Genomic DNA, 57,671 nt, shown 5'->3' with positions numbered 1-57,671 from the left:
TTAGCTAATTTTATTTGAAAAGAAAATGAAGATTTTTCAATTAAATCATCTTTTGGTGAAATATTTATTTGTCAAAGAAAAGAAGATAGAGAATCAGAGATTTTGGAGCTTAAAAAATTAATCGCTAATACGATGAAAGAAATTGAATTTAACGAAAAATATATTAATAATCCAGATTTCATAGCTAAAGCTAAACCAGAAATGATTAGTCAAAAACAAGCAAAATTAGAGCAGCATAAAAAGAACTTAGAGTTTTATAAAAAACAATTAGAGCAAAAAAATAAATAATAATTTAAGCAGCCATTTCATTGAATTGGCTTGCTTTTTAAACTTTATTCTATTGCCAGTTAACAATTTATTTATAATTAATACAATATGAAAAAAAATGACAAAAACAAAATAATGCAAGAACAAAAAGTAATTCGACGGGCTAAAGTAAAACAATCTTTATTACGCTTTGGTTCAATGTATCGAATTAAAAATACAAATATTCAAATACTTCTAACTATTTTAATCGGTTTATTATTTGGAACTACTCAATATTTCTTTATTCAAATAACTGGATTATATGAAATGGGCATAGCAGCAATATGTCAAGCCATAGCTAGATTTACTAATTATTTTTTAGTTGTTGGTAGTGTTGCTAGTGCTAATATTGTTTATAATTTGATATTTTGATTGCTCAATTTATTTGCTAATATACCTCTTTTTGTTTTATCATATAAAAAAATTTCTAAGAAATTTGCAATCTTAACAATCATATTTATGGTGGCAGTTTCAATTTCAGGATTAATAGTAAGTAATATTCCTGGAACTTCACAGTTAATGATCTTTGGTGGTAATAATGCAGATACACTACCAATAGGCAAAGCTATTCACAATTCAGGATTTGTATCAGAACATGGACTTTTAACATGACTAAACATTAAACCAAGTGGATATGCGATATTCTTTTATGCATTAGTTTGAGGCGCTTTGCAAGGCATATTTACTTGATTGTTATTAATAATTGATGGATGTTCTGGTGGATTTGATATGTTAAGTGTATACCTATCACACAAGAAATACAAAGATGTTGGTGGAATACTTATGATGCTACACTTAGTTTCATTTTTAATAGCTAACTTCTTTGGTAGTTATATGCCCTTTGCTTTACAAGAAAAAAATTGAAATTTACAAAATTACTTTTCTCCTTCATTTGTAGCTGGCTTATTTATGGTTCTATTTAACGGTTGATTATTATCAATTCTATTTCCTAAGTTCAAAATGGTTAAAGTAGAAGTTATAAGTTCAAAATTAGAATTGATTTTAGAAAATATAAATAGTCTAACAACACATAAATTTCAAACAAGTATTCATAATTTCATCGGTGGCTATTCCAAAGCGGAACAAAAATCTCTAGTAGTGGTTTGTATGTTCCTTGATGCTGCAATTTTAAATGATATTATCACTAAACACGACCCCAATGCTCTGGTTGTTGTAACAGAGCTTAAAAAAGTAGATGGTTATATATTTGTAACTCATTAAAAAACAGATTAATTTTAAATTAAGTTAAAAAAAGTTAACACATGATGATTGCTGTTAACTTTTTATATCTCAGTTTTTTAGTTCTTTATTAATGTAATTTTTTAATTAGAAAAGCAATTTTTTGTTTTATGCTATTTAATTGATATTTATCTAGTAATTCAATTGCTTCTTCACTAAGGTTTAAATTATAAATAGAAGTTGAATCTAATGATAAATTAGGTATATCAAAATTGGTTACTAATCTTGCTATTTTCTGGTCTCTAAAAGCAAGATCCTTATATTCTTCAAATTTTTGGGCAATATTAGGTTTAAGCTTATCTAGATTGGCATAAATATTATCTAATGTTTTATATTCATACAATAATTTGGCCGCTGATTTAGGACCTATTCCTTTAATACCAAAGAAATTATCACTACTATCACCGACAATTGCCTTATAATCAACAACCTGTCAAGGTTCAAATTCATATATGTCTGAAAAATTGTATGCATTAAGAATAATAATATTATTTTTATATTTTTTAATTATGCTTGTATTTTTATCTATTAGTTGATTTAGGTCTTGGTCAGCTGAAAAAATTAATTTATAGTTATCTGGATACTGACTACAAACTTTAGCAACTATATCATCAGCTTCAAAACCTTCAATTTCATAATGAAAAATATTAATTAATGCCAATAATTCTTTAATTATCTTAACTTGATCATAAAACTCTTGTGGAGTTTTGGCTCTACCATCTTTATATTGTTCATAGATTTGGTGCCTAAAGGTTTTACCTTTGGCATCAAACGCTACTAAAACATTAGTAGTTCTATGTTCCATTATTAGGGTAAATAAAGTCTTAAAAAAAACTAAAATTGTTCCAGTAGAAAAACCTTCATCATTGCTAAGTGCCACAGCACTATTATTTATTGCAAAAAAAGATCGATAGGCTAAATATGTGCCATCCACTATTAGTATTCTTTCTTTCATTATTTAAGCACCTTTCAATCTTTTAAATTAATTATGTTGTCATCTCGTTTAACGAATTTAATCTTAACTATTTTATCTTTTAAATTAGATAAATCCATATCTTTTAAATATGAAAAAGCAACTACTTGATAACTAGAGTCTTGAAAATCAAGCTTTTGATAACTTCTATTCCTTTTATCTGTTCCAAAATTATAGTTTATACATTTAACTACCATAATGTATTCATTATTTAATCTAGCATCAATTAATCTTAAACCATCTATTTCATATTTTGAAGTAGGATAATAATTATATGATTGGCCCAGTATATCAATTTCTTGTTGTTGAAGTAATTCTTCATCATCTTCATAAATGTTTTCTGGTTCAAAATTAATAATTTTATTCATAATTTGGCTGGCATTAATTTGAATATTTTGTTTAATAAAAATAGTTGAATCAGACTTAGGATCAATTTCTGAAAGCATTGTTTTTTGACTTAAATTAAAATCTCTAAAAGCGCCAGATTTAATTAAGAGTTCTAATGTGGCTTTTCCAAGTGATTTAATTTGTGATAAACAGAATATACAATGTAAGAAATTCTTATATGTTCCATTGGCTTGTCTATTTTGTTCAATTAATTTTATTATTTCTGGCCCTATACCTTTAATTAAACTTAAAGGTAAAACAATTTTATTATCATGAATTGCTGCATTTGCACAAGATAGATTAATATTAGGACTAATTATGCCAATGTGCATTTTTTTAGCTTCATTTACATATTTAGAAATAGTTGTTTGAGCACCATTTGCAGAACTAATACATGAAGTAAAAAATTCAAGTGGATAGTTAGCTTTCAAATAAGCCATTTTAAATGTAAGCATAGCATAAGCTATAGCATGTGATTTATTAAAGCCATAATCAGCAAATTTAGAAATGTTTTTAAAAATTTCTTTAGCTGTTTTTAAATCATATTTATTTTGAATAGCCTTAGATATAAATTGCTCTTCAATAGCTTCCATTTCACTGGACTTTTTCTTTGAAATAATTCTTCGCAACAGATCTGCTTCTTCGAAACTCATGTTAGCTACTTTTTGAACAATTTCCATGATTTGTTCTTGATATACAATTATTCCATAAGTAGGTGCCACTATTTTGTCATATTCTTTTGAAACTAATGGCACAGGTTCTATTTTTTGCTTACGATCTGAAAATGTTTTTAAATGAGAAATAGGTCCAGGACGGTTAATGGAAATAATTGTTGCAATATCTTCAAAAGAATCAACCTTAATTTTTTTAAGTGCCTTAATCATGATTGGGCTTTCTACTTGAAAAATTCCAGCAGTATTGCCATTAGATAATAATTCAAAAGTTTTTTGGTCATTACAATCAATTTGCTCTCAATTAATTTTTAAACTATATTTATTTTCAATATTGCTTTCAATTTCCTTAATGGTGGTTAGAGTTTTAAGGCCTAAAATATCCATTTTAATTAATCCATAATTTTCCAAAAATTCCATACTAACTTGGGTTTGTTGAATATTATCATCAGTCTTATAAGTGGGAACCGATTTAATTATTTTTTCTGAACTAATAACAATTCCAGCAGCATGTGTTCCACTTTGGCGATAAAAACCAGATATTTTTGATGTTTCTTCTACAATTTTATCTTTGAAAGTAGAATCATCCGGTTTTAGCTGAGCTAATTCTTTTACTAAACTAATATTTTTAATCAATTCTTCTTGAAGTGAAATATCATTTTGAGAAATCAGTTTAGAAATTTTATTAATTTTATTTGGTTCTATTTCATATGCTCTTAGTACATCACGAATTGCTGATTTTTTACCTAATGTTGAAAATGTCACGATGTTAGCAACCTTATCATAACCATACTTATCAACAAGATATTTAATTATCAGATCTCTTTTATCATCTTGGACATCGACATCAATATCTGGCATGTTGATTCGTTTTGGATTTAAAAATCTTTCAAAAATAAGATTATATTTAATGGGATCTATTTCAGTAATACCCAATAAATAACTAACTAATGATCCGGCAGCAGAACCTCTTCCAGGACCTATTGATATATTATTATTTTTAGCTCAACTAATTCAGTCTTGCATAATTAAAAAATAATCTTCAAATTTTAAGTTTGTTATTATTGAATATTCATGTACTAATCTTTTTTGATAAATCTCATTTCATTTTACCGGACCTAAACTTTTGATTTTTTGAGATATAAGTTTTTTTAGATAGTCTTTTGAGCTAAGACCCTCAGGATTTGAGAATTTAGCCAAACTATAATTTTTATATTCAATTGGAAAATATAATGATTTTACAAGCTCATTAGTCTTATTTATTAAACTTATTATTGATATATCATTTGAATCTAAATTAAAATTCAAAGATTCTTCAATAATAATTTTTTGATCTTGAGAGTTCATTTTTTTTAATAATTGTAAAATTGAATAATCTCCATAGTTTAAAGCATTAAATTTATTAAAAATAACGAAATTGAAAGCACTTAATTGGTTTTTGTATTCTCCAAGTTCACTTGAAGATAAACCAATAAAATAATTAGGTTTATTAATATATTTTCCAGTTTGCTTAAAATAACTATTATGCGGGTGTTCAATAAAAATAATATCTGGGTATTCTTGGATACATTTTTGTATATCTAATTGTTCATTTGATAATAACTTATATGAAATAACTTTTAATTCTTCAAAAGCTTTTTGATTTTTAGCAAATAAATTGTAATCAAAAACTAAATTATCTATTTTAGTGCTTATTTCTAGCCCAAAAACAGGTTTTATACCCACTTCTTGGCATTTTTTATTAGCTTCAGCTAAACTAAAAAAGTTATTTTTTTCACTAAAAATAAGGTATTCTGCTTTATCTTCAACAGCTTTTTTTATTGCATTATCTACGGTAATTGTGCTTTCTAAAAAAGAAAAAGTTGTATTTAAATGTAGGTTAAATAATTTCATATTTTAATTATAAATAAATAATAATTTAATATATTAATAACGCAAAAAACTCCGCTTTTTTGGTGTGGAATTTTGTTTTCTAAATTAAGCGTTTTTTAGTCAAATATCAGTTTATATCTTAATCTTTGTTGAATATTTTAAAAAATCGTTTTTTTGTTAACAAAACGGCCTGAAAAAACTAAAAATATTGACAATTTTATGTAGAAAACTCGATTTTTTTTATAAAAAATTCTAAATCTAAATTGTAAACGCACTTTTGATTTGTTAACAAAATTGACAAAACTTTTTAATTTTCTAAAAAATATAAAAAATGAGACTTTCTATTGGTTTAGTCTCATACAATTATGTTTAGCAAATTTAAAAAACCAGAGGAGGCTAAGATGAATCAAATTAAATTTTTTGTTGATAGTTTTGAAGATATCACATCTAAAGATTTAGTTAATATTAGAACATTTTATTCTCCTATTATTGGTTTAGATGGTATTAGCCTTTATCACCATTTTTATGATCTATATAATTTAAATAGAACCAAAAAATATGATTTAACAGAAACTTCAGAATTTTTGGTTTTAGATTTAAATAATTTAATAAATGCTCGTCATAAATTAGAAGCAATAGGCTTACTAAAAACTTTTCAAGATTTGGAAGGTAATTTATTAATTAAACTAAATAAACCATTAAATGCTAATGAGATAGCTAAAAATGAATTAGTTTCAGAATTGTTAATTTCTAAATTGGGAGAAAACAAATATTTGAATCTTATTAAAAATAATGCAGCATACTTTCATGATGCTTCACAAATGAATGATGTATCTAAAAAGTTTTTTGATATGTTTGATAAAAATCAAGTTTTTTTTAAAAATCAAAACTGTTTAGATTTTATGATAAATGACGAATCTCACATGATTAATAATCTAAATTCTGCTGAATATATTCATTTTTTAACTAAAAAAGAATTAAGTCCAAGTCAATTGCTAATGTTAAAAAGAATTAGAGCTTTGAAATTCGATGATGTAGCAATCAATTATTTTATTCGTTATTCAGTTAATATAAACAATTCAATAGTATGTAGTTATATTGAAAAAATTGCACTTGATTTTGCTAAAAAAAGAATTTTTGATTCTTCTTTAATCGATAGCGAACTATCGGAAGCTATGCAATTTAAAAATAAAAATAATATAATAACTAAAACAAGCCAAAAAAGAACTTGGGATTTTTCAGATTACAGTGAAGATGGTTTAAGTTGAGACGATTAGAAGGGAGGTAAAGCTATGGCTGATGATATTAAGCAAATGGAATTTGGTGAATATGAGACTTTAAAAGATAGTGTAGATAAACTAACCGAAGAAGTTTTATCAAAAGATTTTATTAAACAAGAAATTGAGAGACTAAGCTTAAGCGAGGAACAAATTAAAAAAGGAATGATTGTTTTACAAAGGTATCATGACTATCTTGAAAAACATCAAAAAAAACCACAATACGAGCTTATTGTTGATAAGTATGGACTTTTAGCTGAAAAATATGATTCAGATTCTGATTTTGTTAAATTCCAAAAAATAAATAATTTTAAATTAACTAATATTACCCCTCTTGATCATTTAGTAATCAAATACTTTGAAATGGATACTAATCCCAAAGTATTTTCTGCATCCAAAATAATTTTTAAAGATTTTATTGAACATTTAGTGGAAACGGAAGAAAACAACAAAATTAAAAGTATTTTAAATGATTCCATGAAAGAAGGGAGTTTGGTAAATAATTTATGATTCTTTAGTATAGATAATAAAAATGCAGACATGTTTATCAAATATATTGCAATTTACAATGCTATAAAATTTGATAAAACAGTAGCAATAATTAATGCCAATGACCTCCAAAGACATCTAAAAATGTCAAAAGAAGAAAGAAACAATGTATTGTTCAACTTAGCTAAAGTTGATATTTTGAGTATTTATAATGTTTCATTTGGAAAAAAGGAAGAATGATTTTTAGAATTTTTATTAGAAGTATTTGATGCAAGAATAAAAAACCAAAAACCTGTTTTAATTTCTTCTACTAAAGAAATAACCAGTATTAAAAATGAAATATTAATAAAGTATTATTACAATAATAGTAAAATTAATGATATTGAAAGAACTTTTAAAGGTTTTATCAGAAATGAATTCTTAAAAATTGTCATAAATAATTAAAAAAACACCTAATTTAGCAATAAATTGTCAAAACAATAATTTAATGTATTATAATATAGACTATATTCCAAAAATATATTAACATGCTACCCACAAGCATGTTTATTTTTTAAAGACCCAATTTTAAGTTTCTATAAAAGAAAATATTTTAATAATTAAGATAGTATGAGTCCCTTCAATCAGAAAGCCATTTAAATGTTTTTTCTAGTAATTTATCCTAAAAAATCAGCTATAAAATACAAACAATAATTAGCCATAAACAATATTTAGTTTTAATAGTAATTTTGTTGGAAATAAAACAAAATATCGTATAATTTACATGCGATTACAAATATCTGTTGCCACCATAGCCAAACGTTTAAGGCATAGGTCTGCAACACCTTGATTACCGGTTAGAATCCGGTTGGTGGCTCCATTTTATATGCGCCCGTAGCTCAATTGGACAGAGTGTTTGGTTACGGCCCAAAAGGTTGCGGGTTCGACTCCTGCCGGGCGCGCCATATCGTAATAATCGTTGATTAACCTCTTATTAATTTAAGAGGTTTTTTTGTTGTTTAAAAAAAGGCTGCAAACCCTGCAAGCCTTATTTTTTTTGAAAAGTATTTAGTTAAGATTATTTTTAGACTTTTAATAGACTTTTTCCAGTCATTTCAGTTGGTTTATCTATTTCAAGATATTCTAGTATCGTCGGAGCTACATCGCAAAGCGAGCCATCTAGCAGTTTTATATTTTTATCACTAGAAATAAACATAACTGGATTTGTTGTATGTTTTGTTGCAGGCATACCATTTTTATCTTCTGTTAATTCAGCATTACCATGATCGGCAGTAATAAATCAAGTTATATCATTTCGATTTTTAATTAATTCTAGTATTCTGGCAAATTGAGTGTCTAAAAATTCAATTGCTTTAATTGTAGCTTTTAAATTACCAGTGTGACCAACCATGTCAGGATTTGCATAATTCATAATCACAAAATCGATTTTGTCTATATTATCAATTAATTGATCAGTGATTTCCTTAGCTGACATATGAGGATAATCTGCAAAAGAATTCGCTTTAATACTATCAACTAGAATTCGGCTTTCATTTTGATATTCTATATCGTTGCCACCATCCATAAAAAACGTTACATGGGCATATTTTTGAGTTTCCGCTAGTCTAAGTTGTTTTAAATTATTTATTTCTAAAACTTTACCAATTGGATTTGTTACTTTCATTTCTTCAAAAGCAACTAGTGAATCTATTCCTTCATATTTCATTAAAGAACAGAAATTACTAATTTTAATCTTGTTTTTAGGCTTATATTCAAATAGTTGTGAATCTAATATTAAATGGCTTAACTGCCTTGCTCTATCTGGTCTAAAGTTAAAAAATATAACATTATCATTCTCTTTTAAAAATAACCCATCTTTGGCCTGTGCCGGAACAAAAAATTCATCATAAATATCTAACGCATACTGTTTATTAATGTATTGGTCAATATTTTCAAAAATATTTTGAGACTTACCTAATATGGCCTCAAGTGCTAATTCATTTCTTTCAAATATTTGGTCTCTATCCATTGCAAAAAATCTACCAGATAAACTTGAAATTTTATAGCCAAAATTTTTAGTCATTTGTTTTAATGTTTCTAGTGAACTAAATATAGATTGTGGCCTAACATCTCTTCCATCTCCAAAAATGTGCACTGACACATTTTTTAAACCTTTTTGATTAGCTAATTTAAGTATTTCAAAAAGATGGTTATCATATGAATGAACTCCCCCATCACTTAATAAACCTAATAGATGCAAAGTTCTATTATTTTTAAGACTGTCATCTATCATAAAGTTTAAAGCTTTATTATTTGCAAAATTATTATTAATAATTTCTTGATTGATAAGAGATAGTCCTGTATAAACAATCCTGCCTGCGCCAATATTTAAATGACCAACTTCTGAATTACCTATTTGATTTTTAGGTAGCCCAACAAATTCGCCAGAAGCTTGAAGCACAGAATTTGAATACTCTTTGAATAGCAAATCAAAAGTAGGATGCTTAGCTTGTGCGTAAGCATTTCCTTGTGATTCATTTCTAAGGCCTAGGCCATCTATTATTGTTAGAATTATTTTTTTATGATTTTTTTTCATTTGACTCCTCAATAATTAAATTTAATTTCTACTAATAAATTATAGAGTTATATCAATAATATCCTTATAAATGAGTACAAAATCAATAAAATTACCTTTAGAATCAATAAATGTTATAAAATTTAAATACGTAACATGTTTTTTGAGTGTTACGAAAAATTTTAAATTTTTATAAAAATGTAAAATTACATTAATTTTTAATTAATAAATTAATAAAAAAGGAATTAGTAAATTATGACTCCAAAAACAAAAAAAGCCTTACTTATTTCCGGAATTACATTGGGTGGAGTGGCAGTCGTAGCTGGACTACCACTAATGGCCTGAGGAATACAACAAGGAATATACAATAAAACAAGAGGCTATGTTAAAGATTTTGAAAACAAAGAAGATGAAGTTAAAGATAAATTTAAATCACAATCTGAAGACATAAATAATAAAAGCGACGAATTGAATCAATTAAAAGATCAATACAAAGATGTTGCTAAAGAAAAAGGTGAAACTTCTGCAGAAGCTAAAGCAATTGCTGACAATATAAAAGTAAAAGAAAAAGCTTTAGCAGAAGCAAAAGATAAATATCAATTTGAAGTTGATAAAGAACTTTTCCCATTTCTTAGAAAAATAGCTGAAAAGGGAAACCCTAATGCAAATCCAAAAGTAAAAGACTTAACTGCTAAATATGTACTAGCATCTTATAGAAAATTCCAATTAGATGCTGCTAAAAAACAAACAGAAGCAGATTTTGAATTCCCTTCAAAAGAAGATGTTAAAAAAATTGTTGCTTTTTACGATGAATATATCCAACAATTTAGCGCAATTAACAAAGCTAATTTAGATGTAACATCAACTGCTTGAGTAAGTGGATTAAAATATGAATGAGAAATTGCTAAAACTGTTTACAATTCACATTCTCGTTTAATTGGTGCTTATTTAGGTTGAGGATTAGCATATTCATATCCTGCTAACGCATTTTATGAAACAATTAATTTAATAAAAGGTGATCAAGCTGAAAAAGTTCACAATAACTTAAAAGAAGGAATTGAATTAGGAGTTGTTTTATCAAAAGTTGTAATTAAAATGAATATTGCTTCAATTTTAGCAAGACAATATGCAACTGAACTAAAAACATTCGTAAATGGATCTGACAGTGAAAAAACTGTACTTTCAATAATTGAAGGATCAGCAATGGATGCTAAAACTAAAGCATTTCACAAGTTCTATGTTTCTGAATACTATGCAGCTTCAAAACATGGTGCAGGTGAAGACATCGCTGAACTAAAAGTTTACAAAACAAATGATTCAATTAAAGAAGTTGAAAACACAATAGAAATTTTAGACAGTGGAACAACTAAAAAAGTTTACGGTTTAGGTTTAACTGAAAAAGATTTAAATGCTAAAAATGTTGGTATAGGTCACATGCCAGCTAAAAAAGATGACTTAACATACGGCAAGAAACTTTATGATTCTATTTTAAAAACATCAACAACTTCAAACGATTCAGCTCAAACAGTTTATAATTCTGGATATAAAACAGCTTCAGTTGCTAAAGAAAATATGCAAAAAATAGCAGATAAAGTTGCTGAATTAATTACAGGCAAAAAAAATGGTTGATGAAATCCTCAAGTAACTTACGACGAGGATGGATTAGGTTCTAAAGAAGCAACCAAAACGAGATTATTAATCCGTAAAGAAACCGGTAAAGCTGATTTAGACAACTTTAACAAATGACTAAACCAAGAAAAATTCTTCTTTGGTCGTGAAGATTCTACTTACTATAGCACAGAGAAAAAAGGTGAATTGGATAGTGATGCAAACCTTAAAAATGCTAGAAAAATATTAAAAGACAAAGGTTATGAAACTCAATTAAAAGGTAAAAATGATAAACACGGTTCAATTACTAAAGATCAATATTACTACGGTGCACTAGAAGCATTTAAAGGGTACTACCAATTTAGAGATACAACAATTGAAGAAGGATACTCATATTTTGCAAATCAAGTTCCAAAATATGGAATTACCACATATGATAAATCTAGATCTAGTGTTGCAGGTGTAGGTGCTTATAATTCATCAGAACACGTAGGCGATGGTACAACAGGAGCATTTGTATTTAATGCCGATCCATATTACTCATTACCTAAATGATCAGTTACATCATTTGCAAACCATGAAAGTGTAATGGGACACCATAATCAAATATATTATGCAAAAGAATTTTTAAAAACTATAAACGGTGAAACAATCGGTGATATATTTGATTACACTTCATATGTTGAAGGTTGAGCTTTATTTGCTGAATGATTTGGTATTGAAGCAGGTCTATATGGCACACCGGATTTTGAAAACGAAGATTACTATGCACTACCATTAGATTTCAAAAAATCAAAAGGTATTACAAACTTTGTTAAAGCAGAAAAAGCAGAAGACGTAACCAATGAAGAAATTGAACAAATTAAAAAATTACATGGTGGAGTTTACTGAGAACTAATTGCAACTGAACAAGATATGGATGATAAAGAACGTACACTAAAAGCAGTTGAATTAGCAAACATGTTACAATACTATGGAGCACTAAATGAAGCTCAATTACGTAATATGAGACGTGCAATTGACCCTGCTTACCATGGTGATTTAGATAAACCACTTGCTGGCTTACCAGCAGGAGCATCAATTTCTGATGTTAGAAAATACATGAAAGCAAATTCAGCACTTGGAATTGGTGACATTACTTCAGAATCAAAACGTTACTTAAACCTACCAGGTCAAGCAACATCATATAACTCTGGTAAAGAACTAATGCTAGAACTATATGATAGAGTTCGTAAACATAAAGAATTATCAAGAAAAGACTTTATTGGCGATAAGAAAAATATACAAGAATTATTCAACGTATTTTTAGAAACAGGTGCTTTACCTCTAGAAACTTTAAAAGAAGTTGTAGAAAAATACTACGAATTATAATAATAAATAGACACAACCCAAAACAGGGTTGTGTTTTTAATGTTTTTTCTTAAAGTAGTTATTTATAAAACTACAATTAATTCAATTTTGTAAAAATTTATACAACTAAATTCAGAAGTTACTATTCTTTATGGTAATTTTCAATTTTTATTCATTTATTATATCTATATTATTTTTTTAAAAACATATTAGTTTTAGAATTTATTAAATATAATTTAATACTAATGAAAAATAAAATATATAAGTACTTAGCCATTGGTGATTCTATATCACAAGGCTTTAATTCCAAAGTAGGATGTGGAACAGCAGGTTATAAAAATAGCAAAGAATTTGCCATGGGTAATTCTTATGCTGATTATTTCATGGAATTCTATTTAGATTATGTAATACATAGATACAATGATAATTGACAAGAACATTGAAATAATATTGAAATGGAAAATATTTCAGCTTCAACCCTGCGTATATCAGATCTAAATAGTTTAATGAATGGGACTCTAAATCCTAGTGTTTTAAATGTTGCAGAAATTAATGATGAACTACAACAAAGAGCAAATCTTGAACCAACACAAAATTTTTGGACTTCTGATGTTAATCAAACTGAGCAAGAAAGATTTAATTATTTATCTAAAAAGCTTATTGGCAGAATCAAAGGAGCTGATTTTTTAAGTATATCAATAGGTGGTAATGAATTTCAAAGCTCATATCCATTTATTAAATTTAGAGACCTAGTTTTAGAAAAAAACTTATATAGACAAAAAGAAATTAAAGAGGAAATATTAGATTCTCTGCAAAAAACAACAGCGAAAATTCAAAGTGAATTAGATGCTTTTATAAAAAGCATTAAGCAAATTAATGATAAATTAAAAATTACTTTAGTTACATACACTCCTCCATTTTTACATTATTATTTGCGATATGAAAAATTTCTAAGATCGAAAAACCCAGAAATATATAACGATTTTTTTAAATCTAATTTATCTATTTTTGAATCAATTTTTAAAAATGTAGCCTTAGATAATAAATGTATTTATGTTAAAAGTTTTAATTACAAAAAGTGATTTAAAAATTCACACATTTTAGCTGAAAACGTAATTGATGTTCATCCAACCGAACTAGGTTATCAAGAGATGGCAAAAAAACTCTTTATAGCTTTTTTAGAAAACAAGTGTTTATATAATGAAATAGATAAAAAGTACTTAAATAAAATATCCAAATTTAGAATTAGATACTCTAAAAAGATTTCTGATAGAAATAAAAACTATGTGGATAAAAAATTATTTCACTTTGGCCCTAAACAAAATAAAATAGTTAATATTCTTGCAGTTTGATGTAATCAAAAAAACGATCTTCAAAACCCTTATTTTACACTTCTAAAAAGAAGTGTCCATGAGGGAATAGCAAAAGAAACAATCATAAAAAGAGAACAATATACTTCACTATTTTCTATTCTTTCTGACCAAATGATGTTTATATTAGGTTATTTTGATAAGAAATCTAAAAGATATGACTTTTTTAAAAACAAATTTATAACTAATGACAACATTCTTAAATTTTTGGTTTCAGCATTAGAATCGGAATCAATTCTAAAATTCTTATCACTGGCTGAAAGCGAGAATTTAAAGAATCCTAAAATTGCAATAACTAAATATATAGAAAATGTATTAAATAATAATCGCCAAGCCATATATGATATTTTCTTTGAAATAATTAATGATAAAGAGTATTTTTACAATCTTCTTCAAGAATTTTTTGATTCAACTATTAGCGATTGAAAAAATGGTTATTTTTGGCTAACAATTTCTAAACCATTAAGACATTTATTAAATATATGTTTTAAAGATACTAGATTAATTAATTCTTTTAAAGCCTTATTTGAACGATTTTTAATTTCTATAAAAGAAAATAACAATGCATCCAATTTTTTTAAAGCATTTCTAGAAAAAGAATTTGAAACTTTGTCAAATATAATTGAAATAAGTTTATATAACATATATTCATTTTATAAGGATGACAAGCAAGCGGCAGTAAACATTATTATTGAATTGCTAAATATTAAGGCATCAAACTTAAAATATAAAAATTGAAAATCACTAGAAAAAACAGTTGCAAGAATTATGAAAAATATCACTAAAAAGAAATTTACTAAATTCTTAGCAAAAATTCTAATTAAAACAATTATCAATTTAAAAACTAAAATCAATTTAAGATCTTCATTTAAGAAAACAGTTTTTTTAAGAATTGCTAAAAGTTTTGTTAGACAAATACTAAAACATCCATTCAATAAAAATGCTTATATTTTAATCATTATTTTAAGCCAACTACTAAAAATAAAAATAAAATCTGCATTAAAAATTTTTCACAAATAAATTAAGGAGTTATATATGTATGAATTAATTGAACCATATAAAAAAGGATATCTTAAAGTTAGCGGTATTCACACCATATATTATGAAGAAGTAGGGAATCCTCAAGGGCAACCAATTTTGTTTGTTCATGGAGGCCCTGGCGGAGGAATTTCAGAATCTAACCGTCAATATTTTGATCCAAAACATTATCGTATTATTCTTTTTGATCAAAGAGGTTGTGGCAAATCAACTCCTTCTGCTGAAATTAAAGAAAATACTACTATGAATTTGGTAAATGATATGGAAGCTTTAAGGAAAGAACTAAAAATAGATAACTGAATTTTATTTGGTGGTTCATGAGGATCGTGTTTAAGTTTAATATATGCAATAAACTATCCTCAATATGTAAAAGGGCTAATATTAAGAGGTGTTTTTTTAGGCAGATATGAAGATGACCAATATTTATATCAATCAGGTGCCTCGCATTACTTCCCAGAAGCCTATGAAGAATTCTCTTCTTTTATACCCCAAAATCTTAGAAATGATTTAATTAAAGCGTATGGCCAATATTTGAATAGTTTAGATTTAAATGTAGCTTACAAAGCTGCTTATCATTGAGCTAAATGAGAATTAGGCTTAATAACAATGAAGCCACTAGAAGATATTGAAATAATTTTAGAAAATAATAAAGCCAATTTAGAATTAGCTCGTCTTGAAAATTATTATTTTTTAAATCATTTGTTTTTAGATAATGACAATTATATTTTGGATAATGTTTCCAAAATTGAAAACATACCTACAATTATTATTCATGGCAGATATGATATGGATTGTAGACCAGAGGGTGCATATTTATTGCATAAAAACCTAAAAAAATCCAAAATAAATTTTGTTATAGCTGGTCATTCTTCAAAAGAAATAGAAATAGCCAATGCTTTAGTTGAGGCCACTGAAGAGTTCAAAAAACTTTAAATATTCTAGAATTTAGTCATATTTCAATATAAATATTGTTTTTCATATTATAATTTGTATTAATCAAAAAAGGAGTTAAAATGAATGATTACAAACTTGCTAAGACTACTATGAATTTAAATATTGCTATCACTGTAATGTCAGTAGTATTTATTCCTTTATTAGTTTTATGATCTATTGGTAGTCTTACAGCAGCAAGATACGGTGTCTTTACATATGGAATTGGTTTTATAGCGTTTTTCGGCATTTATGCTTTTGCTATAGTAGTAGTAGGTATTATAGCCTTAGTTTATAACATTATTGGAACAGTAAAAGCTTTTCAAGCAAATGAAACAACAATAGGAATTTTATTTTTATTAGGTATATTACTATTTGGAATTCTTGCCTTAATTGCGTCAATTATGTGATACAAGAAAACTAAATCAGATGATGGAATGACAAACTTTAATTCATACAAACCAGAACCTACACCACAAATTTAATTTAAATATAATTTAAATGGAATTTTAAATCGCTAACTTCTCATATATTTGAGAAGTTTTAATTTATCTTTTTTATTGCTATTAATTATGAATTTTAAGTATCATTATTAAATACTAAGACACGGAGAAAAAATGGATATATCAATAAAAAATGTAGCCAAAAGGCTTAATATAAATCAGCAACAAGTTAAAAACACTTTAGACCTGCTAAAAGAAGGGGCAACAATCCCCTTTATTTCACGTTATCGAAAAGAAGTTACAGGTGGTCTTGATGAAGAACAAGTATCTAAAATTAATGAATACTATGCATATGATGTTGAATTACAAAAACGAAAAGAATATGTAATTGAAATTCTTAAAGAAAAGAAACTTCTTGATGATGGAATAAAGCTCAAAATTGAAAATGCTATCACTAAGCAAGAAGTTGAAAATATTTACGAACCTTTTAAGGTTGGCAAAAAAACCAAGGCTTCTGAAGCTATTGCTTTAGGTTTAGGCCCTTTAGCGGAATTAATACTTACTAACAAAGATGAAAGTTTTAATGTATTTAATGAAGCAAAAAAATATATTAATGATGACACTTTAAAAACTGTAGGTGAAGTTTTAGTGCAAACAAAATACATTATCGCTCAAATAGTTTCGCAAGATATTACAGCAAGAGATTATATTAAAGACCAATTATATAATTACGGAACCATCGTAACAAAGAAAAAAAATACTGTTGATGAAAAAGAAATTTTTAAACAATACTATGATTATTCAGAAAAAGTAAAAACTATACCTAATCATCGTGTTTTAGCAATTTCTCGAGGTGAAGATAAAAAAATATTATCTTATACCATTGAATATAACATTAAGCCTTTGATATATTATTTAAATAACAAGTTTTTTGTTAATAAAAGAACAGCTAAAATCACAAACGAAGCCATTGAGGATTCATTAGATCGTTTAATTATCCCTTCAATAATTAGAGAAATTAAAACAGATTTATTTGAACGTGCTGAAAAAGAAGCAATCGAATTATTTTCAAACAATTTAGAATCATTATTATTGGCTCCAGCTACTAAAGATAAAAATATTATGTCGATAGACCCAGGCTATCTAAATGGTTGCAAGATTGTAATTTTAGATAAAAATGGAAATTACCAAGAAGGGTTTGTAATTTATCCTCACATCGCCAATAAAGATAAATTTATTCAAGCAGTTAAAACAACTCATGATATGTTAAATAAATACCCTATTGATTTAATAGTCATTGGTAATGGAACAGCAAGTCGTGAGACTGAAGAATGAGTTGACAAGTTACTAAAAGTCAGAAGAGAAAAAGGCCTAAGTTTAGATACTAAATATGCAATTGTTAGTGAAGTAGGTGCTTCAGTTTACTCTGCTTCAAAAATAGCACAGGAAGAATTTCCAAACTTAGAATTAGAATACCGTTCAGCTATCAATATAGGTAGAAAATTCCAAGACCCACTTAATGAATTGGTTAAAATTGATCCAAAATCTTTAGGTGTAGGACAATATCAACATGACGTTAACCAAAAAGAATTAGCTAAAAAACTAACATACAAAGTAGATAAAGTCGTAAACCTAGTAGGTGTTGATTTAAACACAGCAACTAAATTTATTTTGGAATATGTTTCTGGTTTGTCTAAAACAATTGCTCAAAATATAGTAGAACATAGAACAGAAAATGGGTTATTTAAATCAAGAAAAGAACTAAAAAAAGTTAAAGGTCTCGGGCCAAAAGCCTACGAACAATCTGTTGGTTTTTTAAGAATATATGATTCAAGCGAATTTTATGATCAAACAAATATCCACCCCGAATCTTATGATTTAGCAGATCAAATAGTTAACCTATTAAACATCAATCTAAAAAATATTGACAAAGACATTTTAATTTCAGCAGACCGCAAGGAAATTGCTAAACAATTAAATGCAAGCAACTATGATGTAGATCTAATAATTGATTCATTAATAGCACCTGGAAAAGATATAAGAGAAGACAAAGCTGGCTTCATAGTTAATGATAAGATCTTAAAATTTGAAGATATAAATGTAGGTCAAGAAATAATTGGTCAAGTTCAAAATATTACTAATTTTGGTGTATTTGCTTATATAGGTTTAAAAGAAAACGTTTTAATCCATATTAGCAATATGAAACAAAAAGATAATCAATTTATTAAGCATCCAAGTGAATTAGTATCTGTAGGAGATAATTTAAATATCAAAATTATTGACATTGATGCCAAGAATAATAAAATTCAAGGTAAAATTATTTGAAAATAAGATAACTATCTGTCAAATATTTATTTTAAATAAATAAACCTAAAATGTATTACAATTAATACATACTATTTTTAATTAAGATTAAAAAGGGTTGGCAATAGCCGATCCTTTTTGTGTCAATATATATAAAAAAAAGGAGTAAGAAATGAGCACCAAAGACACTATGAGTACACTAAAAGCAAACCAAATATTTGAAGCAATTTACAACGTTTCACAAATTAAAAAAATTGATGAAGACATTGTTATTGATTTATTTAAATCAGCAGTTGAACAAGTCATTGTTAGTCAATTCGATCCAGATGCAGATTTAGAATTTGATATTGATAAGAACCAAAAGAAATTTAGAGTTATAAATCATTCTAAAGTTGTAGTTTTAGATCCTGTTACTGATGATGAAATTGATAACTTTTGTCCATATATTGAAATAGCTCTAAAAGAAGCTAAGACTCTAAACTCTAAAGTTAAAGAGGGTGATTTAATTTCAGCTGAAATTGATTTTGAAAGATTTCAAAAGAAAGATTATCAAAAGATTCTAAATATTTTTAATCAACAAATTAGAGAACTAGAAAAGAAAATTACTTATGACAAATATCAATCTTTAATTGGAACTGTTGTTAAAGCTAGAATATCTAATATTTCTAAAGCTGGAACATTAATGGAATTAACTGATGGCACTCCAGCATATATGGCACCTTCAACTACAAACTTAAGATTACTAGCCAACCTAAAACCTGGTGATGTTTTAGACGTATATATTGAAGATGTTAAACCAGATTCTAAAAGTGCTCAAGTATTGGTATCATCAGTTGAATCTAAACTTATTGATAAATTATTCAAACAAGAAATTCCTGAGGTGGAACAAGGTTTTATAGAAATAGTTAAGGTTGTTCGTATTCCTGGAGAAAGAGCTAAAGTAGCAATTAGAAAAACAGAATTAGCACCTTTTGCTTTAGAAGAATTAGGCACTGTTATTGGTAAAAATTCACAAAGAATTGACACTATTTCAAATCAATTAAATGGTGAAAAAATAGATGTTGTATTATTCGATGAAAATCATAAAAAGTTTGTTATGAATGCTATAAGTCCTTCTAGAATAATTGATATTATTGAAAAGGAAGACTCACAAGAACAATTCCCTAGTTATGTAGTTGTAGTACCTAACTTTCATCACACACTGGCAATTGGTAAAAGAGGTCAAAACGTTAGATTAGCTTCAGAATTAACTAGATCTAGACTAGATATAATAAGCCAAGATCAAGCAGATAAGATGGGAATTCAATATACTTTTGAAAACTCTAATATTACTGAAGAAGAAGCTAAATTAAAATACGAAGGCAAAAGAATGAATTTATCTTCAACCACTCGTAGAAGATCTAGACAATCGAATAATGATTATCAAAATAATGTATTCAATATTGCGGAATTTGATGCTGATTTAGCTGAATTAAGACAAAAGGCTCAACAAACAGACGATATTTTGGAAAGACAATTATATGAATCAAATATCGATGATGAACTTGAAAAAGCATTATCAGAAATTCACCAAGATTTTATGAATGATGGCGATGATGATTATGATGTATATTCGGAAGACATTAAAAATAAAGTAAATAATAAATTCAATTCGGAAGAAGATTATGAAAGAATTACTTCAACTAAATTAAAAGACTTTAAGAAAGATGACGATTTAAGTGCTGGACTAGAAGATTTAGATCTAAGTGATTTAGATAATGAAGATTGATAAAAAATATTCACGTAAATCAATTGTAGATAACAAAATTTATCCAGTACAAGAATTAATAAGATTTGCCAAAATAGAAAATTCGATTTATTTTGACCCAGATATTAAACTAGGTGGTCGAGGAACATATTGTCTAAATTCTAATGAGCAAATTGAAATATTATTCAAAAAACGACTTTTAAATAAAGCTTTTAAGCAAAACATAAACAATGAGGTTTATGATAAATTAAGAAAAGAGGTGAGTATATGGCAAAATCAAAAAACTCAAAACGAACATCAAATGTAAGTAGCATTAAACAAAAACTAAACACAGTAGAAACAAAAATTCAAGACGGTGTTTTTATTTTTAGTGGGCCATTAACAATTTCAGAATTCAGTTTAAAAACCAAAAAATCATCTTCTGAAATATTGACATATTTCTTTAAAAAAGGAATTATGAAAACAATTAATTCAATTTTAAATGAAGAAGAAATTGCTGAATTATGTTTAAACTATGGATTGGACTTTAATAAAGAAGAAACAGTGGATGCTGAAAATCTCTTAGATAAATTAGAAATTATTGATGACCCAAATGATTTAGAAAAAAGACCTCCAATAGTAACAATCATGGGTCACGTTGACCATGGTAAAACTACATTGATGGATCAAATAAGAAAAAGTAATATTTTGGCTTCTGAATTTGGTGGTATTACTCAACATACTGGTGCGTATCAAGTGGAATATAATAATCAAAAGATCACTTTTTTAGACACACCTGGCCATGAAGCATTTACTGAAATGCGCTCAAGAGGTGCTAAAGTTACAGATATTGTTGTTATAGTTGTTGCAGCTGATGACGGTGTAAAACCTCAAACAGTTGAAGCTATAGATCATGCCAAAGCAGCAGGAGTACCAATTATTATTTTTGTTAATAAAATGGACAAACCTGATATTGATGTTGAAAAAATTAAATCTCAAATGAGTGAACATGACATAGTTTGTGAAGAATGGGGCGGACAAAACCAATTTATTTATGGTTCAGCTGCAAAAAACGATAATGTAGATAAATTATTAGAGGCTATATTTTTACAAGCAGATTTATTAGATTTAAAAGCTAATTTAAATCGTGATGCATTTGGAACTATAATCGAATCAAAAATTGATAAAGGCCGTGGTGCTGTGTCTACTATTATTGTTGAAAATGGAACACTAATGCCAAGAGATTTTATTATAGCTGGTGGTCAATATGGAAATATTAGAAGTCTTTTATCAATCGAAGGTAAACCACTTCAAAAAGCACTTCCTGGAACTCCATGTGTAATAACGGGTCTAAATAAAAACCCTCTTTCAGGTGATAGATTTATAGTTATTAGTGATGAAAAATTTGCTAAAAAGCTTGCTGATGAAAAACTATATATCGAAAAACAAAAAGAGTTAAATGAAAAGAATTCTTTTGTTGTCAAAGATGGTAAAAAAACACTAAATATAATAATTAAAACTGATGTTCAAGGTACAGCTGAAGCCATTAAACAAACCATTTCTAAGATTAATAATGAAGAAGTATCAATTAATGTTATTAGAGCTACTGCTGGTGAATTAACAAGAGCTGATTTATTATTAGCTGATACTTCAAATGCAAGAATTTATTTATTTAATATTTCAATGCCAAGTGATATTAAAAAAATGGCTGAATCAAAAGGAATAAAGGTTTTATCACACAATGTTATTTATAAAATTGTGGAAGAATTAGAATCAATTATTAAGAATTTAAAAGAACCTGTTTATGAAGAAAAACAAATAGGTCTTGCAACAATATTACAAATATTTTTCTATTCAAAAGTAGGAAATATAGCTGGTTGTAGAATGCTAGAAGGTCAAGCAAAAGAATTTTGTAAAGTTGAAGTTATAAGAAAAGGTAAAAGTATTTTTAAAGGAAACATTAGTTCTTTAAAAAGAGAAAAAAATGATGTTAAAATAGTTGAAAAAGGCTTCGATTTCGGCACACACGTTAAAGATTTTGATAAAATAGAAGTAGATGATGAATTAAAATTTTATGAGGATGTACTAGTTTAAATATGAACAGAATAAATCACGAAAGAAAAACACAATTATTACTAGAATTAGTTGGTAATAGCTTCTATGAATTAAAGGATTTTGATGTGACAAACATTGCTATAAATGATGTGATTTTATCAACAGATGGATCACATGCTAAAGTATTTATTACTTTATTTAAAGATAAAGAAAGATACTTTGAAAAAATAACAGCAATGACACCGTATATTCGCTCAGTGGTTGCTAAAAGCTGAAAATATAAAAAAATACCAGAGTTGGTTTTCATGATTGACACAGTAGAGCCAGCTGCTGCTAAAATTGAAAAAATTTTAAAAGAAATTAAATAATTTTTATGATTATTACTAAGTATGATGCCATTGTAATAGGTGGAGGTCATGCTGGAATTGAAGCTGCTTTTGCTTTAGCAAAAAGAAAATTTAATGTAGCCTTAATAACTTTAAATATTAACAAATTAGCTATGTTGCCTTGCAACCCTTCTATTGGTGGATCAGCCAAGGGTATAATTACCCGTGAAATTGATGCACTAGGAGGTGTACAAGGCATTTTTGCTGATCAAGCAATGATCCAAATTAAAATGCTTAATACTTCAAAAGGTCCTGCAGTTTGGTCTTTACGCGCTCAAATTGATAAAGATAAGTATTCCAAAATAATTTTAGATGCAATTAAAAAACAAAAAAATATAACCTTGATTGAAGATGAGGTTATAGATTTAGTTGTTGAAGACAATAACTGTTTAGGGGCTAAGACCTTAAAAAATGGTGATATATATTCGCATTCAACTATTATGACTACAGGCGTATACATGAACTCGAGAATTTTAAGAGGTTCAGATATACAAAACGATGGTCCTGATGGAGAAAAGAATAGTAGTGTACTGTCTAAGAATTTAGCCAAATATGGTTTTGAAATTCAAAGACTAAAAACCGGAACACCATGTCGAATTTATACAGATAGTATTGATTTTTCTAAAGTAGAACAAGAACAATTAGATAAAAGTGAACTACATTTTTCTAAGCATTCAAATATTACTCTTGATAAACAAACTTCTTGTTTTTTAACAAGAACAACCTCTAAAACTAAAGAAATTGTTTTAAATAATTTAAATAAAAGTTCATTATACTCAGGCATTATTACAGGAGTTGGTCCAAGATATTGTCCAAGTATTGAGGATAAAATAGTTAGATTTCAAGAAAAAGAAACACACCATGTATTTTTTGAACCTGAAACTTCAAAAGGCGACATTATGTATATAAATGGTCTATCAACTTCAATGCCAGTTGATGTTCAAGATCAAATGATTAAATCAATTCCAGGGCTTGAAGATGCTAGAGTTCAAAAATATGGTTATGCAATTGAATATGATGCAATTAATCCCGTTCAACTTTATAAATCTTTAGAATCTAAAGTTTTAAGTAATTTCTATTCAGCAGGTCAACCAAATGGAACCAGTGGCTATGAAGAAGCAGCAGCTCAAGGACTAATAGCTGGAATAAATGCTGCTAATAAAATGGAAGGTATGAGTTCTATTGAAATTAAAAGATCAGATGCTTATATAGGGGTTTTGATAGATGATATTGTAACTAAAGGAACATTTGAACCATACCGTATGTTAACAAGTCGCGCAGAGTATAGATTATTATTGCGTAACGATAATGTTGACCAAAGGCTAATTCAATATTCCTACGACAACAAAATGGTGTCTAAAAATGAATATGAAGAAGTAATTAATAAATATAAATATATACAAAAAACCATTGAAGAACTTAGATTGAAATACATTTCATCCAAAAGTGAATTAGGAATTAAATATAATGTTACTAATGGTATTTCGTATTTAAAATTATTAGCTAATCCAGAAGTGGAACCGAGTGACATTTTAGGACAGAATTATCCTTTTATTGATGAATTAACCATTCAAGTAAGATTATTTGGTTATCTAAAAAAGCAAGAGTCAGCAGCTGAAAAAATGATAAGACTAGAAAAACTAAAACTACCAAAAGATATTGATTATTCAAAAATAGAAAACCTTGCCACCGAAGCTAGACAAAAGTTAGATAAAATTAGACCCACAACAATTGGACAAGCTACAAGAATTAGTGGTATCAATCCTTCTGATATTCAAATGCTAATGTTTTATTTAAATCACAGAAAGAAATAAAATGAAAATAAATATAATTGCAGTAGGGACATTATCAATTGAACTTAAGAAAATTTATGAGCAATATACTAAAAAAATATCTTTTTTAGCAAACTTAAATTTAGTTGAAATTAAAGAAGTAGTTCATAACAATATTGAACTTAAAAAAGCCAAAGAAACAGAATTAATCCTATCTAAAATTCCCAAAAATTCAAAGGTGTTTTATTTATCATTACAAGGTAATCAAATGAACAGTGAAGAATTTTCAGATCTATTTGTTGAAGATAATATTACATTTATTATAGGTGGTTCTAATGGACTACAAGAAGATAAATTTCTAAATAAAATTAGTTTTTCTAAAATGACATTTCCACATCAACTTTTTAGAATAATGCTAGTTGAGCAAATTTATCGAGGACTATCAATCAAGAAAAATATTAAATATCATAAATAATACACAAATGGATAATGAAACATAGTGTGTATAATTTTGATTATGGGCAATTACCCAAGCGGCTGAAGGGGACAGTCTCGAAAACTGTTAGGAGTGTTAAAACTTGCAAGGGTTCAAATCCCTTATTGCCCGCCATATCTAAAATTAGCAAAAATTGAGCACAACCGCTCAATTTTTTTAAAATCATAATTTATTTTGTTAATTTAAAAGTCAAAATCACTGACAAATTATTTTAATAAATTAACTTTTAGTTCAAGGTTTTCCGTCTTTAATTTTGTCAAAAATTTCCTTTGTAATTTCTTGTGGCAATGTAGCTCCGTTGAATTCTAATTTTGTTGCACTAAAAGCAAAATTAGCAATGTGAACTACATTGGGCACATTTATAGTTTCTAATGAAGGAGTGTTAGAAAATGCATAAAATCCAATTTTATTAACTTTTGGCATATTAACACTTTTAAGATTTTTGGTTTCTAAAAATGCCATTTTGCCAATTTCAACTACATTAGGCATATTTATACCATCTATATTAGATCCTTTAAAAGCTTCAGCTGAAATAAAAGTTATTTCATTAGGAAGAATTATATTTCCAAATGCACGTTTTCCATCAATTAGTATATTTTGAAAAATTGCCAATCTATCAGGTCTTGAAACAATTAAATTCATTAAAAATTCAGTCTTGTCGAATGTACTAAGTCCAATTCGTTCTACTTTTGGCATATTAACAGTGATAAGATCAATATCACCAGAAAAAGCTCTGTCGCCAATTTCAACTACATTAGGCATGTCCACACTTTTAAGAGTTTTAATATTGGCAAAAGCATCATTTCCTATTTTTATTGCGTTTGCCAACTTTAAATGAGCAATTTTTGTATTGTTTTCTTCAGAATTGTCCTTAATAAAAGTGCTAAATCTACTTTTAAGAACTCAGTTAATTGAATCAACTTTTGGAATAGCCTTTAGTAATACAAATTCAATGTTGTTAATAACATAATTTTCATCCATTCCTTTTATTTCACTATAACTAAATTTTTTATCATTACTATTTAATTCAAAAAACCTTCTAGCAATAATATAACCATCATTCATTAAAGATTCTAGGTTAGAGTCATTAATTTTGTAATATTTATCTGCAACTTTAAAACCGCTTAATTCTTTGATAATTTTATGAACAATTTTACCTTTTTTAGCTTCAATTTCAAATCTTGCTGTTGTTTCGTTTACTTTAGTAATTTTTTTAACTGTTAATTGTCAATCAGGTTCTGAAATTGACATTTTAATATCTTTATTTTTTAAATTATCAATTTCAATATTTGAAATTTCTGGAATTTCAATTACTAAATTTTTTTCAAGTCTTTTTTTAGTTTGAATGCTATCATCATTATTTTTACCATTAACACAACTTGTAATTGCCATAGATAAAGGTGTCAAAGTTAAAATAAAAGGTATAGTTATTTGAAATATTTTTTTCTTCATATTTGCCTTTCTATTTTTATTGAAATACATTATATTTTGTAATTTAATTTCAAATAAAATACTTCAATAATATGTTTAAATTATACATCTCTTTAAATTTCACTGCAAGTTAAAACCATTTTGGAAAAGAATACATTATTTTTTAATGCATATAAAATCATCAATTAAAATTTATTTTATTTAATCTTAATACCTGCATTTTTCATTAGATTTAAGGCATTATTATGATATTCTTCTTTATTATGATTTTTTGCTTCAAAAGTAGCCACCAAATTTGAAATAACACTAACATCTTTGTTCAATTTTTTAAAATTCAAATAAGTTTTAAGAGTTAAAGCAAATTGTAATATACAAATATCTGTACAACAACCTATAATTACAAAATTATTGAATTTTTCAAAAATACTTTTATCTTCAAAAGCAAAAAAACTATTTGTTGTATTTTTTTTAATAATTTTGTTGGCAAAGCATTTTAGTTCATCTACAACTTCTGATTCTTCAGTGTTAGCAAGACAATGTAATGGATACACTTCCATTTCAATGTCATCTTTATGATGATTATCATTGATAAAAATAATTTCACTGTTATCCTTATTAGCTTCTAAATACTCTTTTACATCAGGAATAATTTTATTTATATCTTCACTAACTAAATTACCTTTTTTACAAAAACCTTTAACCATGTCTACTACAAAAATCATTGTTTTCATTTTATACTCCTTAAATTACTTAATTTTACACCACTAAACAAACAACAAATATAAATATTTGAAATGTGTCATAAATCAGTATTTATTTTAACTCTAAACACCGCTTTAAAAATATTCAAAAAAAATAACAAATAAAAAAAATAATATATAATAATAAAGCATTTAAGCAATTAACTTATAGCGTGGAGAAGTAGCTCAGCTTGGTAGAGCACTTGACTTGGGCTCAAGCGGTCGCAGGTTCGAATCCTGTCTTCTTCACCATTAATTTTTGGGGGGGTAGCTCACCTGGCTAGAGCGCCTGCCTTGCACGCAGGAGGTAGAGGGTTCGAGTCCCTTCCTCTCCACCATTATGGCACTGTAGCTCAGCTGGTTAGAGCATCCGGTTCATACCCGGAAGGTCAAGAGTTCGACTCTCTTCGGTGCTACCATATGTTAACACCCACACGGGATTGAAAATATTTAGGACCCATAGCTCAATGGTTAGAGCAACCGGCTCATAACCGGTCGGTTACAGGTTCGAGTCCTGTTGGGTCCACCATTTTGGGCAATTACCCAAGAGGCTGAAGGGAGCAGTCTTGAAAACTGCCAGGGGCTTCACGGCCCGCGGGGGTTCAAATCCCTCATTGCCCGCCATTATATAGCGGAGTAGAGCAGGGGCAGCTCGTTGGGCTCATAACCCAAAGGTCATTGGTTCAATTCCAATCTCCGCAACCACGGTCCAGTGGTAAAGTGGTTTAATACGCTTCCCTGTCACGGAAGAGATCGCGGGTTCAATTCCCGTCTGGACCGCCATGGCTCTGTAGCTCAGTTGGTAGAGCAACGGACTGAAGCTCCGTGTGTCGCTGGTTCGATTCCTGCCGGAGCCACCATTTCAGAAATGACTTAACACCGTAATGGTGTTTTTTTATATTTTCAATATAAAAAGTAATTTTGTTTATAATATTTAATGTTATGACAGATACACTAAATATATTTATACAAATATTTGGGGCTCTAGGCGCAATAATTACCATTTCATTAGGTATTCCTCAATTAATAAGATTAACTAAAACAAAAGTTGTAGAGAAACCAAATTATTATTCATTTTGAATATTTTATGTTGGTTTAGTTATTTGAATAATTTATGGTGTTTTTACACCTAACGAAGACGGTTGATATGTGTTTTTAGCAAACCTATTTTGTTCAATAATTTATTCTTTTACAATGTTCTTTTTATATCATTACAACAAAGAATTAAATAAAAAACAAAAAACTTGAGCTTATGTATCAATTGCTTTGACAGAGTTATTTGTTATTTCTTTAACAGTAGTATTTTTCATTTTAGTTGATCAAAAACTAAAAACTGGAACATTTTATAATAAAGATGGTTTAATTTCATTTTTTGATCAAACTACTTCTTTAGTTATTGGTTTAATTACGCCTTCATTTACAACCTTAGCATTTATGCCACAGTTAATTAAAGGTTTAAAAACCAAACAATTTAAAGGTTTAAGTCCTTGAATGCCGTTTTTATTTATCATTAATAATACACTCTGAATTATATTCTTTAGTTTGAGTATTCAAAGAGCAAGAATTTTAAGTAGTCCAGAATCACTATCAACCTTAAATGGTTTAATAGGTGCTTTAATTTGACAAGTATTATCATCAATTGTTTATACTTTACAATTTAGCTTCATAATCTCATATGAAAGAAAACAAAAAAGACAACAACTAGTTGCCCAACAAGAAATAGCCTAGGCGGCTTTTTTTTATTCAAAAAGCAATTTTGCCGTTTGCAAATAAGCTCGTAATAAGTTGCTTTTTCCTAATTCTATGCCACCAAAGTATCTAACTATTACAATAGCTTTATTGAAAATCTTTTTATTTTCTAATAAAGAATATAAGGGTTTACCAGCTACTCCTCTAGGTTCAGCATCATCGCTGTAACCGCCTAACATATTATTATCATTTTTAATAATGAAAGCATGCACAACATGCTTTGCTTTTTTGTGTTCTTTTCTAACATTTTCAATTATTTTTTTCATTTCTTCTTTTGAAGATATATCAAACAAAAAGGGAATAAATTTTGATTTTTTAATTTCCAAGAACTTCATATTGATAATTATATCAAATGTTATAATTTAAAAATTATGGTAAAGCTGATTGCAACTTATTCAGATCGAATTGATAAATACATTACAAATAATTCTTCAATAACACGAAATGATATTCAAGAACTAATTGCTCAAGGAGCAGTTTTTGTTAATGGAAAAAAGATAAATAAAAACAAATATATCGTTAATGAAAATGATGAAATTGAAATAATTAAGGTAATTGAAAAACAAACTAATGTTGTTGCCCAAAATATTGATATTGAAATAATTTATGAAAATGAAGATTATTTAATTGTAAATAAACCTTCAGGTATGACTGTGCATCCGGCACCAGGACATTATGATAATACTTTAGTTAATGCTTTAATGTATCATTTTAAGAATAATTTAAGTAATGTAAATGGTTTATTAAGACTTGGAATCATACACCGCATTGATAAAGACACAAGTGGACTTTTAATAGTAGCTAAAAATAATGCTACACACAATTATTTTGCTTCATTATTAAAAGAACACAAAATTGACAGAACTTATGTAGCTATTGTAGATGGTAAAATTGTAAATAAAAAAATGCATATTGATCTTCCAATTGGTCGAGACCAAAAAAATCGCCAAAAATTTAGTGTAACTCAACAAAATTCCAAAAACGCTTATACCATGATTGAAGTAATAAAGCATTTTAAGATTGGTAATGATATAAAAACACTAGTTAAATGTAATTTAAAAACAGGAAGAACTCATCAAATTAGAGTTCATTTAAACTATATTAAACATCCTGTTTATGGAGATCCTATTTATAATAAAAAAATAGATGGCTTTAATCAAAGGTTACATGCAATGCAGCTTGATTTTGTTGATAATAAGGGTGAAATTAAACATTTTGAAGCCCCTATTCCTGAAATTATGTTAAAAGAAATTGCAGAGAGTTAATTTAAATTACCATATAATATATAATTTATATTATAAAAACTCACAATCTAAAGGAGAAAGAATGAAAAATATTGATTTGTCATCATACAATACAACTGATGAATTATATGTACATAATTCTAAAAAATTTAATTTATGATGAATTTTATTTACAGTGTTTTTAGGCATTGTTGTAATATTGATGGCTTCAACAGTTATCGAATATACAATTAGAAAAGAGCACTACATTAATAACTATATTGAATTAATTGAAAGTCTAAAAAATAAGCCCGATGATACAGTAGCAGCAGCTAATTCAACATATTTAAGGGAAACCTTATTTTCTGTTTTTACATTTATTATAAGTGTAGGAATTTTGATTTGACATATTATTAATTGAGTTAGAGGCATTAGAAAAAAAGATTATAGTTTATATTCTCCTTTCTTATCAGCACTATATGGTTTTTTAGTTGTTTTCATGGTTATAAATTTAATTTGATCATTTGGAAGCATATTTCAAATTCCTTCATGAAATGTTAAAAAAATGATTAGTCTAGTGTACACAATAGTATTACCGATTGGTTATTTTGTATTCTATTGACCTTGTGCCAAAATAATAAGAATGTTTAGATTTGTAAAAATGCAAGCACAAATGCAAAACATGCCTCAAGAATTTTTATCACCTTTTGGTAATAGAAATATGAATCCAGAAGTGATGACACCAACTGAATCAAATCCTAATATGGTCTTAGGTGTGCCAACTATGGAAAAATCAAAAACAGATGTATATCGTGAACAACTAAATACTCTAGATAATGAAAAACTAGTATTGATGGCTAAAAAGCTAAACATTTTTGGAGCAGAAGACTTAAGCAGAGAAAATTTAATTGAAAAAATAGTTTTAATTTTTGAAACTGATTTGCAAAATCAAAAATCTAGTGATTTAAAACCAAATACTGAAACCAAAAATGAAGATCCAAATTTTGAAGATAAAGATGAAAAAAATCCTACAGATGACTAAAAAGGCAGGTATCTAATGAGTAGCGAAATATTAGCACAAGTTAGCTATAGTACAACTTCAAGCACCACTAGAAAAGGTGGAGGACCACTTTTAGTTTTTTCATTAGTCGTGACATTGCTTATGATTGTAAATATTTATTTTTTAATTAAATATTTCATTAATTATCGAAAAAGCATAGATAAAACTCAAAAAGTATTAGGTGAGTATTTAGTTAAAGACTATGTTCAAGGCGCAAGTTTCAAAAATAATTCATTTTTTAATTTCCTAATAATTATTTTTACAATATTAGCTCAGATTTTTGTTTCAGCCATTGCTTTAAAAAGAGCAGCAGCAGAAATAGACCAATTATATGTTCCAGTATTCATTTTTTCATATGAAGTTGCTTTAATTTTATTAGGTTCATTAATAATAGGTTTCTTTGTTTTAAGGTATGTTAAATTCAATTATCCACAATACAAAAGTGATGATGTTGAAATATATAATGAATTAGTTTCTTTAAGAGAACTAAAAAACAATGAATTACAAAAACAATATCCACAAACAATTAGCTTAGACTTAGAAAAACTAAAAGCTTCTAACCTTTTATTACATAACTTATTTAATAAATGAACTAGTTTTTATAACACTATGGAAGGCATTCCTTTCAAAAAACAATACAATATCTTTTTAGATCAATTATTTAAAATTAATTATTTCATTGAGGTAAACACTAACATAGAAAAAACTCAAGAATTAAATAGAGAAGTAGCTGAAGTATATGATTTTAATAATCCAAAATTATCTTTAATTGAACGTGAAGTTTTATGAATGAAACATGCTGATAAAAAGGCTAAAATTTTAAAAGAAACAGAAGAACTTTCAAAAATGTCAAAAGAAGAATTTGATAAAAAATATAGCGAATATGTATATTCTGCTCGTTCAATTGACCCATTATATCAACCAGCATCTCGTAATGCTTGACTGTTTTATCGTGATAGTGAAATTGAAGATCTATTTTATAACACTAATGTAACAATAAATTATTCATTAGATAATCAAAATGAAACTATTGAAAATAGTATGCCTGAGTTTTTAAATCAATATCGTAGTTTTTTAATTTCTAAATTTTTATTAAATATTACTTTAGAGGCTAAAAATGAAAAAAAGAAATAAATTATTAATGTTAATGCCACTATCATTACTAGTAGCTCCAATGATGGTTTCTTGTATTAAAACAGAAAACCTAAAATATTCGCTTTATAACCATTTTAAAACCAAAATTTTAGACAATATAAATGATGTAAATAAATACTTTCCTAATACTAATGACTTAGATATCATTGTCTTAAAAAATGATCTTAATAAATTAATAATTGATTTAAAAGCCAAACGGATTACTGAACAAGAAACTTTTGAAAAACTAAAACAAGAAACTGAGCAAAAATTAACTGAGATCATGAAACGTTTCACAGATTCAAAAACCCAAAAAATTGAAGCTATTGAGGCATATGCTAACAAAGCTAAAGATTTTCAAAAATGAATTTTAAAAAACATTGCCAGAAATACAAAATACGTGTCTATAGTTGATAAAATTGAAACTTATTTTAATAATGAACAAGAACTAAAATTTAATATGAGTTTAGAAGAAATTAATCAAAAAACTCAATCTTTAGAAAATTTAATTATTGAAACAAAGTTAAAAAAAATCGAGATAGATTCAAAAACACCTTAATTCAAGTGGTTTAATAGCCACTTTTTATTTTTTAAAAAAATATTTTAAAAATTATGAAACACCGGTTTAGTTGTTGTATAATTTATAAGTATTTTTAGTATCACTTGAAAAATACCAACCATTAATTTAATTATTTTTAAAAACAAAATTAGAAAGGAAAAATATGCCTACAGTTGCTCAATTAGTTAAACAAGGCCGTAGAGATAAAACCACAAAATCTAAAGCTCCTGCTTTAGGTAAAATGTTTAACTCTTTACATAAGCAAGAAAAAGCAATACCTGCACCATTTAAACGTGGTGTATGTACTCGTGTGGCTACTATGACACCTAAAAAACCTAACTCGGCTATTCGTAAATATGCCCGTGTTAGATTATCAAATGGTCAAGAAGTTACAGCCTACATTCCTGGTGAAGGACACAATTTACAAGAACACTCAGTTGTTTTAATCCGTGGTGGTAAAGTTAAAGACTTACCCGGAGTTAGATATACAATTGTTCGTGGAACACAAGATGCTGCCGGAGTTAACAACAGAAAACAAGCTCGTTCAGTATATGGAACCAAAAAACCAAAAAGTAATTAATTAGAAAGTTAAGAAAGGAAAATTATGTCAAGAAAACATAAAGCACCAGTTAGAGATGTTTTAGCAGATCCAGTGTTTAACTCAAAGATTATTACTAAATTAATAAATACTATTATGTTGGACGGTAAAAAATCTGTTGCTGAAAACATCTTATATAAAGCATTTGAAATTGTAAAAGAAAAAACAAATAAAGACCCAATGGAGGTATTTAATACAGCATTGGAAAACGTAAGCCCTCAACTTGAAGTTCGTTCAAGAAGAGTTGGTGGATCAAACTATCAAGTTCCATGTGAAGTTAGTGCCAAAAGAAAGCAAACACTAGCACTAAGATGATTAATTCAATATTCAAGATTAAGAAATGACAAAACTATGGAAGAAAAGTTAGCACATGAAATTATTGATGCTTCAAATAAAATGGGCGGTGCGATTAAAAAACGTGAAGACACTCATAAAATGGCAGAATCAAATAAAGCGTTTGCTCACTTTAGATGATAATATTTATCATTAATAAAGAATAGGAAAAATTATGTCTAGAGAATATAAATTAGAAGATTATCGTAACATCGGAATTATGGCTCACATCGACGCCGGAAAAACAACAACTACAGAAAGAGTTTTATATCACACAGGTAAGATTCATAAAATTGGTGAAACACATGAAGGTGCTTCACAAATGGACTGAATGTCACAAGAACAAGAACGTGGTATTACTATAACCTCAGCTGCTACAACAGCTTATTGAAAAAATAAAAGATTAAATATCATTGACACTCCAGGACACGTAGACTTCACGATTGAAGTAGAACGTTCATTACGTGTATTAGATGGTGCAGTAACCGTTTTAGATGCACAATCAGGTGTTGAACCACAAACTGAAACAGTTTGAAGACAAGCTACAAATTATCAAGTTCCTAGAATTGTTTATGTTAATAAAATGGACAAATTAGGAGCTAATTTTAAGGCTTCAATTGAATCATTAAGAAAACTATTAGGGGCTAATGCACATCCAATTCAACTAAATATTGGTGAAGAAGCACAATTTAGTGGAATTGTTGACTTAGTTACCATGAAAGCCTATGAATTTGATGGCACAATTGATGAAAACGTTAAAGAAATTGAAATTCCTGCTCATTTAAAAGATGAAGCACAATTATTAAGAGCTTCATTAGCAGAATCACTAGCAGATTTTGATGAAGAAATTATGGAATTACTACTTAGTGAACAAGAAATCTCAGCAGAATTACTTAAAAAAGCAATTAGAAAAGCAACAATTACATCTACTTATTTCCCAGTTGTATGTGGTACATCATTTAAAAATAAGGGTGTTAAATTTATGCTTGATGCTGTTGTTGATTATTTACCTTCACCATTAGACATTCCTGCTATGAAAGCTTATAAAAATGAAGAAGAATTATCAATTCCAGCTTCAGACGAAGGATTTTTCTCTTCATTAGCATTCAAAGTTATGAATGACCCATTTGTTGGAAACCTAACATTCTTCAGAGTTTATAGTGGAGTTATTTCTAAAGGTTCTTATGTCGCTAACTCAACAAAAGGTGAAAAAGAAAGATTAAGCCGTATTCTATTGATGCATGCTAATTCAAGAACTGACATTGATGAAGTTAGAACTGGAGATATAGCAGCAGCAGTTGGACTTAAATATACCACTACAGGAGATACATTAATCGATGACAAACACAAAGACATTGTCTTAGAAAATATGAATTTCCCAGAACCTGTTATTTCTCAAGCAATTGAACCTAAAACTAAGGATGCTTCTGAAAAACTTTCATTAGCTTTACAACGTTTAGGTGCAGAAGATCCTACATTTAAATACTACACCGATGAAGAAACTGGTCAAACAATTATTGCTGGTATGGGTGAATTACACCTTGACATTATTGTTGATAGACTAAAACGTGAGTTCAAAGTTGAAGTAAGTGTTGGGGCACCTCAAGTTTCATACCGTGAAACAATTACCAAAAGTGCTGAAGTTGAAGGAATTCACAAGAAACAATCAGGTGGTAAAGGTCAATATGGTCACGTATGAATTAAATATGAACCTAACCCAGATGGTGGCTTTGAATTCGTTGATAAAATTGTTGGTGGTAAAATTCCTAAAGAATATATTAAATCAATTGAAAAAGGTCTTAGAGAAAAAATGGATATTGGTATTCTTGCTGGTTATCCAATGATCGATATTAAAGCAACTTTATTTGATGGTTCATACCATGAAGTTGACTCTTCAGAATTAGCATATAAAATTGCAGCTTCTAAATCACTTACCAAAGGTCGTGAACAATTAGGTACAGTTTTATTAGAACCTATTATGGATGTTGCTGTAGTTGTTCCTGAAGATTTCTTTGGAGATGTTATGGGTGATATTTCACGTAGAAGAGGGCAAGTTCGTGACAACGAAACCAGAAATGATGGAGCTCATGTTATTAAATCTTACATTCCATTGAGTGAAATGTTTGGTTATGCAACTCAATTAAGATCAATGACTACAGGTCGTGGAACATATCAAATGTGATTTGACCACTATGAAAAATTACCTCGCAATTTAGCAGATGAAATAATTAAAAAACGTGGTGGTAAAGTTTCAGTTGATGAAGATTAATCATTCAAAATAATAATTAAGGTGCAAATGTAAAATTTGCGCTTTTTTTGTATTTTAGGCACTTTTTAGGGCATAATTTCAATAAAACAATCGTTTTTTTTTTTTTTTTCACAAATATGCCAAATTAGTTTACAATTTATGAACTTAGATAAGCAGAATTAGATTTTTATTTGTTCTAAATAAATTTTTAAGTGGATTTTAAGTAAAAAACTCAATTTAGGGAGATAGTATGTCATTTTTTAAGAAAAGAAAAAACAAGATAGCTTTAATCGTAGCAGGTTTTGCTCTTTTAAGTTCTGTTGCAATTGGTTCAGCTTTATATGCAACAAGCCAAAAGAATTCAAACGGAGTTGATTTTAGAAATCCTTATGGTTCTAATCCAAATATTTTTGATAAAGGTGCAGCAGATGTAAACAATGCTAATATTTCGTCATCTGATCAAAAATTACAAGAAGCTCCTAAGCCTCCAGTTACAAAACCTGAAGACACCATTAAACCACCTTTAATAGTGCCTACCCCTACGCCTAAGCCTAATCCAACTCCAAAACCACAACCAAAACCTTCTCCAAATCCTGGAACTCAAAGAATCAAAATAATGATTCATGGTGTAGAAGTTTTAGCAGAAGTAACACCTGCACCTCAAAGAAAATTAGATCAACGTGATATTGATGCTGGAATAACCAACCGTAATCCATATCAAAGTATTATTGTAGGTGATATTAAAAGTATTGAAGTCACAGAAGAACTTAAAAATAAAGTTCGTGACAAATTAATTGATTCACAAGGCTCTGGTCTTAGAACATATTTTCCAGGTTTTATCGACACTATTAATGAAGAAAAAACTAAAGACTTTGATCCAGAGTTATACATTAAACAAAATCCTCTAATTTGACAAAAAATGTTGGATAAATTTAAAAGATTACTAGACAGTCCTAAAATAGCTGATTTCTTAAAACCAGAAGCTAAAGCAGAATATTTAAAACCAAAACAATTTAGTAGTATAAATTTAAAATATGCTTGATTAATTAAAAACTTAGATTATTCAAAATTTACAAAACTAAGTAAAGGTGCTCAAGAAAACCTTAAACAAGGTCTAACTGCATCACCAGACAATGCATACATTAATGAAAACGGAGAACTAGATTCATATACATATTCACCTGCTGATGGATATAACAAAGTTACTTCACGTATGGAAAGAGATAATGCTGAAAGAAGAGTTTTTGGCATTAAAGGTTACTTTGGTAGAAATCCTGGTGATATCGCTAATGGTGAATACAAGGGTTGAAAAAAACAAGATATTACCAACGACCCTAAATTTAAAGATTTCAACATTACTAATGGCGATGGAATAATAATTTCTAAACTAACAAGAGAAGTTCCTGAAAAAGATAAATTAAATGAAGGAATAGTTGTTGAAATCGATGCTGCTAATTTCCAAGGTTATAACAAAACTAAAGGACTTATCGAAGGTCTAAAAGCAAAAAATATTACCATTACAGGTTACCGTATTAAAAATATGGGTAAAAAGGATGTTAATCAAGAATTTAAAGACATTCTAAAAGCATTACCTGATGATTTACCACACTTAGAATTATTCTTTGACCACCGTGCAACTAATACTTCTTCTTTAATTGAACTTGAAAACAAGAGAATTAAAGAACTATCACTATTTACATTAGGAAATTCATTATTAGATAGCTGATCAATTAATCCTTTAGCTTTAAGAAATGTGGAATGAATTAATACAATTGATTACAATGTAAGCTTTGAAAATAAACCTGGTGATGATATTGCAACTAGAATTACATTTAATACTCTTGCTTTTGAAGAATCAGATATTATAAAAGGCTCAACTGATATTTATTCTCGAATTAATAATGGTTTAAGAATGGCATACTATGTTAGAAATAACGAAGGTATTTTCCAAGGTGGATTTGGTTCAGGTCTAAAACCAGACACTAATGAAGGCGGAAATAGTTATGCTACAGGACTAGACTTATCTAGAGCACATTCAATTAGATCTTTAAAAGGTCTAAAATTCTATGACTATATTAAATCTTCAAATAAATCAAGAAAATTAAAATCTCTAAATTTATTTAGTGATAGTAAAAACTATAAAATTAGTGGAGCTGATTTAGATGGAGCACAATTTGATTCAGTAATGGCTTTAGGTGAACCTGGAATGCCAGCAACTAAAATTACTTTTAGCAACGGCCAAATTACACAAGGTGTTGAAATAACAACATCTTCAAAACTAAGCTCATCAGCTTTATCAAATTTAAATGTTTTAGTTAATTTATCTAAAATCTCAAGAAACATCGTTGTTCCTATAGGAGCAAATGATTTAAAAACTCAATTAGAATCAAATGGTTACAGTGTGTCATTTAATAGTGGTGAAAGTAGTTGATTTGATTAAAAAAGGAAATAATATGAACCTAAAAACCAAAAAAACTAAACTACTTCTTAGCTCATTACTAGGAATTAGTGCAATTTCAATACCTTTGTTAACTTTGATTTCTTGTGTTGATAAAACCAAAAATAAAAAAGAAGAGGATAACAACAAGGATAATAACAAAGATAATGAATCAAAAAAAGATGACAACAATAAAACACCTGAAAAAGACAACAATACACCAGATCCTAACCTTAAATATCCTAATAATGAATTTGAAGCAGATATTAACAAAATAAAAGAAAATAACGATTTAGATACATACTTTGAATTTTCTTTTAATCTATCTGCAGGTAGTCATAATAAAAATCAAATTTTTGCTTCAGAATTACAAAGAGATGTTTTACACATTCAATTAAGATTCAAGGATAATGATTTAGATAAAAAAATCGCAACCAGACCTCTTAGAGTAATACTAGAGAATAATGCAAATCAAACAGGAAACGCTAAAATTGTTCTTGAATTAATAAATAAAGATACTAATAAAACTGAAAAAGTAACTTTTGTAATAACTGGTTTAGCTACAAATCCTCTTAATGTTGATAATGAAGGTAAAAAACCAAATGAAGGTTTTAATCAATCTAAAACTGAATTAGAAAAATATTTCGAAAAAAGCCAAAAAGAACGCTTTGAATTTGATAATAACAAATACATGAGCGGCTTAAAAAATTATTTAAGTCAGCAAGGATTTAATTCAATTAAAGATTTAAGACCTAATTTAAATATAACTCAAGCTCAAAAATCCCAATATAATGAATTAGCTGCAAAATTAGGTCAAGAATCGTATGATAATGCTGCAACTAAAGGTTTTAGTTTACCTTCATATAAACCAAGCGGTGAAATTGATGGCCTTGAAATAAAAGATGGCGCAGAAATGCCTAAAAAATCTTCATGATTTGATGAAACATTTTTATCTTCTAATCCAAATCAAATTGATGGACTTGCTAGAGTTATAGTTAATGAACATTATTTGAGAATGGCAATGCAAACATTTTCAATCCAACTTTCTAATTATAAGGATTTTAAAGAAGAAATAACTAAGGCTCAAAAATCAATCGAATATTGAAAAGATCCTAAAAATGAAGCAGAATTTGCCCAATTAATTGCTAATAAAGTTGCTCAATTAGAAGCTCAAAAAGCAGCAGTCACAAAACAATGAGATGAAAAAATTGCTAAGAATAAAGATCCTAATTTAGATTTAGTTAAACTAAAAGAAGAAGAATTAGCTAAATATGATAAAGAAATTGCTTTTTTCAAAAATCATAGTCGTGCTGAAGAAATAAAAATATTAACTAAAAAAATAGAAGAGTACCAAAAAAGAGCAGATGCTAAAAAAGAATCTACAATCGAAGCTGGAACAATGTGAATTTTAGATTATCAAATTGATGAATCTAAAAAAGATGATCCAAATTGATATCCAACAAAGTGATATTTTGGAACTAACTCTCACGTTGCCAAAGCTATAACAAATAACTTAAGTGGTTTTTCAATAACAAAAGTAAGGCCAGACATCCAAGTAGGTCAAAAATTACGTATTTCACAAATGGATGACAATATAGTTACTTACAGTTTTAATAATACTAATGCAATTAGAAAAGTATTTGATGGTATTGATTATTTAAGTTCAAAACCAAGTGAATATTTAACTAGTGCACAAGCTACTAAATTATCAGACGTTGAAGAATTTGCTGATTTTGCTGTTATTGAAATTGATTTTTCAAAAATAAATGACTATTTTGCACTTTCAAATTCTAAAGCGGAACAATCAATTGAAAAAACAGCTGAATTTTTTACAAAATTATCAAAATTAATGACTAATGATTATGCCAACCCTCAAAATCAAAAGAACCATATAAAATTAAGATCAAAATCATATTTACATGATTATGATGCAATTGATTTTACAAAAAGTAAATCAAAAGCTCCTGAAGATTCTTTATATATAATGGGTTGACCTTCTTCAAGACAAGATTATTTTTTAAAACCATATATTGATGATGACCAAAGACAAAATGAATCTAGAAACCATAATAACTATAGTTTATGAATAAATAGTCAATCAAATTACTATGATGCCAAAATTGGTGATCCTTCATATCCTAAGTCTAAACTAGATCGAGGCGAATGATTATCTTATCAACTAGGATACCGTAGTTTTATTGATAAACCAGGAATTTTGGATACATTTATTAACGTACCAAAATTAGGTCAAGATTTCTATTACGTAGATGGCAAAAGATATGTTAATATGGCTTTAGCTTATAGCCCACGTCGTTATGCTCCTATTGGTGGAGCTTCTGGTTCTTCAGTAAGAAACCAAAAGAATGAATTAGTATCAGTATTTTATGGTTCTAATAGTGCTGCTAAAGCAGGACTATCAGTAGCTTTAAGATCAGAAGGTTTTGATTACCAAGGTTTATATGGCAAGTATAATTTACCACAGTATGATTTAATTTACGGTGGTGGTAAAATTCAAAAAAACTCATACAGACAAGCACTAGCCAAATTGTATAGTCAAAATATTAAAACCAATTTATTTAAACAAGGTTTAAAAGACGAATTCATTCCAGAAGAATTCAAATTCCAATAATTATTTATGAGCAGCCACATAAAGGCTGCTTTTAATTTGAACTGTATTATCTAAATATCCAGTCAATAAAAAATTTATATATTATATAAAATTTAAAAATTATGGTAAGATATTAGCGCAATATATTAAGACAGTAACGGCAAAAGCTTAATAAGGTTACCGAGTATGTTTTACTTTTAGATATTGCAATAATAAAACTATAGGAGGAAAAATGAGCGCATTAAGAGATGCTAAAGTTTTAGTTGTTGATGAAATATCTAAAAATTTATCTGAATCAAAAGCTATGTATGTTGTTTCATATAAAACATTAGATGTTGTTTCATTACAAGTAATTCGTAGAGAATTAGCTAAGATTGGCGTTTTGTTAAAAGTTTACAAAAACCGTTTAGTTAAACAAGCTTTACTAAAAACAGAGCATTCTTCATTAAACGATAGTTTGCTAGGACAAAACATTTTTGTTTTTGCAAAAGAAGATGATTTAAATTCACTTAAAACTTTAGTTAAATTCAAAAAACAATTCCCTGCTTTTCAATTAGTAGCTGGAATTTATGAAAATAAAGTAGTTGATGCTAAAGCTTTGGATGAAATATCAAAACTTCCTTCATATGAAGAATCACTTATGATTCTTGGCAATTCATTACTTGCACCAATTAGAAATTTAGCAATTGGTCTAAATGAATTAGTTAAACAAGGAAAAGTATCAGAATAAAATAATATTTTAAATTAAGGAGAAAATTATGGCTAAATTAACAAAAGAAGAATTCGTTTCAGCACTTAAAGAAATGAATATTAAAGAAGTTATGGAATTAGTAGAAGGATTAAAAGAAGAATTTGGAATTGATCCTACTGCTGTTGTAGCTGCTGCTGCGCCTGCTGCAGGAGAAGCTGCTGAAGAAAAAACAGTATTTAACGTTACATTAAAATCAGATGGTGGAAATAAATTAGCAGTTATTAAAGCAGTTAAAGACCTATTAGGCTTAGGGTTAATGGATGCTAAAAAATTAGTTGAATCAGCACCAGTATTACTAAAAGAAAACGTTAAAAAAGAAGAAGCAGAAGAACTTAAAGCAAAACTAGCTGAAGTAAAAGCTGAAGTTGTTTTAGACTAAAAATAATTGAAACAAAAACGGGCTTACTATAAGCCGTTTTTGTGTTTTTATTTATTATATACACACATAATATGCATGCGTATGCGTAAAGAAATTTAAATTTTAAAAATTAAAAATAGATAATGAGGTTAGATATGATGAAAGAATCAAAATACATATTAAGAAAATTTGGACCTATTACAGAACGAAGAGACTATTCAATTAGTCAAAAGAAATTTGAATGTCCTGACTTCTTAGAAATGCAAAGAAAATCAGTTAGAGAGTTTTTAGAAAAAGGCGTTGAAGAGGAACTAAAAAACATATATCCAATTGAAGCACATGGAAAAGTAAGAATTGAATATGTTGAAAAATCTGCCAGATTTGAAATTCCTAACAAACCAGAATTTGATTGCATAAAAGAAGCCAAACAAAAAGGTTCATCATATCAAGGTAAATTAATTGCAAAACTAAAACAAGTAAATGAAAAAACCGGTGAAGTTAATACTGCCGATGTTGTTTTTGCAGAAATCCCAATTATGACTTATGGTGGTTCATTTGTTATAAATGGTTCAGAAAAAGTTATTGTGTCCCAATTAATTCGTTCTACTGGGGCATATTTTGGTGTTGGCGTTAGAAGTAAACAATCAAATGACTTGTTTAATAAAGTTGAAATAATTCCACAAATTGGTTCATGAGTGGAAATATATCACAAACAAAACAAAAACCCTAATTCAACCGAAACTGTTAAGGTACATATTGATAAAAACAAATCATTTCTTTTAACTACTTTTTTAAAAGCTTTAGGTTTTAGTGAAAAAGGTATTAGAAAAATGTTTGGTGATATCCAATTGTTAAATGAAACTTTAAGAAAAGATAAAACAAGTGGTACAACTAATGAAGAAATAACTAAGGATGCTCAAGAAACCATTTATCGTCTAATTAGAAAAGGCGATAGAATGACAGCTGAATCAGTTAGAAACTTAATTCCGCAAACATTGTTTAATGAAAAAAGATACAGTTTAACAGAAACTGGTCGTTTTACTTTAAACCGTAAATTAAACATTGCTGAAAGATTATCAAATTCTTATCTAGCTGAAAACCTTATTGACAAAGAAGGTGAAGTTAAATATGAAAAAGGTTTATTTATCACTTGAGAAATTGCTAGAAAAATTGCCGAAGAATTTAGACTAGGAATTTTACCGTTATGAAAATTACCTGACGTTGATGCTTCTGTTTATGGTGCACAATTACAAATTAAAGGTAATGAAAAGCTTGAAAATCGTTTATATGTTCCGAGAGTATTAATATATGCAACTGAAAACGATTTAAATGAAGATAAAAACAAAGTTCAAGTTTTAGGTAATGATCCTAATGCTGACGAAAGTTTTTTATTAATTCCAGACTTAGTTGGAACCATTTCATATTACTTTAATTTATTATCAAACATCGGTGTTGATGATGACCCTGATTCACTTGTTAATAAAAGAATTGTTACAATTGGTGAATTATTACAAAACCAATTTAGAATCGGTCTAATCAAATTAGAAAAAAACACAAGAGAAAGAATTTCAACCAAAGAAACTACAAAAATTACTCCTAAGAATGTAACAAATAATAAACCAATATTTAATCAATTTAAATCATTCTTTAATACTTCTAAATTATCACAATTTATGGACCAATGTAATCCATTGGCTGAAATTTCTAATAAACGTCGTATCACTTCATTAGGTCCAAGAGGACTTAACCGTGATACTGCACAATTTGAAGTTCGGGACGTGCACTCAACTCACTATGGACGTATTTGTCCAATTGAGACACCAGAAGGACCAAACATTGGGCTTATTTTGAATTTATCATCATTTGCTGATATTGATAAATATGGTTTTATTAAAACTCCATATTTTAGAGTTAAAAACAAAAAAGTTGATTTTTCAAAACCTGAGTATTTAACTGCTATCGAAGAAAATAGCTATGCTTTTGCACAATCAACTGTTAATATCAAAGATGATTGTATTATTGATGACTTAGTAATGGTTCGTCGTGATAATGAATATCTGGAAGTTCCTGCATCAGAAGTTGATTATGTAGGTGTTTCAAGCCGTCAAATGACTTCTATTGCTGCATCTGCAATTCCATTTTTAGAAAATGACGATGCCAACCGGGCACTGATGGGTGCTAACATGCAACGTCAAGCTGTTCCAGTTTTATTTCCAGAAGCACCATTAGTTGCTACAGGAGTTGAATCTGATATTGCTAAATATTCTTCAACAAACATTATTGCTAAATACAATGGAGTTGTTACCTACGTTGATGCTGCAGTTGTTAGAGTTAAAAGAGAAGGCTCAAAAACAATTGATTCATATTATTTAAGAACTTTTGAAAGATCTAACCAAGGAACATTGATTCACCAAATTCCTTTAGTTAAAGTCGGTCAAGAAATCAAAGTTGGGGATTTATTAGTAGATGGTCCTTCAATGAAAGATGGAGAAATGGCACTAGGAAAAAACGTTCTAGTAGGTTTTAGTACATGACATGGTTATAACTATGAAGATGCTGTTATTCTTTCTGAAAGACTAGTTAGAGATGATGTTTATACTTCAATTCATATCGAAGAACAAACTATTCAATTCAGACACTCAAAAGCCGGAGAAGACATTCTAACATCTGAAATACCTAATGTTTCTAACTTCTCAAAACGTTTCTTAGATGAAAATGGAATTGTTAGAGTAGGTTCGGAAGTTTCAGCAGGAGATATATTAGTTGGTAGAACATCGCCGAAAGGTGAAGAAAACCCAACACCTGAAGAAAAACTTATGGCAGCCATTTTTGGTCAAAAAACAGCTTCTAGAAAAGATACATCGCTAAAAGTTAAACACGGTCATAATGGTACTGTTGTTGCAGTTGAAGTTTTAAGTCGTGAATATGGTGATACTTTAGAAGACGGAATTGAAAAAATTGTTAAAGTATCAATCGCTCAAAAAAGAAAAATTAGAGTTGGTGACAAAATGGCTGGACGTCACGGAAACAAAGGTGTTGTTTCAGTTGTGCTACCAGTAGAAGAAATGCCATATCTAGAAGATGGAACACCAATTGATATACTTCTAAATCCACAAGGAGTACCTTCACGGATGAATATTGGTCAAGTTTTAGAATTACACCTAGGTTTAGCTGCACAAAAATTAAACACAAAATTTGTAACACCAATTTTTGATGGTATTACTCATAATCAAATTAAAGAAATTCTAGAAGAAGCTAAAATTGATTCTTCTGGAAAAACCATTGTTTATGATGGAAGAACAGGTGAAAAATTTGATCAACCTATTTCAGTGGGAATAATGTATTATCTAAAGCTATACCACATGGTTGATGATAAGATGCATGCCCGTTCAGTTGGTCCATACTCACTAATAACTCAACAACCATTAGGAGGAAAATCTCAAAATGGTGGTCAAAGATTTGGAGAAATGGAAACTTGAGCAATTGAATCATATGGAGCATCAAATTTATTACAAGAATTATTAACGTATAAATCTGATGACATAAAGGGTCGTAATCAACTTTATAATTCGTTAGCAAGAAAAACAAAACTACCAAAACCAGGTATGCCCGAATCATTTAATGTTTTAGCATATGAATTAAGAGGACTTGGTATTAAATTCGAAACACATGATAGTTCTAGTGATTATGAAAATCTAGAATTAGAAAGAGTTGACACTAAATATCAACAAGATTGAGATGGGGGTGCTGAATAATGAAAAATAATTTCAAATATGATTCATTAGATGAATCAAAAATTGCAAAAATTTCTTTATCTTTGGCAACACCAGAAGATGTGGAGAGCTGATCACACGGTGAGGTTACTAAACCTGAAACCATTAACTATAAATCATATAAACCAGAACGTGGCGGTTTATTTGACGAAATTATTTTTGGACCAATGATTGATTATCGTTGTCCAGTTTGTGGCCACAAATGAAAGAAAATAAACGAAGGTTCATACTGCACAAGAACAGATTTATGTAAACAAGAAAAAGTTCAAATTTTACCTAAAATAGCACGTAGAAATCATATGGGGCACATTAAATTAAATAGCCCTGTTGTTCATTTTTGATATTTTAAGGTTGACCATTCAATTTTATATAAACTACTAGGTTTAAGAATTCATGGTTCTGGTACTGTTAGACGTGAAGAATTAGAAAATTTAATTTATTACAAAAATCATATTGTTGTAGAAGATGGTGGTCTAAAATCATTACCTAAAAACCTAATTATTGAAATTAATGATGCTGGTACTATTTATCGAAATGCACTAGAAGAATTACTTGAAAGATTTGATTCTAAAAACGAGGATGACAAAGAAGCCTATGAAGATATTCAAAATACAATTAGTGAATTAGTTGAAAAAGCTACTTCAAAAATTGGTCAAGAATATGGAATTGACTTTTATGAGTTAAACGAAGTAATTGAACACTACTCAAGTGCAAAAATTATGACAGGTGCACTAGCAATTGAATATTTATTAAAAAATCTTGATTTACAAGCTGAAAAAGCTTTCGTTTCAAATCAAATTAAAGAACTGAATAAACAAGAAGCAAATAATCCTGATAAATTTGCAACTACTACTAAACTAAATCGTGAAAAACTATATAAGAGATTACAAGTAATTAATGCTTTTATAGAATCAAAACAATCACCAACAAATATGTTGATTTATAACTTACCAGTTATTCCAGCTGATTTAAGACCTTTAATTCAACTAGATGGTGGTAGACACTCAACTTCTGACATTAATGAACTTTATCGTAGAGTTATTATTAGAAATAATCGTCTACAACAATGACAAGAAAAAGATGCTCCTAGATTAGTTATTCAAAATGAACTTCGGATGATTCAAGAGGCAGTTGACGCTTTAATTGATAACCAAAGAAGAACCCCTAATCCAGTTTTATCTAAAGATAACCGTCCATTTAAATCTATTTCAGATGCTTTAACCGGTAAAAAAGGTCGTTTTAGACAAAACTTACTTGGAAAACGTGTTGATTATTCAGGTCGTTCAGTTATTGTTGTTGGTCCTAATTTGAAAATGCACCAATGTGGTATTCCTCGTGAAATGGCAGCTAAATTATTCGAGCCTTGAATAATTGCTCGTTTAATTGAAAAAGAAGTTGCAACTACAATCAAAAATGCTAAAAAAATTATTGAAGATCAAAATCCAATCATATGACCTCATGTGGCTGAAGCCATTAAAGGAAGATTAGTATTATTAAACCGTGCTCCTACATTGCACCGTTTATCAATTCAAGCTTTTGAGCCAGTTTTAGTACGTGGTAAAGCAATTAGATTACATCCATTAGTATGTACTCCTTTTAATGCTGACTTCGATGGTGACCAAATGGCAGTTCACGTTCCTATTTCGGAACAAGCTTTATTAGAAAGCCGTGAATTAATGCTTGCTAATAAAAACATTTTAGGTCCTAAAGATGGTGAACCTATTATTAATCCTTCACAGGATATGATTTTAGGTCTATATTATCTAACTTTAGAAGATAAAAACGCTAAAGGCGAGGGTAGAGTGTTTGATAATTTTGAACACTTAATGCGTGCTTTGGAATCCAAATCAATAGACTTGCATGCTCGTGTAGCAATGCCAGCTGAAGAAGTTAAAGACTTAAAAATCTTTAACCAATTTTCTTCAAACACTTCAAGTCAAAGATATGTGATTTCAACTGTTGGAAAATTTATTTTTAATAATATTTTCCCTAAGGATTTTCCATTTATCTATGATAACAAAGTAACCAAAGCAGTTAGCTTAGAAGAATATCAAAAAGATTTTAATAATAAATATGTAATTGAAGCTGGTACTAATATTCCAGAATATATTAAAACATTAGAATTGCAAGAGGCATTTAACAAAAAAAATATTGCCAAAACAATTCGTTATATGTTTGATAAATATGTAGCAACAATTAGTATCGCTAATGTGGCTAGTGTAATTGACAAAATTAATGAATTAGCTGATTCTGATATCATTGTTGAACTTTTAAGATTAAATACATACAAAAAAACTCCATTAGATTTATCTCATGCTAATTTATTAGCTGAATTCATTCTTGAAGAAAAACAAAAAATAGTTCAATCATCAGCTGAAAGAACAGCAGATAATTACGTTCCATTTAGTGCTAAAGAAAAAGCCAAAATTTTAGATGCTGTTTGATTTAGATATACAAACTTTGTTGCTTCTATTTTAGATGATATAAAACAACTAGGATTTGATTATTCAACTACTTCAGGAATTTCAATTTCATTTTCAGATATTCTTGAAACTCACAAGAAAAAAGAATATATCCAAGAAGGTGATGAATACATTAAGGAACTAAAAGATTTCTATAATCTTGGATATATTACTGATGATGATAGATATTCATTAACCATCAAAAAATGAGCTGAAATAAAAGAAAAAATCCAAGAAGAACTACAAACAATAATTAAAGAAAATCCTAAGAATTCAATTATAACCATGATTAATTCAGGTGCTCGTGGTAACATTGCTAACTATGTACAATTAGCCGGTATGCGTGGGCTAATGGCAAATAATACCAAAACCACTAAAGCCGATGCTAAAAACGATCGTGTAGTTCGTTCAACAGTTGAAGTTCCAGTTAAATCTTCATTTATTGAAGGTTTAACAGCATTCGAATTCTATTCATCAACACACGGTGCTAGAAAAGGTCTAACTGATACTGCTCTTAATACAGCTAAATCAGGTTATTTAACTAGAAGATTAGTAGACGTGGCACAAAATATTGTTGTAAGAGAAGAAAACTGTGGTTCTGAATATGGTTACATTGCTCAAAATATAATTGACACCAAGAATAACCAAATAATTGTTTCTTTAAAGGAAAGAATTGTAGGTAGATTTTCAAATAAACCAATTTATAACCGTAACGGTAGAAGAATCTGTGATCGAAATGAATTAATTACTTCAAAAATAGCTCAAGAAATAATTGATGATGAAATTAATGAAGTAGAAATTAGATCTATTCTAGGATGTAATACACGTAATGGTGTATGTAAGATGTGTTTTGGACACGACCTTGCTACAAACCGCGTTGTTAACACAGGTGAAGCAGTTGGAATAATCGCTGCACAATCAATCGGTGAACCTGGAACACAGCTAACAATGCGTACATTCCATACTGGTGGTGTTGCAGGTGTAGAAGATATTACCGGTGGTTTTACTAGATTAATTGAATTAATCGATGCTCACGAGCAACCTTGAGGAAGACCAGCTGTTATTTCTCCTTATGAAGGGATAGTTAAAAAGATTGAAAAACTTGATAATGATAATACTCAAATTACAATTGAAACACTAAATGTAGAAAACGATAAAGTAGATAAGAAGATTATTGTTAAATCTTCACAAAAACTAAGAATTGAACAAAAAATGCCAATTAAGATTGGTCAAAAAATAACTGAAGGACCGATAATTTTAAAAGAATTATTAGCCTTAACTGATGTTATAACTGTTCAAAACTATCTACTTAAAGAAATTCAAAGAATTTATAGAATTCAAGGTATTGCAATTAGTGATAAATATATTGAAATTATCATTAGACAAATGATGTCTAAAATTGTAATTAGTGACCCAGGGGATTCAAAATTCTTTGCAGGAGCTATTGTTGATATCTTTGATTATCAAGAAGAAAACAGTTTATTACTATCTGAATCTAAGAAACCTGCATTTGGTAGTGTGGTTATCAAGGGTGCAAAACAAGTTCCTTTATTATCAGATTCATTCTTATCTGCTGCTTCTTATCAAGAAACTTCTAAAATTCTTGTTAATGCTGCAATATCTTCAAGAACTGACAACTTAACAGGTCTAAAAGAAAATATTATTGTTGGTAAGAAAATTCCTTCAGGAACTGCCCTAAGTTCATTTGAAGAGTATTCAAAATATGAAATTAAACCATCAATTAAATACTTTACTACTTTTAGTGATGATGAACTAGAGCTAGATCAAAACCCTAGCGCTGAAAATGAAATCGATATTGATGCTTTAACACAAGAATATATTGAAGATTCGCAACATGTTACCGAAATCGAAGATGAAGAAAACCCAGAACTAGAAGAAATGTTTGAAGAAACTGAATCAGAAGATTTAGAAGAAAACGATTTCGAATAATAATTACTTAAATATAAAACACCAATCCTTAAATTTCAAGGTTTGGTGTATTTTTATACTAAAATAATAGTTATATATAAATAAAAGGTCTTTAGTATGAATAAAACAAAATTAGCAATTATTTTAGGCACAGTTTTAGGTTCAACATTTGTTATAGGCCTAAGTGCATTAGTTACGTATTATGCCTCTCGTCCTGTTAATATTAAAAAAAATGTATATCCGCATATTAATATAAAAGAGCATGAAGAACAAGCGGCCAAAAATTATGATCCTAATATCGATGATCAAAATACAGCACTTATTAAATATGTAAATAAAGTTATTAATGTTTTAAATGTAGGTTTAGAGAATTTTCCGAAGCAAAAAAATAAACAAAAATATGAAATTGCAAAATCATATTTTCAAAAAGCAATTAAATTAGCAAATAATGCTAACCAAATTTTAGAAAATGCTATTAAAAAAATCAAAAACAATAATGAAAAGGAAGCAAACTATATTAAGCTTCAAACTAAATTAAAAGAAACATTAGCTAAAGCAAATGAACAACTAGAAATATTAACTAAAGAGAAGTTCGAATAAAAAGCAGCCATATTATTTGATAGCTGCTTTTTATGTATTGTTCAATTATTTTGTATAGATATTTTATTTCTTAAAATCTATGTTAGATAAATTTATTTCTTTTGTGTTTTCTTCTATTGCCCGAAGATTTAGTTTATAAGATTGCTCATTAGCAATTTGAGTTTTAAGTTTTAGACGTCTAGAATATATAGTTGATATAGCAGGAGCTTGGTCTCCAAAAACTTCTTTTACTCATTCTTTAAAAGGAAGGTAATTTGGATTACCTTCATTATTTTTTTTATATTCTTGAAATTGCCTATCTAAAGACACAAAAAACTCATCTGTGTATTTTTGGCTATTTAAACTTCCATTATTACCATGGCTAACGTTTACATAATTCTCACCTTTAGCATAAGCTGCTTTAATTTTGTTTCGAGTTCTAGTAATTGTTTTGGTTGAAACATTTAGTTTATCAGCAAGTCATTGATTAGTTTCAAATCAATTTGATTCAATAAAAGTTATTCTTTCGGCTTTTATCTTAGCAAAAGAAGTATTTGTATAAGCTTTTTCATTATTATTTTTGTCCATACTTATTTCTCCTATTTAATTAATGATAATAAAAAAGGACTAATTGTTTTGAATTTATATATTTTATAAGCAATATTTTTCTTCATTTAGACCTTTTTAGGCTCGCTTTTAGAATATAGAGATATAAAACTAGTTTTAAATTATAATTTTAATTATAAATTTAATCACTTATTATGGAGAAAGCAAGTATGAACAATAAAAAAGAGAGTCAAAGAAAAGAATTATTTAGTGCGATTTGAAAAATAGCAGAAGATTTAAGAAACAATATAGATGGTTGAGAGTTTAAAAATTATGTTTTAGGCTTTTTGTTTTATCGTTATATTTCAGAAAGAATGATAAAAAGAATTGAAGAAATGGATGCTAGTCTTTCTTATGTAGACTGGGAAGATAAAGATGTTATAGAAAGTACTAAAAAAGAAATAATTGAAACTAATGGATATTTTATTAAACCAAGCCACTTGTTTCAAAACGTTGTAAAATCAAAAAACGATGAAAACTTAAACGAAATTATTTCAGAAGCTTTCAAGGATATAGAATCAAGTTCAAAAGGCCAAAGTTCAGAAGAAGATTTTAAGGACTTGTTTGCTGATATTCAAATTAATAATCCAAAACTAGGTTCAAACCCTCAAGAAAGAAACAAAATCTTTAAAAAGATTCTACAAAATATAGCCTCAATTAATTTTGGAGATATTCAAAATAATGAAATTGATGTTTTTGGAGATGCATATGAATTTTTAATAGGTATGTATGCTAAAAATGCAGGCAAGTCGGGGGGGAGTACTTCACACCACAAGAAGTTAGTGAATTATTAGCTAGACTGACTTTAATTGATTTTAATTCGGAATTAAAAACTGATAAAATTGAAATAAATAAGATCTACGACCCAGCTTGTGGATCTGGTTCTTTGTTATTAAAATTTGCTAAAATATTGGGACCAAATAAAATCAAAACAGGTTTTTATGGCCAAAAGAAAAATTCAACAACATATAACTTAGCTAGAATAAATATGTTTTTACATAATGTTAGTTATGAGAAATTCAATATTAAAAGAGGTGACACATTACTAGAGCCTCTTCACCAGGATTTGAAGCCATTTGATGCTATAGTTTCTAATCCTCCCTATTCAGTTAGCTGAGAAGGTAAAAAGAATCCACTTTTATCATCTGATGAAAGATATGCACCAGCAGGAGTATTGGCACCTGATTCTAAGGGCGATTATGCTTTTATTATGCACATTATCGATCATTTATCTTCATCCGGAACAGCTGCGGTAGTTGAATTTCCAGGAATATTGTATAGAACTGGAGCGGAACAAAAAATAAGAAAGTATTTAGTTGAAGAAAATTTCATAGATTCTATAATTCAATTACCTCAAGATTTATTTTTTTGGAAATTCAATTTCAACATGCATTGTTGTATTTAGAAAAAATAAAGCAAACAACCAAAACATTTTATTTGTTGATGCTAGCGAAGAATTTATTAGAATTGATAGTAAAAATAAATTAACAAATGAAAATATTTCTAACATAATAGATGCCGTTAGACATAAGAAAGAAATACCACATTTTTCTAAATTGATTAATAAGGCAGAAGTAGTTCAAAATAATTACAATTTATCAGTTAATCAATATGTTGAACAAAAGGATAATAAAGAGATTATTGATATAAAAGTATTAAATGAAGAAATTAAAGTAGTATCTTTAAAAGTTAACAATTTAAGAGAACAAATTGACAAAATAATTAAAGAGTTGGATGAAAAATAGTATATGAAATATCAAATAACTCATAAAGACATATTTGAAATTTTTAAAATCTTAACAGAAGACACACAATCATTAAAAATTAATGAAAATTGCATAGTTGATACTTGAGAAAATATTAAATTGTTAACAAAAGAACAATTAGATAAGATTTTAAAATATTTTATTAACAAATTTCAGTTTTGTTATAAAGAAAATGTTTTTAATTTAATTTTAAAGCAATCTATAAAAAGTAAAAGAACTTTTTTAAATTGTTTGGTATTCCAATGCAATTAAAAAAAGATCAAATACGCTACTTATTAGATCAGTTAATAAAACAATCATCTACTTTAAACAATGAATTATGAAAAGAAGAAATAAAACAAGCTGCAAATAATCAAAAAATAATGGTTGAAGACATATATCAAGATTTAATAAACTGCAATAATCAAGAATCTTGAATTGGATTATTAATTTTAATGGTTTCTACTATTGAGGTTCAAATCGAAAGATTAATTATTATTGGTATTAAATGAAAAAAATTTCTTAGTGAAATTGAAGAAAATAATATAAGAGAAGATAGCGAGGAATGAACTGAAAAATATTTTAATACTATTTTTGAAAAGGATAAAAAATGACAAGATAGAAAATTTGGAAGAGAAATTTTTAATTTTAATTGAATGAAAAAATTAAAGAAAAAATATTATGAAATTTATGGTAAAAAATTAAAGGAAGAGGATGAATTTTCAAAAAAATATAAATATGTAAGAAATGCACTAGTGCATTCTCCACATGGAATAGAAATTGATTATGATAAAAGAGAAATTAAGTTCTATTATTACAATGAAAAAGTAAATAAAGAAGAATGAAAAAAAATAAAGATAATCGATTTTAAAAATAATATTAATAATTTTTTAGATTGTATTTCCGATGTTGAAATTAGGATGGATAATTAGATGAAAAAAAATAATACAGAAAAAAATGAATACATACTTTTTAAAGATATTTGTTATTTAAAAAAAGGAACTCAACTGAATCGCTCTTTATTTAAAGATGAATATAAATATCCTGTTTATAATGGTGGGGTGGTGGAATCGGGTTTTTATAAAGATTATAATACTAAAAAAAACAAGATAGTAATTTGTCAGGGTGGTTCAGCCGGGCATGTAAACTTTATAACAGAAAATTTTTGAGCCGGAGCACATTTATACATTGTTGAAATGAATAGTAAAGCCAATTTTAATTACAAATTTTTGTATTACTTCTTAAAAAATAATCAAAGAAAATTAATTAGTTCTAAATATGGAGCTGGAATTCCTGCACTAGCTAAATCTGATATTGAAAATTTAAAAATTCCTAATATGCCTTTGGAAAAACAAGATAAAATTGTCAAAATTCTTGACAATTTCACTACACTTAAAGCGGAGCTGAAAGCGGAGCTGAAAGCGGAGTTAAAAGCGAGGGAAAAGCAATATCAATTTTATTTAGACTATTTATTAAATAACAAAAAAACAACTAACTATTTGCACCAAATCTGCAATGTGGATAGAAAAATTAATAATTGACCATTCAATAAAAATAATCTCGTGCGAAAGTTTAAACATACATCGGCAAAAAACGTAAAATCTATACAACAAAATGAGAAGGGTGACATTGCATTATCAACTACCAGTAGTGAATTTTCATATACATGCATCGATAATGTTAAAACAAAAAACTTAATCAACAACTCTGAAGTAATTTTTGTACCATCAGGGGGCGAAGCTAATATAAAATATTGAAACGGAAAATTCATAGATAGTGGAAATATATTGCTTTTAAAGAAAGATAATTCATTAAACTTAAAATTTATTTTTTATTTTTTAGTTAGCAATAAAAAAAGATTGTCAAGTTTTTATCGAGGGGCTGGTATTAAGCATCCTGATATGATTTCTTTAATGAATTTGCAAGTTCCTATTTTGCCCATAAAAGTCCAAAACGAAATAGTGAATATTTTAGATAAATTTAATGCTTATACAAATGATACAACTCAGGGATTACTAAAAGAAATAGAATTAAGAGAAAAACAATATCAATACTATTTAAATAAACTAATGAATTTAAAATAAATTGAAAATATAGAAAGGTATAAAAATTGACTGAAGCAAAAATAATACTAGAAAATGATTTAGACACTATTGTTTATGAATTTAAAAGGCAAAATAAATCAACAAATCTTGTATCTTCTGAAAGTGAGAGTGCTCTTGAAGAACGTTTTATTGATAAGCTTAAAGCTCAAGGATATGAATATTTAAAAATTCATAATTTTGACGATTTAGAAAAAAACCTTAAAGTACAACTAGAAAAATTGAATAATTACAAATTTTCTGAGGATGAATGGGAAAACATAAAGAATGATTATTTGTTTAGAAAACAAGACAAACTTATTAATAAAACGGAAAGAGTTCAAAAAAATCATATATATGATTTGGTAACAGATGCTGGTTCAATTAAAAACATTAAAATAATAGATAAACAAAACTGGTCTAATAATACAGTTCAAGTTATTAATCAATTTAAAACTAATAATTTAGTTAATAGAAATAGATATGATGTAACTATCTTAATTAATGGACTTCCATTAGTTCATATAGAACTAAAAAGAAGGGGTGTTTCGTTAAAAGAGGCATTCAATCAAATATCAAGATATAAAGATGAAAGCTTTTCAAGTGACAATAAAATTTTTGATTATGTTCAAATTTTTGTCATTTCTAATGGTACTCAAACAAAATATTATGCTAATACAACTAGGCTAGATGCGTATAAAACAAAAATTAGCGATGATAGCACACTAAGAAAGCAAAAGAATTTTTTTCAATTCACTTCATTTTGAACAGATCTGCAAAATAACCATATTGAAGATTTAATGGATTTTTCCGAAACATTTTTTAGAAAGAAAACACTTCTAAATATAATCACAAAATATTGTATTTTTAATTCGCAAGAGCAACTATTGGTTATGCGTCCATATCAAATTGCTGCTACCGAAAAAATTATTCAAAGAGTTAATTATGCTATAAATAACCCATCTGAATTTGGACACTCAAAATCTGGTGGTTTTATTTGACATACAACTGGTTCAGGTAAAACTCTAACTTCTTTTAAAACTGCAACTTTATTAAGAAATTTAGATGAAATAGATAAAGTTTTATTTGTAGTTGATAGGCGAGATTTAGATTATCAAACTATGACTGAATATGAAAAATTCGAAAAAGGATCAGCTGCTTCAAATTTAACTACTAATATATTAGCTAATCAACTAAAAAATAATGAAGATAAAATCATTATTACTACCATTAATAAATTAAGCAACTTTTGTTCAATGGAAAAAAATAGTGAAGTTTTCAATAAAAAAGTAGTAATGATTTTTGATGAGTGTCACCGCTCACAATTTGGTAAATTTCACAAAAATATTACTTCGAAATTTAAAAAATATTTAATTTTTGGGTTTACCGGAACACCTATCTTTGTTGAAAACGCACAGACTTATATTAAGTCTTTAAAAAACCAAGGTTTAAAAGTTCAATCTGAAATATCTAAAACAACAAGTGAAGTTTTTGGTCCAGAATTGCACAAGTATACAATAATTGACGCAATCAGAGATGAGAACGTTTTGAAATTTAAAATGAATACTTTAAATACCTTTAGTCATAAAGAAAATATAAAGGATAAAATGGTTAGCTCTATAGATGCTAATAGTGTTTTTGTAGATCCTAAAAGAATTAAGCAAATCAGTGAATACATTTTAGCAAATTACAACCGATTAACCAAACGTGAAGTGCATAAAACAGGTTTTTATGAAGTTTTTAATAATGACAATCTTTGTTATGGAAAAACCAGTGAAATAACTAAACCAGAAGCCAAACATATCAAAGGCTTTAATTCAATTTTAGCTACCAGAAATATTGAATCAGCAAAAAAATATTATGAAGCATTTAAAAAATTACAAGAACATAAAAATAAACATATCCCCTATTAGTGGACTACCACAAATGGAGGATATGTTTTTTATTATGAAAAAATATAAGACAAGAATATTTTTATACAAGTTGTGTATGAGAGTGCTTACTGGAGAAAAAATTCCAGA

42 protein-coding genes, 11 tRNA genes and 1 pseudogene (1 of these 54 running past the window's edge) are annotated in these 57,671 nt (G+C 27.9%); 47 read left to right on the top strand and 7 right to left on the bottom strand.

The genetic code is table 4. The features are described from left to right. Both OF364_RS03045 and OF364_RS00270 read left to right on the top strand, forming a co-directional pair. Nucleotides 1-288 carry the final stretch of a valine--tRNA ligase gene (locus tag OF364_RS03045; RefSeq protein ID WP_318529860.1) on the top strand. Its footprint begins 4,602 nt before the window's first position, so only the last 288 of its 4,890 coding nucleotides appear in the window; its start codon lies off the left edge, out of view; the stop codon is at nt 286-288. 87 nt (nt 289-375) lie between these two features. Then, a complete protein-coding gene (locus OF364_RS00270) occupies nt 376-1,527 on the top strand; it encodes a DUF2179 domain-containing protein (RefSeq protein ID WP_205851234.1) in 1,152 nt (383 codons plus the stop codon). 88 nt (nt 1,528-1,615) lie between these two features. Here OF364_RS00270 and OF364_RS00265 read toward each other — a convergent pair whose 3' ends face one another. Both OF364_RS00265 and dnaE read right to left on the bottom strand, forming a co-directional pair. Then, complete coding sequence (locus OF364_RS00265; RefSeq protein ID WP_263773889.1) at nt 1,616-2,500, bottom strand: 5'-3' exonuclease; 885 nt, start codon at nt 2,498-2,500, stop codon at nt 1,616-1,618. Further along, on the bottom strand, nt 2,500-5,469 hold the full coding sequence (gene dnaE, locus OF364_RS00260; RefSeq protein WP_263773888.1) for a DNA polymerase III subunit alpha: 2,970 nt from the start codon (nt 5,467-5,469) through the stop codon (nt 2,500-2,502). The genes OF364_RS00265 and dnaE overlap by 1 nt, the downstream gene beginning before the upstream one ends. Before the next feature lie 380 nt (nt 5,470-5,849). Between dnaE and OF364_RS00255 the strand changes: the two genes are divergently transcribed. From OF364_RS00255 to OF364_RS00240, 4 genes are all read left to right on the top strand, one after another. Further along, on the top strand, nt 5,850-6,725 hold the full coding sequence (locus OF364_RS00255) for a DnaD domain protein (RefSeq protein ID WP_205851237.1): 876 nt from the start codon (nt 5,850-5,852) through the stop codon (nt 6,723-6,725). Nucleotides 6,726-6,740: 15 nt separating this feature from the next. Further along, the gene (locus OF364_RS00250; RefSeq protein ID WP_205851238.1) at nt 6,741-7,658 is read left to right on the top strand and encodes a primosome protein; all 918 of its coding nucleotides are present in this window, start codon (nt 6,741-6,743) and stop codon (nt 7,656-7,658) included. A gap of 340 nt (nt 7,659-7,998) precedes the next feature. Next, a tRNA-Cys gene (locus OF364_RS00245) sits at nt 7,999-8,073 on the top strand. 8 nt (nt 8,074-8,081) lie between these two features. Next, a tRNA-Arg gene (locus tag OF364_RS00240) sits at nt 8,082-8,158 on the top strand. Nucleotides 8,159-8,277: 119 nt separating this feature from the next. On the opposite strand, the gene gpmI is transcribed toward OF364_RS00240, so the two are convergent. After that, nucleotides 8,278-9,789: a 2,3-bisphosphoglycerate-independent phosphoglycerate mutase gene (gene gpmI, locus OF364_RS00235; RefSeq protein ID WP_263773887.1), complete on the bottom strand. Its 1,512-nt coding sequence runs from the start codon at nt 9,787-9,789 to the stop codon at nt 8,278-8,280. Between the two features lie 234 nt (nt 9,790-10,023). Here gpmI and OF364_RS00230 point away from each other — a divergent pair, with 234 nt between their 5' ends. The 12 genes from OF364_RS00230 (at nt 10,024) to OF364_RS00175 (ending at nt 25,360) form a co-directional block, all read left to right on the top strand. Continuing rightward, nucleotides 10,024-12,747 (top strand): DUF885 family protein, encoded by a 2,724-nt coding sequence (locus OF364_RS00230; protein ID WP_263773886.1) that lies wholly within the window; start codon nt 10,024-10,026, stop codon nt 12,745-12,747. A gap of 224 nt (nt 12,748-12,971) precedes the next feature. Then, nucleotides 12,972-15,116, top strand: a complete 2,145-nt coding sequence (locus tag OF364_RS00225; RefSeq protein WP_263773885.1) for an SGNH/GDSL hydrolase family protein — start codon at nt 12,972-12,974, stop codon at nt 15,114-15,116. A 15-nt stretch (nt 15,117-15,131) separates the two neighbouring features. After that, nucleotides 15,132-16,067 carry a prolyl aminopeptidase gene (gene pip, locus OF364_RS00220; protein WP_263773884.1) on the top strand — a complete coding sequence of 312 codons (936 nt, stop codon included), beginning with the start codon at nt 15,132-15,134 and terminating at the stop codon, nt 16,065-16,067. Between the two features lie 80 nt (nt 16,068-16,147). Next, nucleotides 16,148-16,549, top strand: a complete 402-nt coding sequence (locus OF364_RS00215; protein WP_205851243.1) for a hypothetical protein — start codon at nt 16,148-16,150, stop codon at nt 16,547-16,549. A 132-nt stretch (nt 16,550-16,681) separates the two neighbouring features. Next, nucleotides 16,682-18,838 carry a Tex-like N-terminal domain-containing protein gene (locus OF364_RS00210; RefSeq protein WP_263752369.1) on the top strand — a complete coding sequence of 719 codons (2,157 nt, stop codon included), beginning with the start codon at nt 16,682-16,684 and terminating at the stop codon, nt 18,836-18,838. A gap of 145 nt (nt 18,839-18,983) precedes the next feature. Next, nucleotides 18,984-20,582, top strand: coding sequence for a transcription termination factor NusA (gene nusA / locus OF364_RS00205; RefSeq protein ID WP_263752370.1), 1,599 nt, complete (start codon nt 18,984-18,986; stop codon nt 20,580-20,582). Then, nucleotides 20,569-20,865, top strand: a complete 297-nt coding sequence (locus tag OF364_RS00200; protein WP_205851246.1) for a YlxR family protein — start codon at nt 20,569-20,571, stop codon at nt 20,863-20,865. The genes nusA and OF364_RS00200 overlap by 14 nt, the downstream gene beginning before the upstream one ends. Then, on the top strand, nt 20,826-22,631 hold the full coding sequence (infB, locus tag OF364_RS00195) for a translation initiation factor IF-2 (protein WP_263773883.1): 1,806 nt from the start codon (nt 20,826-20,828) through the stop codon (nt 22,629-22,631). Before OF364_RS00200 ends, infB begins: the two co-directional genes overlap by 40 nt. Before the next feature lie 2 nt (nt 22,632-22,633). Continuing rightward, nucleotides 22,634-22,960 (top strand): ribosome-binding factor A, encoded by a 327-nt coding sequence (locus tag OF364_RS00190; RefSeq protein ID WP_263752374.1) that lies wholly within the window; start codon nt 22,634-22,636, stop codon nt 22,958-22,960. A gap of 5 nt (nt 22,961-22,965) precedes the next feature. Further along, nucleotides 22,966-24,792 (top strand): tRNA uridine-5-carboxymethylaminomethyl(34) synthesis enzyme MnmG, encoded by a 1,827-nt coding sequence (mnmG, locus tag OF364_RS00185; protein WP_263752375.1) that lies wholly within the window; start codon nt 22,966-22,968, stop codon nt 24,790-24,792. Nucleotide 24,793: 1 nt separating this feature from the next. Then, nucleotides 24,794-25,225 (top strand): 23S rRNA (pseudouridine(1915)-N(3))-methyltransferase RlmH, encoded by a 432-nt coding sequence (locus OF364_RS00180; protein ID WP_263752376.1) that lies wholly within the window; start codon nt 24,794-24,796, stop codon nt 25,223-25,225. Nucleotides 25,226-25,269: 44 nt separating this feature from the next. Further along, nucleotides 25,270-25,360 (top strand) — tRNA-Ser (locus OF364_RS00175). Between the two features lie 105 nt (nt 25,361-25,465). On the opposite strand, the gene OF364_RS00170 is transcribed toward OF364_RS00175, so the two are convergent. Further along, complete coding sequence (locus OF364_RS00170) at nt 25,466-26,698, bottom strand: leucine-rich repeat protein (protein WP_263773881.1); 1,233 nt, start codon at nt 26,696-26,698, stop codon at nt 25,466-25,468. A 176-nt stretch (nt 26,699-26,874) separates the two neighbouring features. Then, the gene (locus OF364_RS00165) at nt 26,875-27,408 is read right to left on the bottom strand and encodes a cysteine hydrolase family protein (RefSeq protein ID WP_205851336.1); all 534 of its coding nucleotides are present in this window, start codon (nt 27,406-27,408) and stop codon (nt 26,875-26,877) included. A 184-nt stretch (nt 27,409-27,592) separates the two neighbouring features. On the opposite strand from OF364_RS00165, the gene OF364_RS00160 reads away from it, so the two are divergent. The 9 genes from OF364_RS00160 to OF364_RS00120 all read left to right on the top strand — a co-directional run bounded on the left by OF364_RS00160 (nt 27,593) and on the right by OF364_RS00120 (nt 29,145). Continuing rightward, nucleotides 27,593-27,669, top strand: a tRNA-Pro gene (locus OF364_RS00160). Between the two features lie 9 nt (nt 27,670-27,678). Next, nucleotides 27,679-27,755 (top strand) — tRNA-Ala (locus OF364_RS00155). Nucleotides 27,756-27,759: 4 nt separating this feature from the next. Continuing rightward, nucleotides 27,760-27,836, top strand: a tRNA-Met gene (locus OF364_RS00150). A gap of 34 nt (nt 27,837-27,870) precedes the next feature. Then, nucleotides 27,871-27,946 (top strand) — tRNA-Ile (locus tag OF364_RS00145). 4 nt (nt 27,947-27,950) lie between these two features. Beyond that, nucleotides 27,951-28,041, top strand: a tRNA-Ser gene (locus OF364_RS00140). Nucleotides 28,042-28,047: 6 nt separating this feature from the next. Continuing rightward, nucleotides 28,048-28,122: transfer RNA gene (locus OF364_RS00135), tRNA-Met, on the top strand. Nucleotide 28,123: 1 nt separating this feature from the next. Next, nucleotides 28,124-28,200 (top strand) — tRNA-Asp (locus tag OF364_RS00130). Between the two features lies 1 nt (nt 28,201). Then, nucleotides 28,202-28,277: transfer RNA gene (locus OF364_RS00125), tRNA-Phe, on the top strand. Nucleotides 28,278-28,359: 82 nt separating this feature from the next. Next, entirely contained in the window at nt 28,360-29,145 is a 786-nt protein-coding gene (locus OF364_RS00120) for a PQ-loop domain-containing transporter (RefSeq protein WP_205851337.1), read from the top strand. Between the two features lie 11 nt (nt 29,146-29,156). On the opposite strand, the gene OF364_RS00115 is transcribed toward OF364_RS00120, so the two are convergent. Beyond that, on the bottom strand, nt 29,157-29,492 hold the full coding sequence (locus tag OF364_RS00115; RefSeq protein ID WP_404824616.1) for a YigZ family protein: 336 nt from the start codon (nt 29,490-29,492) through the stop codon (nt 29,157-29,159). A gap of 45 nt (nt 29,493-29,537) precedes the next feature. Between OF364_RS00115 and OF364_RS00110 the strand changes: the two genes are divergently transcribed. From OF364_RS00110 to OF364_RS00045, 14 genes are all read left to right on the top strand, one after another. Continuing rightward, nucleotides 29,538-30,431: an RluA family pseudouridine synthase gene (locus OF364_RS00110; RefSeq protein ID WP_205851339.1), complete on the top strand. Its 894-nt coding sequence runs from the start codon at nt 29,538-29,540 to the stop codon at nt 30,429-30,431. Nucleotides 30,432-30,492: 61 nt separating this feature from the next. Further along, the gene (locus OF364_RS00105) at nt 30,493-31,431 is read left to right on the top strand and encodes a hypothetical protein (protein WP_205851340.1); all 939 of its coding nucleotides are present in this window, start codon (nt 30,493-30,495) and stop codon (nt 31,429-31,431) included. 15 nt (nt 31,432-31,446) lie between these two features. Next, nucleotides 31,447-32,583, top strand: a complete 1,137-nt coding sequence (locus tag OF364_RS00100; RefSeq protein WP_205851341.1) for an ABC transporter permease — start codon at nt 31,447-31,449, stop codon at nt 32,581-32,583. Continuing rightward, nucleotides 32,567-33,142 (top strand): hypothetical protein, encoded by a 576-nt coding sequence (locus OF364_RS00095; protein WP_205851342.1) that lies wholly within the window; start codon nt 32,567-32,569, stop codon nt 33,140-33,142. Before OF364_RS00100 ends, OF364_RS00095 begins: the two co-directional genes overlap by 17 nt. 163 nt (nt 33,143-33,305) lie before the next feature. Continuing rightward, entirely contained in the window at nt 33,306-33,722 is a 417-nt protein-coding gene (gene rpsL / locus OF364_RS00090) for a 30S ribosomal protein S12 (protein ID WP_205851343.1), read from the top strand. A 24-nt stretch (nt 33,723-33,746) separates the two neighbouring features. Then, entirely contained in the window at nt 33,747-34,217 is a 471-nt protein-coding gene (gene rpsG / locus OF364_RS00085; RefSeq protein WP_205851344.1) for a 30S ribosomal protein S7, read from the top strand. A 31-nt stretch (nt 34,218-34,248) separates the two neighbouring features. Then, nucleotides 34,249-36,342 (top strand): elongation factor G, encoded by a 2,094-nt coding sequence (fusA, locus tag OF364_RS00080; protein ID WP_205851345.1) that lies wholly within the window; start codon nt 34,249-34,251, stop codon nt 36,340-36,342. 229 nt (nt 36,343-36,571) lie between these two features. Then, on the top strand, nt 36,572-38,761 hold the full coding sequence (locus tag OF364_RS00075) for a putative immunoglobulin-blocking virulence protein (protein ID WP_205851346.1): 2,190 nt from the start codon (nt 36,572-36,574) through the stop codon (nt 38,759-38,761). Continuing rightward, a complete protein-coding gene (gene mip / locus OF364_RS00070; protein ID WP_263773880.1) occupies nt 38,712-41,387 on the top strand; it encodes an Ig-specific serine endopeptidase MIP in 2,676 nt (891 codons plus the stop codon). The genes OF364_RS00075 and mip overlap by 50 nt, the downstream gene beginning before the upstream one ends. A 211-nt stretch (nt 41,388-41,598) precedes the next feature. Beyond that, nucleotides 41,599-42,096: a 50S ribosomal protein L10 gene (rplJ, locus tag OF364_RS00065; RefSeq protein ID WP_205851348.1), complete on the top strand. Its 498-nt coding sequence runs from the start codon at nt 41,599-41,601 to the stop codon at nt 42,094-42,096. Between the two features lie 28 nt (nt 42,097-42,124). Next, the gene (rplL, locus tag OF364_RS00060) at nt 42,125-42,496 is read left to right on the top strand and encodes a 50S ribosomal protein L7/L12 (RefSeq protein ID WP_205851349.1); all 372 of its coding nucleotides are present in this window, start codon (nt 42,125-42,127) and stop codon (nt 42,494-42,496) included. Between the two features lie 137 nt (nt 42,497-42,633). Further along, nucleotides 42,634-46,230 carry a DNA-directed RNA polymerase subunit beta gene (gene rpoB, locus OF364_RS00055; RefSeq protein WP_404824615.1) on the top strand — a complete coding sequence of 1,199 codons (3,597 nt, stop codon included), beginning with the start codon at nt 42,634-42,636 and terminating at the stop codon, nt 46,228-46,230. Next, nucleotides 46,230-50,660, top strand: a complete 4,431-nt coding sequence (rpoC, locus tag OF364_RS00050; protein WP_263773879.1) for a DNA-directed RNA polymerase subunit beta' — start codon at nt 46,230-46,232, stop codon at nt 50,658-50,660. The genes rpoB and rpoC overlap by 1 nt, the downstream gene beginning before the upstream one ends. A 96-nt stretch (nt 50,661-50,756) precedes the next feature. Further along, nucleotides 50,757-51,239 (top strand): hypothetical protein, encoded by a 483-nt coding sequence (locus OF364_RS00045; RefSeq protein ID WP_263773878.1) that lies wholly within the window; start codon nt 50,757-50,759, stop codon nt 51,237-51,239. A gap of 63 nt (nt 51,240-51,302) precedes the next feature. Here OF364_RS00045 and OF364_RS00040 read toward each other — a convergent pair whose 3' ends face one another. Continuing rightward, on the bottom strand, nt 51,303-51,806 hold the full coding sequence (locus tag OF364_RS00040; RefSeq protein ID WP_263773877.1) for a hypothetical protein: 504 nt from the start codon (nt 51,804-51,806) through the stop codon (nt 51,303-51,305). Between the two features lie 173 nt (nt 51,807-51,979). Between OF364_RS00040 and OF364_RS03055 the strand changes: the two are divergent. The 6 genes and pseudogenes from OF364_RS03055 (at nt 51,980) to OF364_RS00005 (ending at nt 57,563) form a co-directional block, all read left to right on the top strand. Then, nucleotides 51,980-53,229: pseudogene (locus tag OF364_RS03055) on the top strand (type I restriction-modification system subunit M). Further along, nucleotides 53,183-53,569: an N-6 DNA methylase gene (locus OF364_RS00025; protein WP_318529862.1), complete on the top strand. Its 387-nt coding sequence runs from the start codon at nt 53,183-53,185 to the stop codon at nt 53,567-53,569. The pseudogene OF364_RS03055 and the gene OF364_RS00025 overlap by 47 nt, the downstream one beginning before the upstream one ends. A 3-nt stretch (nt 53,570-53,572) precedes the next feature. Beyond that, entirely contained in the window at nt 53,573-53,842 is a 270-nt protein-coding gene (locus tag OF364_RS00020; RefSeq protein WP_263773876.1) for a hypothetical protein, read from the top strand. Continuing rightward, on the top strand, nt 53,833-54,501 hold the full coding sequence (locus OF364_RS00015) for a hypothetical protein (RefSeq protein WP_263773875.1): 669 nt from the start codon (nt 53,833-53,835) through the stop codon (nt 54,499-54,501). Before OF364_RS00020 ends, OF364_RS00015 begins: the two co-directional genes overlap by 10 nt. Next, the gene (locus OF364_RS00010) at nt 54,502-55,653 is read left to right on the top strand and encodes a restriction endonuclease subunit S (RefSeq protein WP_263773874.1); all 1,152 of its coding nucleotides are present in this window, start codon (nt 54,502-54,504) and stop codon (nt 55,651-55,653) included. A 26-nt stretch (nt 55,654-55,679) separates the two neighbouring features. After that, complete coding sequence (locus OF364_RS00005; protein ID WP_263773872.1) at nt 55,680-57,563, top strand: HsdR family type I site-specific deoxyribonuclease; 1,884 nt, start codon at nt 55,680-55,682, stop codon at nt 57,561-57,563. The last annotated feature ends 108 nt before the right edge of the window (nt 57,564-57,671 follow it).

The organism is Mycoplasma enhydrae, assembly GCF_025779955.1.
Taxonomy (GTDB): domain Bacteria; phylum Bacillota_I; class Bacilli_A; order Mycoplasmatales; family Metamycoplasmataceae; genus Metamycoplasma; species Metamycoplasma enhydrae.
Note: the sequence above shows the minus strand (reverse complement) of the source record. Positions and strands in the feature narration are given on the sequence as shown.